Here is a 46,889-nt window from a genome sequence, read left to right as displayed (position 1 = left end):
CGCAGGCTCAAGCCACCGAATCCTGCAAAACCGAAACCTTGCGAGAGACCGAAATCCGTCGACTATCAGCCGCTTATGCGTTCTTCACAGTCAACCCAAGAACCTTGCCGCAAAATCGCCGCGGCAGAACGCATCCATCAAGGCATGACGGGCTCTAAATCGCCAGGACAAGGGCGAGCGAGGCGACGAGCAGCACGGCGAAGGTGACGTTGATGAGGCGGCTTGCCACCGGGTTTCGGAACCAACGCGTCAGCGCTGCGCCGGCGAACAACCAGCCGATGTCCAGCGTGCCGACGATGGCGATCAGCACCGCCATCTTCGCCGCCGCGTCCAGCACCACCGCCTCGCCGATGAGGACGAAGCCGGAGAAGAGCGCCGCCATCGCCGCATAGGCCTTCGGGTTGACCAGCGACAGGAAGATGCCGCCGGCGAAGGAGGGAGGGCGCCGCGTCGTATCGTGCTCGGCAAGCGCCGGCGCCGTGGCGATGCGCCAGGCGAGATAGAGAAAATAGGCGCCGGCCAGAAGGGTCATCGCCGGCGCCACACCCGGCAGCGCCAAGAGGAGGCCGACGACGCCGGCCGCGACGAGGCCCATGACGATGGTCGTGCCGATGAGGATGCCGCCGTAGAAGCGAAGGCCCTGGCGCGCGCCGAAGGCGGCGCCCGTCGCGGCGATGCTGAGCGTTGCCGGGCCCGGACTGCCGATAAGCGCGATGCCGGCCGCGATGAAGGAGATAAGCCCCTCCAAACCTCACCCTCCTCTCTCGCGCCCCCTCAAGGACCGAGCAAAGCGCAGCGGCCTTTCGGCGGCAAGCCCGGCGGGCCTTCAAAAAGGTGGGAAATGCCGTCGGCGGGTCGGCCCCGGCTGGGGGCGGAGCGGCGCCGGCGGGAGAGGATGGTGGGGCGCCTTACGGCTCCAGCTCGGCGTCCCAGTAGAGATAGTCCATCCAGCTTTCGTGCAGATAGTTCGGCGGGAAGCGCCGGCCGTTGCGGTGCAGATCGTAGGTCGTCGGCTCAAACGGCATGTGCCGCGGCCAGATCTTGATCTCTTCGCAGCTCTTGTTGCTCTTCTTCAGATTGCACGGCGCGCAGGCGGTGATGACGTTGGTCCAGGTCGTCTGCCCGCCCCGGGAGCGCGGCACCAGATGATCGAAGGTAAGATCCTCCGGCGAGCCGCAATAGGCGCATTCGAATCGGTCGCGAAGGAAGACGTTGAAACGGGTGAAGGCGGGGTTTCGCGAGGGCTTGATGTAGGTCTTCAAGGATACGACGGAGGGCAGCTTCATGGCGAAGCTCGGACTTCGTACCTGGAAGTCGTATTCTGAGACGATGTTCACCCGGTCCAGAAACACCGCCTTGATGGCGTCCTGCCAGGACCAGATCGACAGGGGATAGTAGCTGAGCGGCCGGTAATCGGCATTCAGAACGAGCGCCGGATGCGCGTTAGGCGAGACGTGTATCGTCATTGCGCGAAGCTTTGACCATCTGAATCGAGCGCCTCCCCCTCAAGGCGCCGCATACTATACGCTCCATGACAGGCTTGTGAAGCAGCCGGAAGATCGCATGTCGCAGCGCTTCTTCTTGGGCGCTCTTCGCCCGGCCAGCCTCACGCTTTCGGCAGGATCCGCTTGAGGAAGTGGCCGGCGATCTCCAGCCCGTCGGGGCCGATCCCGTGCCCGATGCCGCGGCTGATGTGCCATTCCACCGGGATCTGCGCCTGTGACAGGCCTTCCGCCGCCATGAACACGGCCTGGACGGGGATGAGCTCGTCCGCATCGCCATGGATGAGCAGCACCGGCGGCTTGTGCGCCGCCGGCGCCGCCACGGCGTTCTTGTCGGCCAGAAGGCCGGAGAAGCCGATAATGCCGGCAAGCCGCTTTTGCCGCAGCGGGCCGCAATGCAGCGCCATCATCGTGCCCTGCGAGAAGCCGACCAGCACCGTATGCGTCTCGTCGAGCCCGTGCCGCTGCATCTCCTGATCGAGGAAGCGGTCGAGCGAGGGCCGCGCCGCGGCCACGCCCCTGGCATAGACGTCGGCGTCGCGCTGCGTCAGATCGAACCATTGCCGCCCGCCCGGCGCGGCCGCGCATGGCTCCGGCGCATGCGGCGCGGCGAAGGCGGTGTCCGGCAGCGCCCGCCCCCATTCGCGGCCGATGGCGAGGAGGTCGTTACCGTCCGCCCCGAAGCCGTGCAGGAAGACGACGAGGCTCCGCGCCGTTCCTCCGGAAGCGGGCGGCAGGCGGGGTCCGTCGAGAAGGGTAATCGGCATTCAGGCAGCTCCGGTTGGTGTCGCATCGCGTATCGTCACGGCGTAATAGCGCCAGAACAGCCGCGCCGCGACACCCCGCCAGGGCGACCATGAAGCGGCGATGTCGCGCAGCTCCTTCTCGCCCGGCCGCGCCGGCATGGCGAAGGCGTGGCGCACGGCGTTCTGCAGGGCGATGTCGCCGGCCGGGAAGATATCGGCATGGCCGCAGCAGAAGAGGAGATAGACCTCCGCCGTCCACCGCCCGATGCCGTGCAGCGCCGTCATCGCCGCGATCGCCTCCTCCGCCGGCAGCTCGGTGAGCGCCTCGAAGCGAAAATCCGCCGCCGAGGCTTCGGCGAGCGCGCGCAGCGTGCGGATTTTCGGCCGCGACAGGCCGCAGGCGCGCAGCTCCTCCTCGCCGGCTGCGAGCACTGCCTGCGGCCCGATAGGGTCGAGCCGCTCGCCGAGACGCTGCCAGATCGTGTCGGCCGCCGCCTTGGAGAGCTGCTGGGCGACGACGATCTCCGCAAGCCCCTGATAGCCGCCGGCGCGCCGGCGCAGCGGCACCGTGCCGGCGCGCTCCATCACGGCGGCAAGCCGCGCATCCGCCTGGCGCAGATGGGCAAGGCCGCGCGCAATATCCTCCATGGCGTCGATGCGCGGGCTCACGAGCCTCTCGCCGGGTTCTTCATCACCAGGCAGGCGCCCCCCTTCTGGCGCAGGCGCGCGCAGATGGCGCCGGCCTCCTTGCGGCTCGGCGCCCCGAGCCGCACCGCGTAGATCGCCGCCCGCCCGCGCGCCGGACTGCGCGCGCGCACCACCATCGGCGCGTCCTCGCCGATGGCCGCGCCGTAGCGCGCCTTCAGCCGGGTGAAGGCGGAAAGCGCCGCCTGGCGCGAATGGCTTCCGGCCACCTGCGCGCCCCAGGGCTGCCATGCGCCGCTGTCGAGCGCGGCAAGGCGCAAGGAGGTGCGGCGCACCGGCAGCTTCTCGCAGGCTTCCAGGAAGGAGAGTTCTGCATCGAGCCTGAGGTCGCCGAGCTCCGCCCCCGCCTCGCGAAACGTCTCCGCCGGCTCGCCGGTGATGATGGCGACGAAGCCGCGCGTCTCCGCCGGCAGGCCGCTCGTGCCGGCCAGCCAGCGCCGCACCCGGTTCGGCCCGGCATTGTAGGCGGCCGCCGCCAGGCCCCAATTGCCGAAGGCGCTCCAGTGCTCCCTGAGATAGCTGGCCGAATGGTAGAGCGCCGAGGCGATGTCGAAGGGATCGGCGAGCCCCCTTTCGCGCGCCGTCGCCGGCATGAACTGGGCGATGCCCGCCGCCCCCTTGGGGCTGACGGCGTTGGCGTCGAAGCGGCTTTCCTGGAAGATGAGGCGGGCGAAGAAATCCGGGCTGAGGCCGAAGCGCCGCGCCTGCAGGGCGATGGCGCCGCATATAGCCGCCGGCTCGGCCTTCACCGGCTCCAGCTTCGGCGGCACCTTCGCGGGCGGGCCGATGCCGATGACGGCGCCCTCCTCGAAGGCGAGCGCCTGGCCGAAGCCCGGAAGCAGGAACGCCGCCACCAAGAAGGCCCTAGCTGAGCGCGATGCCGCTCCCGCCCTTTTTTGCCTGATAGGTCTCCGATAGCCGCGCATAAACCTTCGCCAGCGCCCCTTGCCGCTCCGCAAGCGCCCTGCGCTCCTCTTCTGGCGCCGCCGCGACGAGCTCTGAAAGCGCGCGCCCGCTCCAGAACGCGTTGTCGCGGCGATAGGCTCCGCCCTCAACGCCGAACACCTCGCGCAGAATGGCAAGATCGTGCGGAATGGAAAAGGCGTCGCGCGTATCCTCATAGGCGAAGAGATAGGTGAAATTGTCGAAGCCCGCCCAGGTGATCGCCGAAAGGCAGAGCGAGCAGGGCTCGTGCGTGGCCAGGAACAGGCACTCGCGCGCCGCCGGCCGAGCCGTCGCCGGGATGGCGAAAAAGGCGTTGAGCGCCGCCACCTCGCCGTGCAGGAGCGGGTTCTCGCGCTCCCGGTTGCTCGCGGCGACGACGAGCGAAAGATCGTCCTTCTTCAGGATGGCCGCGCCGAAGAGCTTGTTGCCGGCGACAACGCCCGCCTCCGTCAGCGGCACGATCTCCTCTTCGATGACGCTGAGATAGCGCGCCGCCACGCGGCCTGGCTCATGCGGCATCGTCTCGGCGCGCCGTCTCCCCGCCATAGCGCCTGGCGACGTATTCCTCCACCATCGCCGTGAAGTCGGCGGCAAGGTTCGGCCCGCGCAAAGTCGTCGCCTTCTCGCCGTCGATGAAGACCGGCGCCGCCGGCTGCTCGCCGGTGCCCGGCAGCGAGATGCCGATATCGGCGTGCTTGGATTCGCCCGGCCCGTTGACGATGCAGCCCATCACCGCCACCGACATTCGCTCCACGCCCGGATACGTCTCGCGCCAAGCCGGCATGCGCTCGGCGATATGGTTCTGGATGTCGCGCGCCAGCTCCTGGAACAGCGAGGAGGTGGTGCGCCCGCAGCCCGGACAGGCCGAGACGATGGGCAGGAACTGGCGAAAGCCCATGGTCTGCAAAAGCTCCTGGCAGGCCTTCACCTCCAGGGTGCGGTCGCCGCCGGGCTCCGGCGTCAGCGAATAGCGGATGGTGTCGCCGATGCCCTCCTGCAACAGGATGCCCATGGCGGCGGACGAGGCGATCAGCCCCTTGGAGCTCATACCGGCCTCCGTCAGGCCGAGATGCAGGGCATAGTCGCAGCGAGAGGCGAGCATCCGGTAGACGGCAATGAGCTGCTGCACGTCGGAGACCTTGGCCGACAGGATGATCTTTTCCTTCGCCAGGCCGAGCTCTTCCGCCCGCCCCGCCGACAGCAGCGCCGAGCGCACCATCGCCTCGCGCATCACCGCCGTCGCCGGCAGCGGCTTTTCCATCCTGCCGTTGTCGTCCATCAAGAGCGTCAGGAGCTCCTGGTCGAGCGAGCCCCAATTGACGCCGATCCTGACCGGCTTGTCGTAATGCAGCGCTTTGTCGATGATGGCGTCGAACTGGCTGACGCGCTTGTTGCGGAAGCCCACATTGCCGGGATTGATGCGGTATTTGGCGAGCGCCTCCGCGCAGGCCGGATGCTCCGCCAGGAGCTTGTGACCGATATAATGGAAGTCGCCGATGATCGGCACGTCGATGCCGGCGGCATGCAGCCTGTCGCGGATATGCGGCACGGCGGCGGCGGCCTCGTCGCGGTCGACGGTGACGCGCACCAATTCCGAGCCGGCGCGCGCCAGCGCGGCGACCTGCTTCACCGTCGCTTCCACGTCGGCGGTATCGGTATTGGTCATGGACTGGACCGCGATCGGCGCCTCGCCGCCGACGGTCACATCTCCGATCTTGACGGCGACGGAGCGCCGCCGCTGGGCGGGGCCCGCCTTGATGGCCAGATCGGCAAGGCTCGGACGATCCTGCATGCCAAGACAGGTGGCGAAGTCGCCGCCCGAAGTCAACGACCTTCCGTTCGCACGGCGCTGTGTCGCAACCCCTTCGGGGGGTTTGGATTGAGCCTCAGGCGGCGCGCTGCAGGGCCGAGACGATATCGTCGACGACCGAGGCGACCACGTCGCTGTCGTCGCCCTCGCCCATCACCCGGATCACCGGCTCCGTGCCGGAGGGGCGGATGACCAGCCGTCCGGTATTGCCGAGTTTGGTCTGCGCCTCGATGATGAGCTTCTGCACCGCCTCGCTGTCGAGCGGCTGATTGCCCTTGTAGCGCACGTTCTTCTTCACCTGCGGCACCGGCTCGAAGCGGTGGCAGACCTCGCTGACGGGCTTGCCCTCCTGGCACACCACGGCCAGCACCTGCAGGGCGGCGACGAGGCCGTCCCCGGTGGTAGAGAAGTCGGAGAGGATAATGTGGCCCGATTGCTCGCCACCGACATTGAAGCCGTGCTGGCGCATATATTCCGACACGTAGCGGTCGCCGACCGGCGTGCGCGCCAGCGACAGGCCGATGCCGGCGAGGAACCTTTCCAGGCCGAGATTGGACATGATGGTGGCGACGATGCCGTTGCCGGCCAGCCGCTGCTCCTGCTTCCAGAAGGAGGCGACCACCGCCATCAGCTGGTCGCCGTCGACCTCGTTGCCCTTGTCGTCGACGATGACGACACGGTCGGCGTCACCGTCCAGGGCGATGCCGACATCGGCACGCACCTCGTGCACCTTGCGCGCCAGCGCCTGCGGCGAGGTGGAGCCGACATCGCGGTTGATGTTGAAGCCGTCCGGATCGTCGCCGATGGCCACCACCTCCGCTCCCAGCTCCCAGAGCGCGGCCGGCGCGGCCTTGTAGGCGGCGCCGTTGGCGCAGTCCACCACAACCCGCAGCCCCTCGAAGGAGAGCTGGCGCGGCAGCGTGCGTTTGGCGAATTCGATATAGCGGTCGATCACCCCGTCGACGCGCTTGGCGCGGCCGAGCTCGCGCGGATTGGCGAGGCGGCGGGAAAGGTCGGAATCGATGAGCGACTCAATGGCGGTTTCCACCGCATCGGAGAGCTTGAAGCCGTCCGGCCCGAAAATCTTGATGCCGTTATCGGCGAAAGGATTGTGCGAGGCGGAAATCATCACCCCGTAATCGGCGCGCATGGAGCGCGTCAGCATGGCCACGGCCGGCGTCGGAATCGGGCCGAGAAGGAAGACGTCAACGCCCACGGAGGTGAAGCCCGCCACCAGCGCGTTCTCGATCATGTAGCCGGAAAGGCGCGTATCCTTGCCGATCACCACGCGCTGGCGATGGCCGTTGCGATAATGCAGGCCGATCGCTTGGCCAACCTTCATCGCCACTTCCGGCGTCATGGGATAGGTGTTCGCGGTTCCGCGAATGCCGTCCGTTCCGAAATAGTGTCGCATCTTGTCCTGCCCTACGGCTGGCCTTCCGGGGGCGCCTTGGCGCGCCTTGCCCTGGGCTCTTTTCTTGCCGCCGGCTGTGCTCCTTGTCATGAGCGCAGTGTGCCGAGCGATTCTCAAAGAAACATAAAGGCCCGGAGCGAACTCCGGGCCTCAAATTATGTATCGAAGTGTATCAGCGGCGCCATAGCATTTCGGCAACAATCCCCGATTGTCGCCCGGCGGCGCCGCGCCTTCCTCAGGTCGGCTGCGGCTCCAGCCCCGGTCCGCTGTCGCTGTCGGGGCGCTGGCGCGGGCCGGTGGAGGGCACGGCCGAACCCTTGGGCGGCGGCGTGTCGTCGCTCGGATCCTCACGCACCGGCCGCTTGCCGTTAAGCAGCGCCTTGATCTCGTCGCCCGAGAGCGTCTCGAACTCCAACAGACCCTGGGCCAGCGTCTCCAGCTGATCGTGATGCGTCGTCAGGATCTCGCGGGCCTTGTCGTAGCCCTCATCGACCAGGCGGCGCACCTCCGCGTCGATCTTCTGCGCCGTCTGCTCGGAGATGTTCTGCTGGCGCGCCACGGAATGGCCGAGGAAGACCTCTTCCTGGTTGTCGCCATAGGCGACGCGGCCGAGCTCGTCGGAGAAGCCCCAGCGGGTCACCATGGCGCGGGCGAGCTTGGTCGCCTGCTCGATGTCGGAGGCCGCGCCGGAGGTCACCCGGTCATGGCCGAAGACGATCTCCTCGGCGACGCGCCCGCCCATCATGATGGCCAGCCTTGAGGTCATCTGCTGATAGGTCATGGAGAGCTGGTCGCGTTCCGGCAGCTGCATGACCATGCCGAGCGCCCGTCCGCGCGGGATGATCGTCGCCTTATGCACCGGATCGGTGGAAGGCACGTTCAGCGCCACGATGGCATGGCCGCCCTCGTGATAGGCCGTCAGCCGCTTCTCGTCCTCCGTCATGACGAGGGTACGGCGCTCGGCGCCCATCATCACCTTGTCCTTGGCGTCCTCGAACTCCAGCATGGTGACGAGCCGCTTGCCGCGCCGGGCGGCGAGCAGCGCCGCCTCGTTGACCAGGTTCATCAGGTCGGCGCCGGAAAAGCCCGGCGTGCCGCGCGCCACGGTCTTCAAGTTGACGTCCGGCGCCAGCGGCACCTTGCGCGCATGCACTTTCAGGATCTTCTCGCGGCCCACCACGTCCGGGTTCGGCACCACCACCTGCCGGTCGAAGCGGCCGGGGCGCAGGAGCGCCGGATCGAGCACGTCCGGGCGGTTGGTGGCGGCGATCAGGATGATGCCCTCATTCGCCTCAAAGCCGTCCATCTCCACCAGGAGCTGGTTCAGCGTCTGCTCGCGCTCGTCGTTGCCGCCGCCCAGGCCGGCGCCGCGATGGCGGCCGACGGCGTCGATTTCGTCGATGAAGATGATGCAGGGCGAGTTCTTCTTCGCCTGCTCGAACATGTCGCGCACACGGCTGGCGCCCACGCCCACGAACATCTCCACGAAGTCGGAGCCGGAGATGGTGAAGAAGGGAACGCCCGCCTCGCCGGCGACGGCACGCGCGATCAGCGTCTTGCCGGTCCCCGGAGGCCCGACGAGCAGCACGCCGCGCGGAATGCGTCCGCCGAGGCGCTGGAATTTCTGCGGATCGCGCAGGAACTCCACGATCTCCTCAAGGTCTTCCTTGGCCTCGTCGACGCCGGCCACGTCCTCGAAGGTGACGCGCCCATGCGCCTCCGTCAGAAGCTTGGCCTTGGACTTGCCGAAGCCCATGGCGCGCCCGCCGGCTCCCTGCATCTGGCGCATGAAGAAGATCCATACGGCGATGAGCAGCAGCATCGGGAACCAGGAGATGAGCACGGAGAGGAAGGACATCTCGTTCTCATATGGCTCGGCGCGGATGGTCACGCCCTGGTCTTCCAGAAGACTGACGTATTCGGAGCCTGACGGAGCGTAAGTGACGAATCGCTTGCCGTCGCGATAGGCGCCCGCAATCTGCTGGCCGGAGATGGTGACGGATTTGACGTTGCCGTCCAACGTCTCGCTACGGAACTGCGAATAGGTGATTTCCTGCGTCGCACCCTCCCGAGACGGGCTCTGGAACAGGTTGAACAGAGCCACGAGCAAGAGGAGGATGACGATCCACAGCGCGAAATTGCGGAAATTCTGATTCATTCTGGTTTCCCCGATGGCGCTTTTGGGCGCCGGAACCCTACGGGCTTCCTTGCGACAATCTCCTAGATAGGTTGCAAGGTTGTTGATGTGAAGGCAAAGACGCCGCCGCGAGGCGATTCCGGCCTTCCTTCTACCGCTCTTTGCGCCGCGTTTGCACGTTTCACGCCTTCGCGAGCGCCGCGCGCCCCGCCGCGCCCGGCAGGCGGTTTTCCACCATCAGCCGGTCGTAGAGGCCGCCGAGATGCCGGTCTTTGAGGCGCGCGGCGATGATCGGCGTCGCCTCAAGATCGCTGCGGCAGCCTTGCGGGGCCTTCGCCGCCAGGCATGGCGGCACGGCGAGGCAGGTCTCGCCTGCAAACAGCGCCGGCAGGCTGCGCTCCGCCTCCCCGCCCCGCCCCGTAACCCCGAAGCCTGCCAGCCGCGTGCCGGACGCGGCGCGAGGATGCGGCGCGACGATATATCGCCCGTCGAAGATGATGGGCGCGCCGCTATCGGCGGCGAGCGGCGCCGGACCCTCGCGTCCCCATTCGCGCCACAGCGAAAGGCCCTCCGCGGCAAGGGAAATCTGCGCCCCGTGCAAGGTATGGCGCGCTGCGCCCTCGCCCGCCATTGCCGCGCCGAGTGCAGCGTCGAGGGCGGCGAGCTTGTCGCGCGTGGGAGCGGAAGTGGCACCGGCGGCCGCTATCACCAGGCGGCGCACCGCCGCCAGCCAGGCCTCCTCGCCAAGACGGTTGCGCCAGCCGCCTGGCCGCGGCAGATGGATCACCCCCGTCTCTGAAACCTCCGCCTCGGCAAGCGCGCCCTCGGCCTCCGCCTCGAACGCGGCGGCGATGGTCCTCTGGCGGTTGGCGAAATCGACAAGCCGCGCCGCGTCGATGCCGATTGCGGCGAGCGCCGGCATCGCCGCGCGGATGCGCGCCCGCTCGAAGGCCGGGTCGCGGTTGCTGGGATCCTCGACCTTCGGCAAGCCGAGTGCGGCGCAGGTCGTGGCGAGCTCCGCCCTGGCAACGCCGAGGAAGGGCCTGCCGATCTGCGGCCAGCCTTCACGGAGAAGAGACGGCTCGATGCCAGCGAGCGCCCGCGGCTCGGAGCTGCGCGCAAGGCGCATCAGCACCGTCTCGGCGACATCGTCGCGATGATGCGCCGTCAGGACGGCGCCGAGCCCGGCCTCTTTCGCCACCCCGATCGCCGCGGCGTATCGGGCGAGCCTTGCTGCAGCCTGCAGGCCGCTCCTGGGCCGCACCGCCGCCGGCCAGCGCCGCACATGATGCTTGAGGCCGAGCTCTCCGCAGGCACGCGCTACCGCCGCGGCCTCCGCGCCGCTTTCTTCTCGCAGCCCGTGGTCGAAGGTGAAGGCTTCCGGCTTGCGCCCACCGCGTTTTGCCGCCAGCCGTGCCGAAAGGCCGAGAAGAGCCATGGAATCGGGCCCGCCTGAGACGGCGATGAGCGCGCCCTTGGCCAGCCAGACAGCCAGCAGGGCCTCTGCTTGCCGCTCGTCGAGCGCCGCCTCAGCAGCCGGCGCGCTGGGCTTCGCTGGCGACACGGTTGGCGAGCGCACCGGAGGCGTCGGGATATTTGCGCGTCACCTCCTCGAAGGTGGCGCAGGCCGCGTCCTTCTCACCGAGCGCGGCCAGCGACATGCCGAGCTTCATCAGCGCGTCCGGCGCTTTGCGGCTGTCGGGCGCCGTCTTGTAGAGTTCCAGGAAGGTATTGGCTGCGGCCCGATGCTTTTCTTGCTGCAACAGGCTCTCGCCGAGCCAGAAGCGGGCGTCGTTCGCCTGCGCCTCGTTCGGGAAACGTTCAAGCCAAGCGGAAAAGCTGCGCTCCGCATCGGCGTAGTCGCCGGTCAGGATATAGCCATAGGCGAAATCGTAATCCTGCCGGGGATCGCCGGAAAGCGAGGCGAGCGCAGCACCGCTCTGGGCCGACCCGTCCATGGACGCGGCGCGCTCGCCCGCATCCATACCGCCGCCAACGGGCGCGGTGCTGCCGGTGGGGGGCTGACCTGCGCTGACGGAACCGCCCATCGCACCGCTTTCTGAAAGGCCGGGCGCCTGCATGGTCGGCGCACCGTTAAAGCCGCCGCCACTGCCTCCGCCGGCGAGTTCCGACAGATCGATCGGCGCGCCCGCATCGAAGCCAGGTCCGGCGCTCGCCGGATCGCCCGCCCCGTCCGGAGCGATGCGCGGATCGTCCGGCGCGATACTGAAAGTGCCGAGATCCTGCGGCGGTGCCCCGGCCATAGCGCTGGAATTGTCGCCCGGCGCGGCCATGTCGCCGCTGCCGAGCTGGCCCGGCATGCCGAAGCCCTGATCCATCGGCTGGCCGCCCGAATCATCCGGCGGGCCGGCGATACCGGCCTGCTGGCGCGTCTGGCGCAGCTCGTATTGCAATCGTTCAACTTCGCCGGTCAGCTCGCGCACGCGCTGCTCCAGCTGCTGGATATAGAGCCGCATCTGCCCAATCTCTTGCGAGCTTTGGGCGCTGGCGGCACCCGGCGCCAGGAGAAGGGCGACCACAACGAGAAGAAAACGTCCGCTCATGGCATCGTCGCTAGCATGATCTGAGGATGGCGCACCACCTCCAGATCAATCGGGCTAAACTTCGACGAAGCTCTGGCAGCAACAAGAAAAGGCGGCCGGGGCCGCCTTTTGCGTTCTGTGTTGCGCCCCGGCGACGGTTATGCGCCGGCGCCGCTCACCACGGTGACGGCGCGCCGGTTCTGGTTCCAGCAGGAGGGATCATCACAGACCGCCACCGGCCTTTCCTTGCCGTAGGAGATGGTCCGCATGCGCGAGGGATTGACGCCGCGCGAAGCGAGATAATCGCGCGTCGCCGCCGCGCGCCGGGCGCCGAGGGCGAGGTTGTATTCGCGCGTGCCGCGCTCGTCGGCATGGCCTTCGACGGTGACCTGGTAGCTCGGATACTGACCGAGCCAGGCCGCCTGGCGGTCGAGCGTGGCGCGCGCCTCCGGCGTCAGCGAAGAGGAATCGACGGTGAAGAAGACGCGGTCGCCGACATTCACCTGAAAGTCTTGCGGGCTGCCGGGCGTCGCCGCCCCGGCGCTGGCGAGATCGACCGCCTTTTGCTGATTGGCGCAGCCGGCCGCTGTGAGAACCACCGCCATGCCGAGCGCGGTAAGGAGAACGCGAAAGTTCAGGCGAGAGGTCATCGCCGCTAGCTCCTGAAATGAGGCTGTCCGGGGTCAATACCCGGTTAGGGTTACGAATGGGTCAAGAGGGATGGTTAACCCGTTGTGAATTGCTGAGGGTCCGGCGAGACCGGCGCCCCGTTGCCTGCGGCGAGCGATGCGAGCCGAATGCGGCGGAAGCTTGGCGACCCACGCCCGGCTCCCTGCGCTTCTTTTGCCGCGTTGCAGCCGCGCCACCCATGCCGCCCGGGCCTACCGCGATCAGCGATCGCCCGTCAGTCGAGCGGCGGGCTCCAGGCCGGATCGGAAGCGAAGTTCGGCGTAGGCACGCGCTGCTCGTTATAGCCGGTGATATCGACCGAGTAGAGCTGCGGTCCGCCGCTTCCCGGCTGATCGCGAAAGAACATCAGCACCCTTCCGTTGGGCGCCCAGGTGGGGCCCTCGTTGTGGAAGCCCTCCGTGATGATGCGTTCGGCGGAACCGTCCGGCGCCATCACGCCGATGGCGAAGCGCCCGCCACCTTGCTTGGTGAAGGCAATGGCATCGCCCCGCGGCGACCAGACCGGGGTGGCATAGCGGCCCTCGCCGAAGGAGATGCGCTGCGCCTGCCCACCCTCCGCGCTCATCACGTAAAGTTGCTGACTGCCGCCGCGGTCGGATTCAAACACGATGCGCCGCCCGTCCGGCGAAAAGGAGGGCGCCGTGTCGATGGAGGGCGAATCGGTAAGCCGCGTCATCTGCCGAGTCCTGAGGTCGAGCAGATAGATGTTGGAATTGCCCCCTTGCGCGAGCGACATCACCACCTTCTGCCCGTCCGGCGAGAAGCGCGGCGAGAAGGTCATATTGGAGAAATTGCCGATCTTCTCGCGCTGGCCGTTCTCCGTGTTGAGGAGATAAACCTGCCATTGATCGCCCGACAGCGCCGCATAGGTGATTTCCTGGCGCGAGGGCGAGAAGCGCGGCGTCAGCACCAGGTCCTGGCCGCTGGTGAGGTAGCGCACATTCGCCCCGTCCTGATCCATCAGCGCCAGGCGCTTGACGCGTGCATCCTTCGGCCCGCTCTCGTCGACGAAGACGATGCGGGTGTCGAAATAACCCTTCTCGCCGGTCAGCCGCTCATAGATGGCGTCGGCGATGATATGCGCCACGCGCCGCCAATTGTCCGCGCTCGCCACGAATTGCTGGCCGGTCAGCTGCTGGCCGGCGAAGATGTCCCACAGACGGAACTCCGCCTGGACGCGCCCGTCCGGCGTTGGCGCCACGCGCCCGGAAACCAGTGCCTGGGCGTTGAGAGGCCGCCAATTGGCGAAGTTCGGCGTCACGTTCGGCGGGATCACCGGCTCGATGAAGGCCGCTGGGTCGACCGGCGCGAACAGGCCGGAGCGCCTCAGATCGGCGGTGATGACGTCGGAGATGTTTTTCGACAGCTCCTCCACCTGGCCGCTCGCGCCGACGAAGGGCGGGATGGCGATCGGCATCGGCTGGATGGTGCCGCGGGTAATGTCAACGCGCAGCTGCGCCGTCGCACTGCTGGCGAACGCCACCAGCGACAACGCCAGCACGGCCAGGAGCGGCAAGGCCGGGCCTTTCAGGTGACGGGCAAAGGACATAAGCAGAATAGCTCCGTGAAATTCCGGTCGTGTGGACCTAGCCGCCGAGCATCTCGCTCGGATCGAAGGTGAACTCGATCTCCCGCCATAGGCTGTATTTTTCCGGCGGAAGCATGTCATAGGGCGCACATAGCTGCACGGCCCGGATGGCACTCTCCGCCGCAATGGTGGAAAGCGGGTCGAAGCCGAGCCCGACCGGCGAGGGCGGGGCGGCGAGACGGCCATCCGGCTCCAGGCGGATGGCGATGGTGACGCGCAGATTGCCCGCCTGCCGCACGCCGATAGGCGGATTCCAGCACTGATAGAGCCGTGCCTTCAAGGCCTCGATCTCGCTCTGTGTCATCGCCGCGTCCGTGCTGCCCTCGCGCGCCCCGAAGGTCTGCGGCTCCGGCTCGGGATTGGGGTCTCCGCCGCCGCGCGGCTCCTGCTTGTTGAGCAGCGCGGCGATGTCGTCGGGGCTGAAATCGCGCTCTTGCTCCTGGCTCTGAGCCACCGTGCGCCGCGGCTCGGCCGGCGCCTCCGCCGGCTTCGGCGGGCGCACATCCTTGGGCGGCGTCGGCCGGCTCTTCGGCAGCGCGGCCAGTGCCGGCGCCTCCGGGGTCGCGGCCGCTTCCGGTGCTTTTTCCGGCTGCGGTTCCGGCTCGGGCGCCGGTTCCGGCTCCGGTTCGGGCCTCAGCGCGGCGACCTCCTCCTCGCGCTGCGGCTCCTGCGCCGGCTTGGGCGCCGGTGCGGGGGCCGGCTCCTGCGCCGCCTCCACCGGCTTTTCGGCCGGTTCTTCGGCGGGCTTCGGCTCTGGCACTTCGGCGAGCGTTTGGGGCTTGGGCTGCGGCGTCTCATCCGGCTGCGGCTCGGCCTGCTTGGAGCCGGCACGCAGATCCGTCACCTCGTCGATCGGCACCAGATCGACCGGCAGCGCCTCGATATCGTCGACCGTGAAGGGCTTGGCGTCCGGAAACGCGAAGAAGCCGAGCGAGACGAGCGCCAGGTGGCCGATGAGGGAGACGCTGAGACCGACACGCATCGCTACCCGTTGGTCTCTTCCAGCGTGACCAGGCCGATGCGCCGATATCCGGCGGCGTTGAGCCGGCCCATCACGCGCATGATGGTGCCGTAGTCGGCCATGCGGTCGCCGCGCACATAGATGCGCTCGTTGAGCCCGTTCTGGGCGATGGCCTGAAGCGTCGTCACCAATTGCTCCGGCGTCACCTCCGCCTCCTGCAGGAAGATCTTGCCGTCGGCGGCGACGGAGACGGTGATCGGCTCGGTGTCGGCGTTGAGAGCCTTCGCCTGCGTCTCCGGCAGATCGATGGGCACGCCCACCGTCAACAGCGGCGCCGCCACCATGAAGATGATGAGCAGCACCAGCATCACGTCGACGAAGGGCGTGACGTTGATCTCCGCCATCGGCGCGTGCCGGCGGCGGATACGGTGCCGGCCGCCGCCGCGCGTCGGCGCGATCATGCCGCCCGCCATCAGGCGCCCCTCCGCTCGTCGATCTGGCGCGACAGGATCGCCGCGAACTCGTCGGCAAAGCCCTCCATGCGGGTGGAAAGGCGCGACACCTGGCTGGCGAACTTGTTGTAGAACATCACTGCCGGGATGGCGGCCAGCAGTCCGAAGGCCGTCGCCAGGAGCGCCTCGGCGATACCGGGCGCGACGACGGCGAGATTGGTGTTCTTGGATGCGGCGATCGCCTGGAAGGAGTTCATGATCCCCCAGACCGTGCCGAAGAGGCCGATGAAGGGCGCCGCCGAACCGACCGTCGCCAGCACCAGGAGCCGGCGCTCCAGCCGATCGACCTCGCGCGCCAGAGTGACATCCATCACCCGGTCGATGCGCTGGGCAAGGCCGGCGAGCGACTTGCCCCCACTCTCATAGGTGCGCTTCCATTCCTTCATCGCCGCCACGAAGAGGGCAGCCATGCCGTGCGCCTCGCGCTGGGAGACCTGGGCGTAGAGGTTCTCCAGCGAGGCGCCCGACCAGAAGGTCTCCTCGAAGCGGTCGAGCTGTCGTTTCAGCCGCGCATAGAGCAGCCATTTGTCGACGATGATCGCCCAGCACCAGATCGACGCGCCGATCAGGCCGAGCATCACCAGCTTCACGACGATATGCGCCTGCCAAAATAGCGAGAGCAAAGAAAAGCTTCCCGCCGGAGCGGCGAGCGCTGTCTGGGCAACTTGATCCATGGAATGAGATCGCTCTTGTTCGATCTCGGCGGCTCTTGACCGCCGAATGTGACCAAAGCGCGACTTCCCGGCCTTGCGAACCGAAGAACGCGCCGCACTGAATGAGAGAGCAACAGGGTTAACGAAGCGTTACCAGGAGGAAACGGTAAGTCGTTGCCAAAAAAGCTTCACAAAGCTGCGGAACCTGATGACTCCAATGGCGTTGTAACTGCGAACTCGCGCCAGCATGAGCAGCGCCCCGAATGAGGATGTCATGTACGCTTTTCACCCCGGCCCGGATGATGGCAACTGGACGGATTTCCTGGTGGCTGGCGGCTTGGCGGCCGGCCTGTTTCTCATCGTTGTCGCCGCCTTCGCCGTCTGATCTCAGCTCGACACCTGCGAGAAGGCGCAGCTGACGGCAGGCGGCAGGCGCCGCGGCCGTCCGGCTGCATCGATCAGCGCAACCTCCACCCGTGCCACCGTGAGCCGTTCCGCCTCCCGCCAGATTTCCTGCGCCAGAACGAGGCGCGCCCCGCCCGTCTTCTCGCTACGCGTTACAATCCGCAACACGTCGTCGATATGCGCCGGCCTGTCGAAGGCGATCTCCATACGCCGCACGGTGAAGGCGAGGCCTTCCTGCGCCAATTCGCGATGATGAATGCCGAGCAGCCTCAAGTAGTCCGAGCGGCCCCTCTCCAGGAAATGCAGGTAGCGTGCGTGGTAGACGAGGCCGGAGAAATCGGTGTCCTCGAAATAGATGCGCTGGAAGAGGACGTGCCCGCCATCTTCGAGCCTTCCCGACAGCCCGTCCGGTGCCTCAGGCATCGTCGCCTCCGGCGAAGAGCCCCATCTGCGCCGCCTTGTCGGGCGGGGGCGCGGCAAGGCCGAGATGGGTAAAAGCCTTCGGCGCCAACAGCCGCCCGCGCGGGGTGCGCTGCACGAAGCCCTTCTGGATGAGGAAGGGCTCCACGATATCCTCAATGGCATCGCGCGGCTCCGAGAGCGCCGCCGAAATGGTCTCGATGCCGACCGGCCCGCCGCCGAAATTCTCCGCGATCATGGCAAGATAGCGCCGGTCGAGGGCGTCGAGCCCGGCCACGTCCACCTCCAGCGCCAGAAGCGCCTTGTCGGCGAGCGCGCTTTCGATGCGGCTCGCCCCGTCGACGGCGGCGAAGTCGCGCACGCGCCGCAGCAGCCTGCCGGCCACCCGCGGCGTGCCGCGCGCCCGCCGGGCGATCTCCACCGCCCCGTCGTCGGAGACCGGCACGCCGAGAATGCGCGCCCCACGCCGCACGATCCGCTCCAGCTCCGCATCGGAGTAAAAGTCGAGCCGCACCGGAATGCCGAACCGGTCGCGCAGCGGCGTCGTCAAGAGTCCGAGCCGCGTCGTTGCCCCGACGAGGGTGAAGGGGGCAAGGTCGATCCTGACGGAGCGCGCCGCCGGACCCTCGCCGATGATGAGGTCGAGCTGGAAATCCTCCATCGCCGGATAGAGGATTTCCTCCACCGCCGGGCTCAGCCGGTGGATCTCGTCGATGAACAGGACATCGCGCTCCTCCAGATTGGTGAGCAACGCGGCAAGATCGCCCGCCTTGGCAATCACCGGCCCGGAGGTGGCGCGGAAATTGACGCCGAGCTCGCGCGCCACGATCTGCGCCAGCGTCGTCTTGCCGAGGCCCGGCGGACCGACGAAGAGGACGTGGTCGAGCGCCTCCCCGCGCGCCTTCGCCGCCTCGATGAAGACCTTCAGGTTCGCCCGCGCCTTCTCCTGGCCGACGAAATCGGCGAGCCTTTCGGGCCGGAAGGAGGCATCCTCCTCGTCCTCCCGCTTGATGTCGCCCGATATCAGGCGCTCCGCGCTCACTGCGACAGCTCCTTCAGTCCCAGCCGGATCAGCTTCGCCGTCTCGGCCCCCTCGCCCGCCTCGCGCATCGCCTTGGCGACGGCGGCGGAGGCCTGCATCTGCGCATAGCCGAGATTGACGAGCGCCGAAACCGCATCGGCCGCCGGCTGCGGCGCCGCCTTCTCGCCGAGCTCCGCCTGCAGGCGGGCAACGGCCGGATCGCCGCCGAGGTCGCCGGAAAGCACAGGCGCCTTGTCCTTCAATTCGGCGCAGACGCGCCCGGCGAGCTTAGGCCCGACGCCGGGTGCCCGGGCGATCATCGCCTTGTCCTGCAGGGCGATGGCGGAAGCGAGCTCGGCCGGCTTCAAGACGCCGAGAATGCCCAGCGCCATGCGCGTGCCCACCCCCTGCACGGAGTTCAGCAGCCGGAACCATTCGCGCTCAAGGTCGGAAGCGAAGCCGAAGAGGCGAATCTGATCCTCGCGCACATAGGTCTCGATGGCGACCGTCGCCGCCTCGCCGGGCGCCGGCAGCGCTTGCAGCGTCTGGGTGGAGCAATGCACGACATAGCCGACGCCGTTGCAATCGACGATCACCCAATCGGGCCCATAGGAATCGATGAGGCCCTTCAGCTTGCCGATCATGCTCGCGCCCCGCTCACGGATCGGTATCCGGTGAGACAATCCTCAGAAGAGGGAAATACCGCCGATAGCGGGCCGGATCACGTGTCAGGAGGACATATCCACCGAGATCGGCATGCGCTCCGATATAGAAGTCGGGCAGCGGCGACCGCCTCGTCCCGCCAGCTTGACGATAGCTCAAGAAAGCGTGCCCAGCGGCAAACGCTGCGTCCCAGGGCAGCGCCTCGCGCCGAAAGATCGCCGGGCTGAGTGCACGATCCACGAGCCGCTGACTGGCATAGCCGCACGAAACCTCCGCATAGACGATCGGATTGATCAGCAATTGGCCCCGCCGCCGACCCTCGCGAAGCTGCCTCTGCGACCAGAAAGCCCAATCGTGATCTTCATGCAGGACGTCGATGAGAACATTCGCGTCGACCAGCGTATCGGTCATTCGCCGCGCAAGAGCTCCATGAAGGCGTCCGTGCTCATGCCGAGCCGCAGCGTGCCACGAACCCGTTCCAGATAAGCGTCGAACTCCGGATCGTCTCCCTTCGCCGCCGCCACCGACGCAGCTCGGCGCAGGACAATCTCCTCCCCGCGCTCGCTGACCTCGAACCTCGTCCCGACAGCCATACCACGACGATCCCGGATTGCCTTCGGGATGGTGACCTGCCCCTTTGCAGTGAGCGTCGTAGCACTTTTTCGCATTCTTACCTCTTCTGGTAAGAATAGAACATTACACAAACAAAAACAAGATTGCAGAGCTACCCGATAACGCTTCTGAAGCTCTCAGGTATCGCCGCGGCCGCGACCTGCGCACTGCCGCGGTGATGGGCGTGGCAGACGGCGATGGCGAGCGCGTCGGCGGCGTCGTCGCTGTCGAAGCGCGCCCGCGGCATGAGCACGGAGACCATGGCGCGGATCTGCTTTTTGTCGGCATGGCCCGCCCCGACGACGGATTTCTTCACCATGTTGGGCGCGTATTCGGCGACCATGAGTCCCGCCTGTGCCGGCACGAGCAGCGCGATGCCGCGCGCCTGGCCGAGCTTGAGCGTCGCAGACGCGTCGCGGTTCACGAAGGTCGCCTCCACCGCGGCCTCCCCCGGCAGGTGGCGGGCGACCACCTCGCTCAGGCCCTCATGGAGCTCCGCCAGCCTTTCCGCCAGGGACAGGCTCTCGCTGGAGCGCACCGTGCCGGAGGCGACGAAGACGAGGCGCGGGCCCTCGCTCTCCACCACCCCCCAGCCGGTGCGGCGGAGGCCCGGATCGATGCCGATGATGCGAATCGCCTGGCGCATGCCGGAAACATACCGGAAACAAGGTGCCGGCAGGCGCCTAATCTTCTCTCACCGGCACCGTGTAATTGAGCGGCAGCCGGCCGCCGTCGACATAGACGGTCTGGCCGGTCATGTAGCTGGCGTCGTCGGAGGCGAGGAAGGCGGCGACGCCGGCGATTTCGGAGGGCTGGCCGATCCGCCCGAGTGGCGTGCGCGACAGGATGCGCTTTCTCGCCGCCTCGTCGTTGGCGACCGCCGCCAGGATGTCGGTCATGATGGATCCCGGCCCGATGCCGTTGACGCGGATGCCGTGCGGGGCCAGCGACAGTGCCATCACCTTGGTCAATTGGTTCATGCCGCCCTTGGAGACCGAATAGGGCACCTGGTTGGCGATGGCGAAGACGGCGTTGACCGAGCTCATATTGATGATGACGCCGGGCGCGCCGCCATTATCGATCTGCTTGACCATGCGCCGCGCCACCGCCTGGGCGACGAGAAAGGCGCCCTTCAGGTTGACGCACAGGACGCGCTCGAAATCCTCTTCCGAAATCTCCAGAAAGTCGCCGGCATGCACGACGCCGGCGTTGTTGACGAGGATGTCGATATCGCCGAAGGCGTCGACCGCCGAGGCAAGCAGATTGCGCACGGCGAGCTTCTCGCCGACATCGCAATGGATAAAGCGCACCGGCCCCAGATCGCCGAGCCGCTCGGCCGCGTCGCTGCCGGCATCGTCGTCGATATCGGCGATGACCACCCTTGCCCCGTCGGAGACGAAGCGCTCGGCGATGGCCAGCCCAATTCCGCGCGCCCCGCCGGTAACGATGGCGACCTTGTTTTCCAGTGACATGATCGAAGCCTCCCCGGCGGACACTGCCGCCGCCCGATGGCGCCGGTCAATCCCTGCCGGACGCCATCAACCGATATCGCGCGCGCTGGCTACCGATCGTGGCGGCGCGCCTGCGAAGAGGGCAATCCGGGCGCGCTTCCTCACCTCTAGCCATTGTCGATAAAGCCGGGATAGAGCGCCATGCCGCCATCGGCGAACAGCGAATGGCCGTGGACGTAATCGGCTGCGTCGGAGACGAGCCAGGCGATGACGCGGGCAATGTCCTCGGGCTCGCCGATGCGGCCGTAGGGGATGAGCGAGCGAATCTCTTCCGCCCCCTCTTCGCGCTCCTCTTCGTTGATGGCGGTGGCGATCGCCCCTGGCGCGACAGAGTTCACCCGGATTTTCCGCCGGCCCACCTCCTGCGCCAGCGAGCGCATCAACAGCGACACGCCGCCCTTGGAGGCGGCGTAATTCGCCCGCCCCGCCCAGGGGATGCGCTCGTGGACGGAGGAGTTGAAGACGATCTTGCCGAGCGCCCGGCTGAGTTCGGGCCGCATTCCCTTCTCTTCGAAGCGCCGCACCGCCTCCCGCGCCACCAGGAAGGCGCCGGTGAGGTTGATGTCGATGACCTTCTGCCAGTCGGCGAGCTCCATGTCGGTGAAGGCCCTGTCGATCTGGATGCCGGCATTGGAGACGACGATATCGACTTCGCCGAGCTCGCCCTCGCACAGATCGAAAAGCCTCCTCACATCGTCTTCGCGCGAGACGTCGCCCCTGGCGACGATGCCGCGCCGTCCGGCAGCCTGGATTGCCGCCAGCGTCGCCTTGGCGCCTTCTTCGTCGGAATGGTAGTTGACCAGAACGTCCGCCCCGGCCTCCGCGAGCGCCTGCGCCGTCGCCGCGCCGATGCCCGAGCTTGCGCCCGTCACCAGCGCGATCTGCCCGTCGAGGGAAATGGCTTCTGTCATACTCATGCCGGCGCAACGTTACGCGGCGAAGCGGGTTCCCTCATCCCCGTCGAGCGCCCGCTCCAGCCAATGCGCGGCCGAGATCAACGACAGATGCGTCAGCGCCTGCGGGAAATTGCCGAGATGCGCGCCGGAGGGGCTGAGTTCCTCCGCATAGAGCCCGACCGTATTGGCGTAGGAGAGCAGCTTCTCAAATAGGAGCCGCGCCCGCGGCACATCGCCGGTGCGCGCCAGCGCCTCCACATACCAGAAGGCGCAGGTGGTGAAGGCGCCCTCGCGGCCAGATAGCCCGTCGACATCCTCCGCTCCCTCCGCCTCGTCGTCGTAGCGCAGCACCAGGCAATCCTTGACGAGGCGCTGCTCCACCGCGCGCATCGTGCGCAGCCACAAGCGGTCGCGCGGATTGATGAAGCGCATCAGCGGCATCAGGAGCACCGAGGCGTCCACCGTCTGGGAGCCCTTGTACTGCACGAAGGCGCCGATCTCCTCGTCCCAGAAATCCTCCATGATGGAGGCGTGAATCTCGTCGCGCGTTTGCCGCCACTCCTCCACCGGGCCGGGCAGGGAATGCTTGTGGGTCATGCGCACCGCCCGGTCGAAGGCGACCCAGCACATCAGCCGCGAGGATAGGAACTCCCGCCGCGGTCCGCGCACCTCCCAGATGCCCTCATCCGGCTGGCCCCAGTTCCTCTGCAGCCATTCCAGCATCACGGTGAGCCGTCGCCAGACCTTCTTGGAAGGTTGTCCGAGCGACTTGGCGGCGACATAGATCGTGTCCATCAGCTCGCCGTAGATATCGAGCTGGAGCTGCGAATAGGCGGCGTTGCCGATGCGCACCGGGCGTGAATTCTCCCAGCCCGAAAGATGTGTGAGCTCCACCTCCGGCAGATGCGCGCGCCCGTCCATGGCGTACATGATCTGCATCTCGCAGCCGCCGCATTCCTCCGCCCGGTCGAGCAGGAAGGTGGTGAAGGCATGCGCCTCCTCGAAGCAATCGAGCCTTGAAAAGGCGTAGATGGAAAAGGCGGCGTCGCGCACCCAGCAATAGCGGTAGTCCCAGTTGCGGCTATGGCCGACCACTTCCGGCAGGCCGAAAGTCGCCGCCGCTGCAATGGAGCCGTATTGGCGCGAGGAGAGAAGCTTCAAAACCAGGCTGGAGCGCACCACGATCTCGCGCCAGCGCGTCGGATAGCGGCCCTTGGCCACCCAATCGTGCCAGAAATCCACCGTCGCCTTGAAGCTGGCGCTGACATATTCATGGCCGACCTTTGGCACTTCCTTGCGGCCGGGACACAGCACCACGAAGGCGTGCTCGCCTTCCTTCAGTCGGAAATCGGCATGCGCCCTTCCCTCGCCGACCTCAAGCGGCGTCTCGGCATAGAGGTAGAGGCTGCGCTCGCCGTCGCTGAAGACAACGCCGCCTTCGATCGGCTCGGCCGCGGGCACGTTGCGCGCGTAGTCGAAGCGCGGCTCGCAGATGAGGCAGAAATCGATGTCGCCCTGGATCGCCTTGGCCCGGCGAATGATGCGTCCGGAGCCGTCCAGCGGCATGAAGTCGGAGACCTCCGCGACGCTGGAATCGCCCTGAAAGCGGGTGATGAGGACGTTGGTGTCCGGCAGGTAGAGCTGGCGCGAGCGCAGATGCCCGTCCGTTACCGAAAGGCGGAAGCGCCCGCCCTTCTCCCGGTCCAGGAGCTCGGCGAAAACCGTCGGCGAATCGAAGTTGGGGTAGCAGAAGAAGTCGATCGTGCCGTCCAGCGCCACCAGCGCGGCCGTCTGCATGTCGCCGATGACGGCGTGGTCTTCGATGGGTGTGGAGCTTGGCTTGTTCATGACGGCGGGACCGGATGCCATAGCCTAGGCCAGTCCCGCCGCGGGTAAAGAGCGGGCATCGACAAAACCCGCCCCCATGCGTCGTCTCAGCGCGCCTGCGCGGCGCGCATCTGGTCGACGTGATCCACGACCGCCTGGATTTCGTCGAGGATCGCCGGGTCATCGATCGTCGCCGGCATCTTGTACTCCTCGTGGTCGACGATGTGGCGCATGGTGGCGCGCAAGATCTTGCCCGAACGCGTCTTCGGCAGCCGCGCCACGACATGCACCGTCTTGAAGGCGGCCACCGGGCCGATCTCCTCGCGCACCTTGGCGATGCATTCGGCCTGGATCTCCGCCGGGTCGCGGTCCTTGCCGGCCTTCAGGACGACGAAGCCCATCGGCATCTGGCCCTTCAGGTTGTCGTGCGCGCCGATGACGGCGCATTCGGCAACGTCCGGATGGCCGGCCAGCACCTCCTCCATCGCTCCGGTCGACAGGCGATGGCCGGCGACGTTGATGATGTCGTCGGTGCGCGCCATGACGTAGACGTAACCCTCCTCGTCCAGCATGCCGGCATCGGCCGTCTTGTAGTAGCCGGGGAACTCGGCGAGATAGGCTTCCTTGAAGCGCTCGTCGGCGTTCCACAGGGTCGGCAGGCAGGCCGGCGGCAGCGGCAGCTTGACAACGATGTTGCCGAGCTTATTGGCCGGCACTTCGTGGCCGGCATCGTCGAGGATGCGCAGATCGTAGCCCGGCATCGCCACGGTCGGCGAGCCGTATTTCACCGGCAGAACCCCGAGCCCGACCGGATTGGCGGCGATCGCCCAAGCCGTCTCCGTCTGCCACCAATGGTCGATCACCGGCACGCCGAGCTTGTCCTCCGCCCAATGGATGGTGTCCGGGTCGGCGCGCTCGCCGGCCAGGAACAGCGTGCGGAAATGCGACATGTCGTACTTGCCGACGTAGGTGCCCTCCGGATCCTCCTTCTTGATGGCGCGGAAGGCGGTCGGGGCGGTGAACAGAGCCGCGACGCGGTGCTCCTCGATGACCCGCCAGAACACCCCGGCATCGGGCGTGCCGACCGGCTTGCCCTCAAAAAGGACCGTCGTGCAGCCATGCAGGAGCGGCGCGTAGACGATATAGGAATGGCCGACCACCCAGCCGACGTCCGAGGCGGCCCAGAAGACCTCGCCCGGATCGATGTCGTAGATGGCCTTCATCGACCATTTCAGCGCCACCATGTGCCCGCCATTGTCGCGCACCACGCCCTTCGGCCGCCCGGTCGTGCCGGAGGTGTAGAGGATATAGAGCGGGTCGGTCGCCTCCACCGGCTCCGGCGGCACCTCCGTGCCGAGGCTCTTCTCCTCCTCCACCAGGCTGGCATAGTCGAAGTCGCGCCCCTCGCTCAGTTCGCACGGCCCCTGCTCGCGCTGCAGGACGAGGCAGAAGTCGGGCTGCGCCTCGGCCTGCTTCAGGGCGGCGTCGAGCAGCGGCTTGTAGGCGACGATGCGCCCCGGCTCGATGCCGCAGGAGGCGGATATGATCGCCTTGGGCGTGCAATCGTTGATACGGGTGGCGAGCTCGTTGGCGGCGAAGCCGCCGAAGACCACCGAATGGATGGCACCGAGCCGGGCGCAGGCGAGCATGGCGAAGACGGCTTCCGGCACCATCGGCATATAGAGGATCACCCGGTCGCCCTTGCCGATGCCCTTCTTCTTCAGCACCGCGGCGAGGGCCTGCACCTCCCCCAGAAGCTCCTGATAGGAGATGGTGCGCTTGGCGCCGGTGATGGGGCTGTCGTAGATGATCGCGGCCTGGCCGGGGCGCCCGCGCTCCACATGCCGATCGACGCAATTGGCGCAGGTGTTGGTCCTACCCCCGGCGAACCAACGCCCGTAGATGCCGGCCTCGCCGTCCAAGATCTTGGCTGGCGGCTTGACCCAGTCGATCTCCTCCGCGGCCTTGGCCCAGAAACCCTCCGGGTCTCTCTGCCAGGATTGATAGACCTCGTGGTAGCGGCTCGTCATCGCTTATTCCTCCCGCCGCCCTCCTAGCTCGCCGCGCGCCCGCCGACAATTGGCCAAGGGTCGATAACCGGCCGCAGAAGTTGTGCGCCCAATCGGCGCAGTCGCGGATTGTCTGCGCCTGTCGGCGTCGGCGCTAGCGCACGACGAAAACGGAAACCTCGCTGTGCGAGGCGAGATAGCCGGCGTTGGAGGCGAAGACGTGGGTCGCGAAGCCCGGCACATGCGAGGCCATGATGACCAGATCGGCACCGGTCTCGTGCACTTGCTCTTCCAGCACCGCGTCGAGGTCGCGCGCCGGATCGTGGCTCGTCACCGCCTTGGCGGTGAAGCTGCCGCCCAATTTCCCGCTCTGCTCGGCGGCATAGGCCTCCAGCTTCTCCGCATATTCGGCCGGATTGTGGGCGACCGAGCTCGGCGCCGCCGCGGAGACGCCAACGAGGATCACCTTGGCGCCGTAATGCTTGGAAAGATCGCCGGCGAGCTGCATCGCCTTGTCCAGCTTGTCCTTATGGCCAAGGTCCGTCGGCACCATGATCGTCTTGAACATCCGCTCCTCCCTCTGTCAGCTCCCGGTTGGCGGCTGCCCCATCACCTTGTGCGAACCCTTGCCGTGTCAACCGAAAACCGGCGCGTCGACCACCGGGTTTCGTTTGCCGGCCGGCGCGCCGCCTCCTATATCTGCCATTCGCGCGGCTGCCCGGTTCGACAGGAGTCATATCCCCGGGGCCTTATCGATCTCGAAGGGAGCTGTCCCTGGCCTTGCCCGTGGGCTTGGCCAAAACGGCGCCCACCTACTGTGTAGGTTTCCCGGGATCGAGCACTCCACCGGCTGCGGTGGCTGCGCATCCGATTGCTGACCCCCGCGCAAGACTGCTTTCTTTCATGGATGTCACCGCCACCAAAGCCGAGATCAGAAATGCGGTCTTGGCGCGCCGCGCCGCGCTCGGCCCGGCGCAGCGGGCGGAGCGCTCGCAGGCGGCGTTGCAGCATCTGCAAGCGCTGCTGGTTCCCGGCGAGACCGTCTCGCTCTTCTGGCCGATCCGCGACGAGATCGACCCGCGCGGCCTCTTTCCCGCCATCGTGGCGCGCGGCGGCCGCCTTGCCCTGCCGGCGATCCTGGACCGGCGCCTCGTCTTCCGCGCCTTCACCGACGAAGAGGCGCTGGAGGCCGGCACTTTCGGCACCCACCATCCCGGCGCCCTCTGCCCCGAATTGACGCCCGACTTCATCGTCGCCCCGCTCGCCGCCTTCGATCGTCGGGGCGGCCGCCTGGGCTATGGGCGCGGCTATTACGATACGGTGATCGACCGCCTCAGACAGAGCGGCCATGCGCCCCGTCTTGCCGGGCTCGCCTTTGCCTGTCAGGAAGTCGATACTGTGCCGATGGAAGCGCACGATATCCGCCTGCCCCTCATCGTCACCGAGGACGGGCTGATGAGAACCGACAGCGGGAAGGCGGCGGATTGAGACTTCTGTTTTTGGGAGATGTGGTTGGCCGTTCCGGCCGCAAGGTGGTGAAGCATCGTCTGCCGGAGCTGGTTTCGCGCTGGCGGCTCGACTTCGTCGTCATCAACGGCGAGAACGCCGCCGGCGGCTTCGGCATCACCGAACCGATTTGCCAGGAGCTCCTGGATGCCGGCGCCGATTGTGTGACCAGCGGTAACCATGTCTTCGACCAGAAGGAGGCGCTGGTCTTCGCCGCCCGCCAGGAGCGCTTCCTGCGCCCGCTCAACTATCCGCCGCAGACGCCGGGCCGCGGCGCCAACATCTTCACCGCCCGCAACGGCGCCCGCGTCCTTGTCGTCAATCTCATGGGCCAGCTCTTCATGCCCGCGCTCGACGATCCCGTCGCCGCCGTAGTGCGCGAGATCGAGGCGATGCCGCTGGGGCGCGAATGCGACGCCATCGTCGTCGACTTCCACGCCGAGGCGACCAGCGAAAAACAGGTGATGGGCGCCTTCCTCGACGGCAAGGCGAGCCTCGTCGTCGGCACCCATACCCATGTGCCGACGGCCGATCATCGCATCCAGCCAGGCGGCACGGCCTATATGAGCGATGTCGGCATGTGCGGCGATTACGATTCCATCATCGGCATGCAGAAGGACGAGCCGCTCCACCGCGCCATGACCAAGATCGCCTCCGGAAGGCTCGGTCCGGCCATGGGCGAGGCGACGCTGTCGGGCATCGCCGTGGAGCTGGACGATACCACCGGCCTTGCCACAAAAGTCTCCGCGCTGCGTCTCGGCCCACATCTGGAAGAGGCCGTGCCGACCTTCTGGGACGAGGATCGCTAGGCTGAGACAGGTCTAAAGGTTCCAAGCCAGAAGCCATGAGACGAAAGGAGCTGCCATGGTCGCCCTTCCCCTGCACGGGCGCTGCTTCTGCGGCGCCGTCGCCTTTGAGGCCCTCAGCGAGCCACTGCAGGTCTCCTGGTGCCATTGCAAGGATTGCCGCCGCCAGACCGGCGCCCCGGCCGTGGTATGGGCCGGCTTTCCCGCCGATCTGGTGCGCTGGCGGGGCGAGCCCAAGCGCCGCCAATCCTCGCCCGGCATCATCCGCTCCTTCTGCGCCGAATGCGGCACGCCGATCGCTTATGTCGATGCGCGGCTTCCCGGCGAGACCTACATCCATACCGGGCTCTTCGAGGAGGCCGACCGGCTCATCCCCGACCGCCACGCCTATGTGACCTCCAAGCTCTTCTGGCTGCATCTCGACGACAGCTTGGCGAAGTACGAGGACGACACCCGCCACCGCGCGCCGTGAACGCCTGCCCTTCCGGCGCGGCGCCGGGCGCTCGCCGGCTGTATCGAGCGCGCTCGGCTTCGCCCTAGCCCGGCGCCGGCAGCGCGTGCACATGCACGTCCCGCCCCGAATGCCGCCTGAGGATCTTTGCGGCACGCTCCTCGTGCGCCTCGTCGCGCGTGTGCACCCAAAGGAGCAGCCCGCCATGGTCGAGTTGCTCCTGCAGATGATCGGCATGGTGCTCCTCGATCCAATTGGCGAGGACGGCGCCGATGAGCCCGCCGGCCCCTCCGGCAAGCGCCGCCCAGGCGATCGCCAGCGCCAGCGTTCCGCCGGATGCAACCACTGCGCCCGCGGCCACGCCCGCCCCGACATACATTAGCCCGCCCATCAGCCCGCCTTCGGCCTCGCCGAGCGATTCCGTCGACACATAGCAGCAGCGCGGCACAATAGGATCGTCCTTTAGTTCGGCCACCTTCTGGTATTTGTGGCCCAGCTTGTCGTCGACGCTCTTCTCGCTGGCGAGCAGGCTGAGCTCGGCCCGGTCGAAGCCGGAGGTCAAAAGCTCGTCGATCGCCGCCTGCAGATCCTGCGGGCTGTCGAAGACCGCGACGGCCTCGCGGATGAGGCGTGTGTTCGACATCTCTTGCATCGGCCTTCCTCCTCTTCGCCGGCGTCGCTGACGGCCTCACGCTTCGCGCCGCTCTTCGCTCTCGCCGGCGCCAGGCACAGGCAGCCCGATGCCGACGATGCCGACAATGCGGCGCCAAGGCCCACCGCCCCTGTCCCATTCTGACACAGCCGAGGATGCGCCTTGCATCTTATGCAGCATTCGCTTCTGCCGCGCGAACCGCGTCGCTCCGACGTTCGGGCGGCTAGCCGCCGGCTTTCGGCTCGTCCTTGACGCCCTGCCTCGCTGCGGCCGCGCTCTTTTGCGTCGGCGCATCCCGGCGCTTCTCGCGCACCTTATCGATGAAGGAGCCGGCGATGATGCCCGACGGCAGCGCCACCGTGCCGAGCCCAATGACGGCGATGAAGCCGGCCGCGATCCGTCCGAAGATCGTCACCGGATAGACATCGCCATAGCCGACTGTCGTCAGCGTGACGACGCTCCACCACATGGCGCGGGTGATGGAGCCGAAGCCGTCCGGCTGCGCCTCGCGCTCCGCGAGATAGAGAAGGAGGGAGGCGAAATACCACAGCATCGTGGCAATCGTCAGCGCCACGAGCAGCTCCTGCGCGCAGGCCCTTAGCGCATCGACCACCAGCCGGAAGGCCGGGAAGTAGCGTGCGATTTTGAGAACCCGGAAGATACGCAGGGAGCGCAGCCAGCCCGGCGCGGGCACGCCGAGGAGCACGAAGGCAAGCTCCGGCGCGAAGGCGAGGAAGTCGACCGTCAGGATGAACCAGTTGTTTCTGGCATAGGCGCGCACGCCGCCCTTGCCGCGGTAATGCGGATCGACGCCGGCCGTCGCAAGCCGCAGCACGAATTCCAGCGCGAAGACGACAAGGATGACGATATTGAGCACCCAGACGCCGCTGCTGCGCACGAATTCGATCTCGCGCTCCGTTTCGGCGGTGAAGAGGACGAGGCTGACGAGAATGAGCACGAGGATCACCCAGTTCGTGAGCGACAGCCCGACCTTCTCCTGACCGCGCGTCTCCAGCTGGCTGTGAATCGCGCGCCGCGCTTCGGCAAGCATCCCGGACGTTGCCATCGGCCCTGTCCTCCTCTGCAAGCGGGCCAAGAATAGCATCCTCTCGCAGCGCCAGGCCCCGGCCGGGGCCAGCTTTCCACCGCGCATTTGCGCGCGGGTCGCAGCGTGACCTGCTGCCCTGGACGGCCATCGCCGCTGCCATTATATGCTGCCCGCCCCAAAACAATCGTCCAAGACCCAGGAAAACCGCGATGGCGGGCCATTCACAGTTCAAGAACATCATGCATCGCAAGGGCCGGCAGGACGCTGCCCGCTCCAAGTTGTTCTCCAAGCTCTCCAAGGAAATCACCGTCGCCGCCAAGGTCGGCGATCCCGATCCTAACGCCAATCCGCGCCTGCGCCTGGCCATCCAGAACGCCAAGGCGCAGTCCATGCCCAAGGACAATATCGAGCGCGCCATCCAGAAGGCGGTCGGTGGCGACAGCGAGGCCTATGAGGAGATCCGCTACGAGGGCTACGGCCCGGGCGGTGTCGCCTTCATCGTCGAGGCGATGACCGACAACCGCAACCGCACCGCCGGCGCCGTGCGCTCCTACTTCGCCAAGAACGGCGGCTCGCTCGGCGAGACCGGCTCCGTCGCCTTCATGTTCGAGCGCGTCGGTGAGATCGTCTATCCCGCCGCCGTCGGAGATGCGGAAAAGGTGCTTGAGGCGGCGATCGAGGCGGGCGCGGAGGATGTGGAGAGCGCCGCCGACGCCCACACGATCACCACCGCCTTTGAGGATCTCGGCGATGTCTCGAGCGCGCTGGAGGAAAGCCTCGGCGAGCCGGAATCGGTTCGCGCGGTGTGGAAGCCGCAGACCCTGACGCCGGTCGACGAGGAGAAGGCCGGGACGCTGATGAAACTCATCGCCACGCTTGAGGACGACGACGACGTGCAGAACGTCTACGCCAATTTCGACCTCGACGAGGAGGTCATGGAGCGCCTCTCCGCCGCTTGAGTCGCGCTCGTCCCTCTCAGCGCAGCGCCCCGTCGAAAACCGGCAGCGCCAGGATCGCCGCCGCCACGATGATGGTGATCGCCACCGCCCGGAACAGGCGCTCCGGCGCCAGCGTGAACAGCCGCTGGCCGAGAAGAATGCCGGCGAGATAAATCGGCGCGGCCAGCGCGGCGCGCATCAGCGCCTCGGCGGTGAAAAGGTCGTTGGCGAAATAGGCCAGTCCCGACACCACCGTGCTGAAGGCGAAGAAGACGATGAGATTGGCGCGCACCTGCGCCGCCGTCTCCGTTCCGCTCATCCAGTAGAGCACCAGGGGCGGCCCGGAGAGCTGCGTCGCCCCGCCGAGGAAGCCGCTGACAAGGCCGACGCCGAAGGCCGAGCCAGGCCGCCGCGGCCCGGTGAAGCGCAGGCCGGAGAAGAGGAGCAGAGCCAGCGCCAGAACGAGGGTCGAGACCCCCCAGCGAAACAGGGTCGGATCTAGGCTGGTCAGTACATGCGCCCCGAGCGGCACCGCGATCGCCGCCGCCGCGGCCGCCGGCAACACCGAACGGTAATCGGCGTGGCGCAGCGCCGGCAGGAGGATCGGCAGGGTCGGCAAGGTGTCGATCGTCCACATGACGATGACGGCAGCGCGCGGCCCGATCAGCGCTCCCCCGAAAGGTAGAAACACCAATCCGGCGCCGAAGCCGGTGAAGCCGCGTACCGTCGCGGCCACGAGCACCACGGCGAAGAGCCAGAGGCTCGCCGGCTCCATGGCAAGCGCCCAGAGCCTGTCCATCTGCCTGCCCCCCGGAAATATCGGCTGCTGCGGCCGGCCCGGCGCGCCCCTCACCCCGCCCGGGGCAGCCGTCTCAGGTCACGTCGCTCGATTTCAGGTTCTTCAGCTTGGCGAAAACCGAATCGGGATCGATATCCGGCTCGCGCTGGCCCTCTTCCTCGCGTGGCTGGAAGCGGGTCGTCTCCTCCGCCGAGAGCAGGCGCGCACCCTCTTCCTCGACCGGCGCCGGGGCGGATTTGGCCGCCTTCTTCACCTCCATGTCGAGCTCAAGCTGCGTGCACAGGCCGAGCGTCACCGGGTCGGTCGGCGTCAGGTTCGGCGAGTTCCAATGCGTGCGCTCGCGGATCGCCTGGATGGTCGGCTTGGTGGTGCCCACCAGGCGGATAATCTGCGCGTCCTTCAGCTCCGGATGGTTGCGCACCAGCCAGAGGATGGCGTTCGGCCGGTCCTGCCGCTTGGAGACGGGCGTATAGCGCGGCCCGCGCCGCTTGGTCTCCGGTACCCGCACCTTCGGCATCTGCATCTTCATGTGGTAGCTCGGCGTCTTCTCCGCCTTCTCGATCTCCCCCCGGCTGAGCTGGCCGGAAAGCACCGGGTCGACGCCCTTGATGCCCTGGGCGGCGTCGCCGTCGGCGATCGCCTTCACCTCCAGCGGGTGAAGGCGGCAGAAGGCGGCGATTTGCTCGAAAGTGAGCGCGGTGTTGTCGACCAGCCAAACGGCGGTCGCTTTCGGCATCAGCGGTGTGGACGCCATGGCATGATCCTCCTGTGTTCTCTCCCGGCTTGTGGCGCCGGAGGAGCGGTATTTCGCGTCGATGGACGGGAAGTTGCGCGACATATACGGCCTGCCGCGGGGGCGCGCAATGCGTCCACGGGCTAATCCTCCTCCCCGATGTTGAGGACGATCTTGCCGATATGCTCGCCCTCGATCGCCGCATGCGCCTTGGCCGGCTCGTCGAAAGGCACGATGGCATGGATGACCGGCGTCACCCAGCCGGCGGCAATCAGCGGCCAGACCGTCTCCTCCAGGTTGCGGGCAAGCTCCGCCTTCGCCTCCGTCGGCATCGGCCGCAGGAGCGAGCCGGTATGGATGAGGCTCTTGCGCATCATCGTGGCCAGGTCGATCTCCGGCCTCGCCCCCTTCAGGAAGGCGATCTGCACGATCCGCCCCTCCGGCGCGGCCGCCTCGTAATTGCGCTTGGTATAGTCGCCGCCCACCATGTCGAGGATGACGTCGGCGCCGCGCCCGCCGGTGAAGTCGCTGACCGCGGCGACGAAATCCTCCGAGCTGTAGTTCACCGCCCGATCCGCGCCGATCTGCCGCGCCGCCTCGCAGCGCGCATCGGAGCCGGCGGTGACGATGACCTGCGCCTTGAAGGCCTTGCCGAGCTGGATCGCCATCGTGCCGATGCCGCTGGTCCCGCCATGCACCAGCAGCGTCTCGCCGGGGCGCAGCGAGCCGCACTCAAAAACGTTGTGCCAGACAGTGAAGGCGGCCTCCGGCAGGCCCGCCCCTTGCGCGAAAGAGAGCGGTGAAGGCAGGGGCAACGCGATCGTCTCCGCCACGGCGACATATTCCCCGTAGCCGCCGCCGGAGATGAGAGCGACCACCTTGTCCCCCTCCCGGTAGCGTGTCGCGCCGCTGCCCGTCGCCGCCACCGTGCCGGAGACCTCCAGGCCCGGTATGTCGGGCGCGCCCTTCGGCACCGGATATTTGCCCATACGCTGCAAGACGTCGGCCCGGTTGATGCCCGCCGCCACCACCTTGATCAGGATCTCGCCCTCGCCGGGCTCCGGCACCGGCCGCTCGGCGATCTGAAGTACTTCCGGTCCGCCATGCTCGGTGATGATCGCCGCGCGCATCGTTGCTGGGATTTGCGCCATGTCGCCTCCTTTGGGGCCGCAGAGCCTAGCGCCTTTCACCGCGGCGTTGAACCGCGCACGAACGCCTTCCCCAGAACCCGCGTGCCGCCAGGCCGCCACTGACAGGCGCGGCGCCTGCCGCTATGCTCGTCCGCGAAAGAGGCCGACCATGTTTAACGATGAAGACCGGCCGGCGAAGAAGCCGGCGCATGCCGTGGGCGAGGATCTCTCGCTCCTGTCCGAACACGAACTGGCCGAGCGCATTGAGCTCTGCGACGCGGAGATTGCCCGCCTCAAGGCCGAGCTGGAACGCAAGAGGGGCGGCCGCGCCGCCGCCGACGCCTTCTTCAAGCGCTGACATCGCGGAAAGGTTGCGATGGCGCTGCCGGCTTAACCGCAGGTTAACCTTTATAAGCTCTAATCGGCCTGTCCAGCGATCTGGACTGAGAGTGGTTCCTGTCCACTCTGTTTGACGCCTCCCTGTAAACGACTTGAGCCGCCTTGCGCGGCTCATTTTTTGCCTGCCCGGCGGCCGCGTGTCACCGTCGCGCGGGGGCGCTTGGGGCACGCCGGGACGATCCCGGCCCGGCCACGATCTTTACTAATTGATTACAAATCGATTGAATTGCCCCCTTCATCGGCTGAAATGGTCGGCGACGTCGAAGCCGGTGGACAAGCCGGACATCGGGCTTGCCCGAGGGCCTTCCTCGGCCTTCAATGGCGAGAAGGGGATTGTGTCATGCGTCGAACCGACAGCCAAGCTGAGCCGCTTTCCTTCGGACGCGCCTACGCGCATTCGGAGACTTTTTCGGAGCTCTTCCAGGCCGGCATGTGCCTGGTGGAAGAGACTGCGGCCTATCTCGATGGCGAAGGCCGTCGCTCGGCGGGCGAACTGGACCGTCCCGCCTCCATCGTCTACGCGACCGAATCCATGCGCCTGACGACGCGGCTGATGCAGCTCGCCTCCTGGCTTCTGTTGCATCGCGCTGTCAATGAAGGCGAGATGAGCCTCGATCAGGCGGCGGAGGAAAAGCGCAAGATCCGCATCGACGCGGCCAGCGCCAATATGCACGGTCCCGGCTGGGAGGAGTTGCCGGAGGCGTTCAAGGAGCTGGTGCGCCGCTCCGTCGCCCTGCAAAAGCGCGTGCAGATGATCGACACCGCGCTGTTTGAGGACGGCACCGAGCCGGCCGAGCAGGCGAGCCCAGTCGCCAGGCAACTCGCAGCCCTCTCCGACGCCTTCGAGAAGAAGGCAGGCTGAAGCCCATCCGGCCACGTCTTCGGGCCTTGCCTTATCTGGACAATCCTCCGGCGCGGATGGGTCGGGCCATGGCGGCGAGGCACCCGACCTCGATGGCGCAATCAGGTCCGAGCGCTCGTGCGAGCCGCTCCATTGGCGCTCCCAAACCGTCCGGCAGCCTGCAAAAGCCTTTCACGGCATGAGAGACGATACCGAATTCCAGCGCTGGCACTACTGGGCGGAAGGCGAGGAACGTCATCTGATCCTTCCCGACGGTTGCCGAGATGTTCTGATCGTTCGCAGGAAAGGCGCGCCCGATCGCATTGTCCTGACGGACTTCGACATCCGTCCGCGGCGCGTCACGCTTGCTCCCGGCACGGAGATAACCGGCTATCGTCTGCGCCCCGGCTCCGCCGTCGGCCGCCGCGTTCTTGCCGCCATCGCGGAAAACAGCGTCGAAGTGGAGGATATCCTTGGCAATGCGCTGGACGGTTCGCATGCTGTCGATAGCGCGATCCTGGCGCTGAGCCTTCCAGGTTCGACCGTGCCATCCGTTGCCAGGGACCATGGCGTCACCGTTCGCACGATGCAGCGGCGCTTTCGGGACCTGCACCTGCCGCCCCCCGAATATTGGCGGCTTCTGGGGCGGGCGCGCTGTGCGGCCGGCATGCTTGCCTCGCATCTTCCGCTGGCCGAGATCGCCTGCCTTTGCTCTTACAGCGATCAGTCCCATATGACGCGAGAATGCGTGCGCTGGTTCGGCAAGACCCCGACGCGGCTGCGCCGCGATGCCAGCCTTCTTAGTCTTCTGCGTCAGCCCGCGCTCGGCAACTGGACCGGTGAACAGATCTCGATGAGATAGCCGTTGGGGTCCCTGACATAGGCTGTCGTCTGCCCCCAGGGTTCTTCGCGCACATCCTGCACCGGTGCGGCACCGGCCTCAACGGCGCGGGCCAGCGCCGCACGGACATCCTGTGTCTCGAACGCCAACTCAAAGACCGGTGCCTCAGGGTTCGGTCTGCCCGGAGCCTTTCCGAGCTGCTGCATCAGGGCGATGGAGGAGAAGGCAAGCTTGGTCTCGCCGGTGGAAAGCTCTCCGTAGTCGCCGCTTTCGTGCAAAAACCGCCGTTGAAGCGCAAAGGAGCGTTCGTAGAAATCGAGCGTGGCGGCAACATCCTCCACATAGAGGATCGCGTATCTGAAAATCACCTTGGTCTCCCCGCATCTGGGTTGCAGGGATCGCCTAGCGCGAGCTTCCGCCCGACGTCTTGAAGCATCGCGACACCGGGGTCGACACCGTCCGGCGGGTCCTTGCTCCCGCGTCTTTACGAATTCGGCAACGTTGCCGCCCCGTCCGGCTTCCGGCGCAAACGCGAAAGGCCGGCACTCGGCCGGCCTTCTGGCGTTCGGTTCACGGCCCCTATGAGCCGGGCCCTTCCGAGCCAAGCCCTTACGAGCCGAGGAAACCCGAATACTTGCTCTTGAAGCGCGACAGGCGGCCGCCGCGGTCGATGAGGTGCTGGCCGCCGCCGGTCCAGGCCGGATGCGTGGTCGGGTCGATATCGAGATGCAACTCGCCGCCCTCCGAGCCATAGGTGGAGCGGGTCCAGTATTCGCTACCGTCCGTCATCACGATCTTGACCGGATGATAATCCGGATGGATGTCCTTTTTCATGTCTCGTCTCGTCGGTTAAGGGCGGTCGCTGTGCCGTCTCTAAGGCGCCAGCGGCCGTCGCCGGCGCGCTGGCGGGCGCGCATGTGGTGCTCGCCGGCGATATACAGACAAGGGCCTGCGCCATCAAGTCCGCAACGAAGGCTTGAACCGTTCGGCGCTTCGTGCTCCCTGAGGCCGAGATGAGTGAGACAGTCGACAAGAAGCCGGCTCGCGCCGGGCGAGCCTCTTTGCGTCCGTTGAAGGCGCTTGTTCCCTATTTCGCCAGATATCGCGGGCGCGTGGCCGCGACGCTCGTGGCGCTTATCGTCGCCACCCTGGCGACGCTCGCCATTCCTATGGCGGTGCGGCGGGTGATCGATTTCGGCTTTTCGGCCGAAAATGCCGGTCTGGTCGACAAGTACTTCACCATGCTCATCGTCGTCGTCGGCGTTCTCGCCGCGGCGAGCGCGGTGCGCTTTTACCTCGTCACCACGCTTGGCGAGCGTATCGTCGCCGATCTGCGCGAGGCGCTCTTCACCCATATGATGCGCCTGTCGGCGGCTTTTTACGACACCGCGCGCTCCGGCGAGATCCTTTCGCGCCTCACCGCCGATACCACGCAGATCCGCGCCGCCGTCTCCTTCAGCGCCACCGTGGCGCTGCGCAACATGATGATGTTCATCGGCTCCGTCATCATGATGGTGGTGACGAGCCCGAGCCTTTCCGCCCTCGTCCTGGCGGCCATTCCCTTCATCATCGTGCCGATCCTCTGGTACGGAAGGCGCGTGCGTCAGCGCTCGCGTTACGCCCAGGACCGGCTTGCCGAAGCCTCCGCCTATGCCTCCGAGGCGATCAGCGGCGTCAGGACCGTGCAGGCCTTCAACCAGGAAGAACCGGCGAGGCGCTTCTTCGGCGCCCGTGTTGAGGAGGCCTTCGGTGCCGCCCGCGCCGCCACCGCCGCCCGCGCCGGGCTGACGGCCTTCGCCATCTTCCTGGTCTTCGCCAGCGTCATCGTCGTTCTATGGTGGGGCGCCCAGGCGGTGATCGTCGGCGACATGACGGCCGGCCGTCTCAGCCAGTTCGTACTCTATTCGGTCTTCGCCGCCGCCGGTCTCGGCGAGATCGGCCAGGTCTGGGGCGAAATTAGTCAGGCCGCCGGCGCCACGGAACGCATCGTGGAGCTGTTGAAGACCAAGCCCGCCATCGAAAAGCCGGCAAACCCCGTCGCTCTGCCCAAACCGCCGCGCGGCGAGGTGCGCTTTGAGCGCGTCTCCTTCGCTTATCCGCAGGCCGATGTCGCCGTCTTGAGCGAGGTCGATCTCGCCGTCTCGCCCGGCGAGCGCATCGCCATCGTCGGCCCGTCGGGCGCCGGCAAGTCGACGGTCTTCGCCCTTCTCATGCGCTTCTACGATCCGCAGACGGGCCGCGTGGAAATAGACGGCGTCGATATCTCAAAGGCCGATCCGGACGAGGTCCGCCGGCTGATCGCCCTGGTGCCGCAGGACGTCGCCATCTTCGCCGCCTCCGCCTACGATAATATCCTTTTCGGCAACGAGGCAGCCGGCCGCGCCGAGGTGGAGGCGGCCGCCCGCGCCGCCCATGCCGATGAGTTCATCCGCGCTTTGCCTCAGGGCTACGACACGGTGCTCGGCGAACGCGGCATCACCCTTTCCGGCGGCCAGAAGCAGCGCATCGCCATTGCCCGCGCGCTGTTGAAGGACGCGCCGATTCTTCTCCTCGACGAGGCGACGAGCTCACTCGACGCCGAAAGCGAGGTCGTCGTGCAGGAGGCGCTGGAGACGCTGATGAAGGGCCGCACCAGCCTCGTCATCGCCCATCGCCTGGCCACGGTGCGCAACGCCGACCGTATCCTCGTCATGGAGGAGGGTCGCGTCGTGGAGGAAGGCACGCATGAGAGCCTGACGGCAAAAAGCGGCCTTTACGCCCGCCTCGCCGAGCTGCAGTTCCACAACGGCCGCGCCGCCGCCGCGGCGGAGTAGAAGCCGCTGCCTCGCGGCCTGCGGCCCGAGGCATTGCGGCAAATCGGAGAGCTGCAGGAACAGCTCCGCGCGCTTTCGCTCGCTCCGGCAGGGGTGCTACCCCGCGCCGGGGTGCCTTAAGCCGAACCAAGCGGAGGTCCCGCCATGACGGAAAGGAACGACGACCCGCCCGCCATCGACCCGGAACGCCTTGGCGGCATCCTCGCTTTCGTCCAGGCCGCCGAGAGGCTGAAGGACACGCTGCGCAGCGGCGTCACTGCCGAGGGCCGCCGCGAGAGCGTCGCCGAGCATAGCTGGCGGCTGTGCCTTTTCGTGACGCTCTTCTCCCGCGAGCTTGCCGGTATCGATGAGCTGCGGCTCGTAAAGCTCTGCCTCGTCCACGATCTCGGCGAGGCGATCGCCGGCGACGTGCCGGCGCCGCTTCAGCACGCCGGGCCGGAAAGGGCCGAGAGCGAGCGCGCTGCCCTTGCCGAGCTCTGCGCCCCGCTGCCTGCGGATCTGCGCGAGGAAATCCTCGCCCTTGCGGCCGAATACGCCGCCGGCGCGACGCCGGAGGCGGTCCTCGCCAAAGGCTTCGACAAGCTTGAGACCATCCTGCAGCACGCACTCGGAAAGAACCCGCCGGATTTCGACTATGCCTTCAACCTCGCCTATGGCGCCGAGGCTACGGCGCGTCACCCGCTCCTGAGGGAACTCCGGGTCTTCGCGGATGCCGCCACACGAGGGCAGATGGCCGGCCAGGCCGGGCCGGCAGATAAGGGCGGGCGGCCCGAGACCTGACGGCAGCGCCGGCCTTCATCCCATGGCAAAGCGCGCTGTTGAGCGTCATTCGCGCTTGCGGAAACTGGTTTTCGTCGGACGAAGGCTTCAATCGAGAAAAGAACGGCTCTAAGCTTGCGGCAAAACGACGCCGCCACCACAAAGACAAGGCGGCCATTGCCCAGGGAGGGCCGCCGTGACGCTATCGCACCAGCCGCGCGCCGAGGAGGCGCGCCTTTATCACGACACCGTCGAGGAGGAAGCGGCTGCGCCGCCGCGCCTGCCAGAGGTTCGGCGCCTCGCCTTCGCCGATATCGGCGCCGCGCTGAAGGCAGGCGGGCGCGATTTCCTCGCCTGCCCCGCCTTCGGGCTTTTCTTCGCCTCCGTCTATGTCGCCGGCGGCCTTCTCATCCTCGCCTTCGTCCTGGCGCTCGACATGCCGTGGATGATCCTCATCCTCGGCGTCGGCTTTCCGCTTTTAGGCCCCTTCGTGGCGGCGGGGCTCTACGAGGTGAGCCGCCTGCGCTCCCTTGGCGAAAAGCCTCGCTGGCGCGAGGTCCTGACCGTCGTCGTCAGCCAGCGCCACCGGCAGCTCGGCTGGATGGCCTTCGTCATCCTCTTCGTCTTCTGGGTGTGGATCTATCAGGTACGGCTTCTTCTAGCCCTCTTCCTCGGCTTCAAGAGCTTTTCCAGCCTCGGCGATTTCCTCATGGTCGTCACCACCACGCCGGAAGGTCTCGGCTTCCTCCTCGTCGGCACGGCGGTGGGCGCCTTCCTGTCGCTGGTCCTCTTCTCAGCCACCGTCATCGCCATGCCGCTGCTTCTCGACCGCGATCTCGATTTCGTCTCCGCGATGATCGTCAGCTTCAAGACGGTGAAGGAGAACCCGGGCCCGATGCTCGCCTGGGGCGTTCTCGTCGCCGCCCTCACCATCGCGGCGATGCTGCCGGCCTTCCTGGGGCTTCTCATCGTCCTGCCGGTGCTGGGGCATGCGACATGGCACCTTTACACGCGCGCCGTCGTACCAGCCGGCGACAACGCGATGGCTGCAAGCGAAACGCCATAACCCGCTGAAGGAAACCTTCCTCGCTCCAGGTCGTGAGGTCTATTGCTGCGTCAGCTTCAGCTCAATGCGCCGGTTGCGCGCAAAGGCCTCTTCCGTCTCCGCCTCGTCGAGCGGTCGGAATTCGCCGAAGCCGGCGGCGACGAGATGCTCCGGCGCCACGCCCTCATCGATGAGATAGCGCACCACGGCGATGGCGCGCGCCGCCGAGAGCTCCCAGTTGGAGGAAAAGCGTCCACCGGTGATCGGGCGTTTGTCGGTATGCCCGTCGACGCGGATGACCCAGTTGATCTCTTCCGGGATCTCCGCCTCCAGCTGCTTGATGGCGTCGGCAAGGCCGTTGAGCTCGGCGGCGAAGGAGGCGCTGATCTCGTCCGTCCCGGTCGGAAAGAGCACGGAGGCCGGCAGGACGAAGCGGTCGCCGACGATCTCGATATCGGAGCGGCCGGCCAGAATCTCCCTGAGGCGCCCGAAGAAGTCGGAGCGATAGCGCGACAGCTCCTGCACGCGTTGAGCGAGCGCCACGTTGAGCCGCCTGCCGAGATCGGCGATCTTCGTCTGGCTCTGCCGGTCGCGCTCCTCGGAGGCCTCCAGCGCCTCCTCCAGCGCCGCGATCTGCCGGCGCAGGGCCGAAAGCTGCTGGTTGAGAAGCTCCACCTGGGCAAGCGCGCGCTGGCTCACCTGCTTTTCCGATTCAAGGTCGCCCTGAAGGTCGGCGATACGCTCCTCGGCCTGCCCGGCCGCCCCGGAGGAGGAGGATAACAGCCCCTCCAGCCGGTCGCGCTCGGAGGCGGCGCTCTCAAGGCTTGCCCGCAGCGAGGCGACCGTCTCGGCAAGGTCGCGGCTGTTGGTGCGCTCCAGCGCCAGAAGCTCCGTCAGTTCGGCGATCTGGGCGTTGAGGCGGTTCAAGACCTCGTCCCGGCCGGAGATTTCCTGGTTGAGGAAGAACTGGGCGATGAAGAAGACGGTCAGAAGGAAGACGAAGACCAGAAGCAGGGTCGCCATGGCGTCGACGAAGCCCGGCCAGTAATCGGCCCTTTGCAGGCGCCGTGCGCGCGCCAGCGGCATGGCTCTAACGCTCCTGCGTCTCGGTCACGCCCGGCATGCGCCGCCGAAAGCGGCCTTCCTCCTCGCCGAAGAGCCGGCCCTGCGGGTCGGGGCCGCGGCCGAGCTTGTCGGAGATGGCGTTCAGCGTCCTTTGCAGATGCTCGCGCTGCTCCGCCTGCCCCTCCATCCAGTCGCGCACCATCTGCTGCTCGTTGCGCATATGCTGGACGAGGCCCTGGATACCCTCGGCGAGATTGGCCATCGCCGCGATGGAGGGTCGCCCGCCGCCTTCAAGGTTGCGCGACAGCCGCTCCACGGCAACGCGGATCTCCTGCACCGTATTGCCGGTCTCCGCGTCCTCAAGATCGAACTCCTCAAGGTCCGTCATGGTGGAGAGCCAGTCCTCCAGCTCGGTGTAGAAGCGGTTCTGCGCCTGGCCGGCCTGCAAGTCGAGAAAGCCGAGCACCAGCGAGGAGGCAAGGCCGAAGAGCGAGGAGGAAAACGCAATCGCCATGCCCGAGAGCGGCGCTTCCAGTCCGGCCTTCAGCTCCTCGAAGATGACGCCGGCCTCGCCGGAGCCCACGCGCAGCGACTGGATGGTCTCCGATACCGAGCCGACGGTTCGAAGCAGCCCCCAGAAGGTGCCGAGCAGCCCGAGGAACACCAGAAGCCCGGTGAGATAGCGCAGAATCTCGCGGTTCTCGTCGAGGCGCGTGGCGATGGAATCGAGGATGGAGCGCCAGGTCTGCGTCGACAGCATGGCCTCGCGCCGGTCGCGCAGGAGCGTGGCCATCGGCGCCAGCATTCTCGGCGTCGGCTCGGAGAATTCGGATTCGCGCCGGCGGAAGGAATTGACCCAGCGCACCTCCGGCATCAGCACGATGACGCTGCGAAAGGCGAGCGCCACGCCAATGACGAGCACGCCGACGATGAGCCCGTTAAGGCCCGGATTGGACATGAAGCCGACGGCGATCTGGCGATAGAGGATAAGCGGCACGAAGGCGGCGATCACCAGAAAGATCACCATCCGCACCAGGAAGACCTGAGGCGAGGAGAGCTTATAGGGATCGAAATCTTTCGCCATGGCGTCCAGGGAATCGCCGCTTTGACGCTAATCTAGCGTGATTTGCCGCAAGGGCGAAACCGTCTCGCCGATGACCCGCCGCCGCGCCGCCTCGCAACCTAGCGCCCGGCCTCGTTGAGAAGCTTCAAGAGCCTGCGGTGCACCGCCTCGTTGCCGGCCACGATGGTGCCGCGCCCCAGCATCTGGTCGCGGCCGGAAAGGTCGCTGACGAAGCCCCCTGCCTCGGTGATGAGAAGGATGCCGGCGGCCATGTCCCAGGGCGACAGCGCCTCCTCCCAGAAGCCGTCGAAGCGCCCGGAGGCGACCCAGGCGAGGTCGAGCGCGGCCGCCCCGCAGCGGCGGATGCCGGCGGTCTCGCCCATCACCTTGGCCAGCTGCTTCAGGAAAACGCCGTGGTCGCCGCGGCCGAAATGCGGAATGCCGGTGGCGATCACCGCCTCGTAGAGCTCGCGCCGCTGCGCCACTCTGAGGCGCCGGTCGTTGAAGAAGGCCCCGGCGCCGCGCTCGGCGGTGTAGAGCTCGTCGGTGACGGGATTGTAGACGACGCCGGCCATGAGCTTTCCCTGCCGCTCCAGGGCGATGGAGACGGCAAAGAGCGGAATGCCGTGCAGGAAATTGGTGGTGCCGTCGAGCGGGTCGACGATCCACAGGTGTTGCGGGTCGCTGCCGCGCGTCTCGCCGGTCTCCTCCATCAGAAAGGAATAGCCGGGCCGCGCCCGCTCCAGCTCGTCGCGAATGATTTCCTCGGCGCGCCGATCGGCGGCGGAGACGAAATCGGCCGGTCCCTTGCGCGAGACCTGCAGCTGCTCCACCTCGCCGAAGTCGCGGGCCAGCACGCGCCCCGCCTTCATGGCGGCGCGCACCATTACGTTGATGAGGGCCGAACCGGCCATGTCTTTGCTCTCGGCCCTAGTCGGCGCGCTTGACGTAGGTGATCTCGCTGGTGTCGACGACGATCCGCTCGCCCGTGGTGATAAAGGGCGGCACCATGACGCGCACGCCGTTTTCCAGCACAGCCGGCTTGTAGGAGGAGGCGGCGGTCTGACCCTTGATGGTCGGCTCCGTCTCGGTGATCGCCAGCACCACCTGGTCGGGCAGGGAGATGCCGATCGGCTTTTCCTCGTGCATTTCCAGCGTCACCGTCATGCCGTCCTGCAGGAAGGCGGCGCGCTCGCCGACGAAATCCTCGGCGAGGTTGATCTGCTCGTAGGTATCGGCGTCCATGAAGACCAGCATATCGCCGTCCTTATAGAGGAACTGGAAGTCCTTGGTCTCAATGCGCGCCCGCTCCACGCGTTCGTCGGAACCGAAGCGGTTGTTGAGCTTACGCCCGTCGATGAGGTTCTTCAGCTCCACCTGGTTGTAGGCTGGCCCCTTGCCCGGCTTCACCTTGTTGGCCTTCACCGCCACCCAGAGCGAGCCGTCATATTCGATGACGTTGCCGGGGCGGATGTCGTTACCGCTGATCTTCATGGGATACCTTGTGGGAAAGATTGGCGGCCTTCCACCACACTTTCCACCCCTTCGCAAGGCGCTCGGCCTTCGCCGCGACGCACAAGCGCGCAAGGCCCTCCGACATCCGCCTCAAAGGCAAGGCCCGGGCTAGCGCGCCGGCCGAAGCGGCGAAAGCCGGGTCACATGCCCCATCTTACGCCCCGGGCGCATCTCGCGCTTGCCGTAAAGGTGCAGGCACGCGCCGGCCTCGCCCGCCAGCTGCGCCCATTGTCCCGTCTCCTCGCCGATGAGATTGGTCATCACGGCGTCCGAGTGGCGCTCCGTGGTGCCGAGCGGCCAGCCGGCGACGGCGCGGATATGGTTCTGGAACTGCGAGCAGGTGCATCCGTCCTGCGTCCAATGGCCGGAATTGTGCACCCGCGGCGCGATCTCGTTGACGAGCAACCGCTCCCCCGCCCCCTCGCCGAGAACGAAGAATTCCACGCCGATGACGCCGACATAATCGAGCGCGTCCATGACGCTCACCGCGATCTGCCGCGCCGCCTCGGCGGTCTGGGGGGCGATGGCGGCCGGCGCGCTGGAGGTATGGAGGATGTGGTGGCGGTGGACGTTCTCCGTCACGTCGTAGACTGCGCTCGCCCCGGCAAGCCCGCGCACGCCGATGACGGAGACCTCGCGCGCGAACGGCACCAGCACTTCCAGGATCGCCGGCGCGCCGCCGATGGCCGCGAAGGCCTCGCCCGCCTCCTCCGGTGCCTCGATCCGCGCCTGTCCCTTGCCGTCATAGCCGAAGCGGCGCGTCTTCAGGATCGCCGGCGCGCCGATCTCCTTCAGCGCGGCGGCAAGCTCCGCCTCGCTGGCGACCGGCCGATAGGCGCCGACCGGCACGCCGATTTGGCTCAGGAAATCCTTCTCCGTCAGCCGGTCCTGCGCTACCGCCAGCGCCCGCGGACCCGGCCGCACCTTGCCATGCGCGGCAAGGAGCTCGGCCGCCGCAACGTCGATATTCTCAAACTCGTAGGTGACGACATCGACCGCCTCGGCGAAGGCCTTCAGCGCCGCCTCGTCGTCATAATCGGCAATGGTGGCATGGGCGGCGACGTCGAAGGCGGGGCTGTCGGGATCGGGGCAGAAGATATGCGTTCTGAAGCCGAGCTCGGCGGCGGCATTGGCCAGCATGCGTCCGAGCTGGCCGCCGCCCAGGATGCCGATCGTGGCCCCGGGCTTAAGCGCCTCTTCCCCGGCCGTCTCAGCCATCGTCGTCGGGACGTTCAGCAACGCTCTCGCTCTGCCTCTGCCGCCACTCTTTGAGCCGCGCTGCAATCTCTTCGTCCGAAAGCGCCAGGATGGCGGCGGCGAAAAGCCCCGCATTGGCTGCCCCCGCCTCACCGATGGCGAAGGTGGCGACCGGCACGCCCGCCGGCATCTGCACGATGGAGTAGAGCGAATCCTGCCCCGACAGCGCCTTCGACTTGACCGGCACGCCGAGCACCGGCAGGCGCGTCAGCGAGGCCACCATGCCCGGCAGATGCGCCGCCCCACCGGCGCCGGCGATGATCACCTTGAAGCCCGCCGCCTCCGCCCCTCTGGCGAAGTCGTAGAGCCGTTCCGGCGTCCTGTGCGCGGAGACCACCCGCGCCTCGTAGGGCACGGCGAGCTCTTGGAGCTTTTCGGCCGCCTTCTGCATGGTGCTCCAATCGGAGCGCGAGCCCATGACGATGGCGACGGGAACGGTGCTGGTGGAAGGCAAGGCGGCTCGTCGGGATAGCTTGCTGAAGCCGGCGGCTTAGCGAAAGCCGCCGCCGCCCGCAAGCCGCAGGAGAACGCCTGCGCGCCTTTGCGTTCAGGCGATGATATCGGGCAGGAGCTTGTCCTCCAGCGCCCGAATGCGGTCTTTCAGCGCCAGCTTCTTGCGCTTCAGTCTTTGCAGCTGCAGGTAGTCCGGCTGCGGGCTCGCCGTGTGCAAGGCCTCGACCGACTGATCGAGGTCGCGATGCTCCTGGCGCAGAAGAGCGAGCTCGGCCCGGATCTCCTTTTGCGTCAGCTCAACGACGTTACCGCCTTCGTCCATCCTCACCTCCCGAAGCCGGCAATCTAGCACGGCGAGGACCCTGGCGCAGCACGGCCGCGCCGGCGCGCCACGTCGCTCTCGCTAGCCTATCTGCGCCCGGCGGCAAAGGCGCCTTCGCGCCACCGCAAGGCGTGCCCGATGCGGCGATTTTGTGCGCCCTTGTGGATGCCTTGGGGCGTCACCATCATTAGACAGTTACGCCCTGCTGTGGCACAGTTTGATGTCTTATTGGAATGGAGACGCGAATGTCGCTTGAAGCGCATCTTGCAGAGCTGGAGCGGCGCCACGAGGCGCTGGAAAAGGAGCTTGAACAAGCTCTTGCCCATCCAGGATCCGATGATCTTGAGATCAACGAGCTCAAGCGGCGCAAGCTGCATATCAAGGACGAGATGACGCGCCTGCAGGCAAACCAGCAGGCCGCAGTTTAAGGCTTCGCCCGGCGTCGCCTCGGCGTCGGGTGGCCTCACGCCGAGCCTTCTCCGGTCAGGTCGGCCGCATATTCTTAAGGCAGCGCCGATCGCCATCGGCTGCCACACATGCAGTTCTTTTGTTGACTGTGAAGAACGCATAAGCGGCTGATAGTCGACGGATTTCGGTCTCTCGCAAGGTTTCGGTTTTGCAGGATTCGGTGGCTTGAGCCTGCGGAACCTTGCGATTTCGCATGCGGTTTGGGGATTCCCGGCGGCGCCTTTCCGTGATTCGATTGAGAGGATCACGAGAGGTGACGATGCGACCGAGAGCGCCCAATCGCGAGCTCACCGATGACCTGTTCCGCGCCCGGCTCGACCAGATCATCAACATGCGACACGAGCTCGTCCGGCTGGGCGAGCGGATCGACTGGGCGTGGCTCGATGCGGAGATCGCGCCCTGCTTCGCCAGGGAG

The 46,889-nt window shown here is 66.9% G+C and carries 52 protein-coding genes, 1 other RNA gene and 1 pseudogene; 13 read left to right on the top strand and 41 right to left on the bottom strand.

Annotated features, from left to right (window positions below; translation table 11 throughout):
• Positions 1–154: 154 nt before the first annotated feature.
• The 27 genes from Q331_RS0116385 to Q331_RS0116250 form a co-directional block, all read right to left on the bottom strand.
• Entirely contained in the window at positions 155–748 is a 594-nt protein-coding gene (locus tag Q331_RS0116385; RefSeq protein WP_026381566.1) for a LysE family translocator, read from the bottom strand.
• A gap of 160 nt (positions 749–908) precedes the next feature.
• Positions 909–1,466, bottom strand: a complete 558-nt coding sequence (locus Q331_RS0116380; protein WP_026381565.1) for an HNH endonuclease — start codon at positions 1,464–1,466, stop codon at positions 909–911.
• Between the two features lie 140 nt (positions 1,467–1,606).
• A complete protein-coding gene (locus tag Q331_RS0116375) occupies positions 1,607–2,269 on the bottom strand; it encodes an alpha/beta hydrolase (RefSeq protein WP_210164979.1) in 663 nt (220 codons plus the stop codon).
• Positions 2,270–2,896: a DNA-3-methyladenine glycosylase family protein gene (locus Q331_RS0116370; RefSeq protein WP_034492747.1), complete on the bottom strand. Its 627-nt coding sequence runs from the start codon at positions 2,894–2,896 to the stop codon at positions 2,270–2,272.
• Between the two features lie 17 nt (positions 2,897–2,913).
• A complete protein-coding gene (locus Q331_RS0116365) occupies positions 2,914–3,807 on the bottom strand; it encodes a lytic transglycosylase domain-containing protein (protein WP_245615706.1) in 894 nt (297 codons plus the stop codon).
• Between the two features lie 10 nt (positions 3,808–3,817).
• On the bottom strand, positions 3,818–4,417 hold the full coding sequence (locus tag Q331_RS0116360; RefSeq protein ID WP_026381561.1) for a tRNA-specific adenosine deaminase: 600 nt from the start codon (positions 4,415–4,417) through the stop codon (positions 3,818–3,820).
• Complete coding sequence (gene ispG, locus Q331_RS0116355; RefSeq protein ID WP_026381560.1) at positions 4,407–5,690, bottom strand: flavodoxin-dependent (E)-4-hydroxy-3-methylbut-2-enyl-diphosphate synthase; 1,284 nt, start codon at positions 5,688–5,690, stop codon at positions 4,407–4,409. The genes Q331_RS0116360 and ispG overlap by 11 nt, the downstream gene beginning before the upstream one ends.
• Positions 5,691–5,784: 94 nt before the next feature.
• Entirely contained in the window at positions 5,785–7,122 is a 1,338-nt protein-coding gene (gene glmM, locus Q331_RS0116350; protein WP_026381559.1) for a phosphoglucosamine mutase, read from the bottom strand.
• 235 nt (positions 7,123–7,357) lie between these two features.
• Positions 7,358–9,280: an ATP-dependent zinc metalloprotease FtsH gene (gene ftsH, locus Q331_RS0116345; RefSeq protein ID WP_026381558.1), complete on the bottom strand. Its 1,923-nt coding sequence runs from the start codon at positions 9,278–9,280 to the stop codon at positions 7,358–7,360.
• Positions 9,281–9,440: 160 nt separating this feature from the next.
• Entirely contained in the window at positions 9,441–10,823 is a 1,383-nt protein-coding gene (gene tilS / locus Q331_RS23225; RefSeq protein WP_156953387.1) for a tRNA lysidine(34) synthetase TilS, read from the bottom strand.
• Complete coding sequence (ybgF, locus tag Q331_RS23220; protein ID WP_051631272.1) at positions 10,789–11,823, bottom strand: tol-pal system protein YbgF; 1,035 nt, start codon at positions 11,821–11,823, stop codon at positions 10,789–10,791. Before ybgF ends, tilS begins: the two co-directional genes overlap by 35 nt.
• Positions 11,824–11,960: 137 nt before the next feature.
• Positions 11,961–12,452, bottom strand: a complete 492-nt coding sequence (gene pal / locus Q331_RS0116330) for a peptidoglycan-associated lipoprotein Pal (protein WP_084175110.1) — start codon at positions 12,450–12,452, stop codon at positions 11,961–11,963.
• Positions 12,453–12,706: 254 nt separating this feature from the next.
• The gene (gene tolB / locus Q331_RS0116325; protein WP_034492731.1) at positions 12,707–14,041 is read right to left on the bottom strand and encodes a Tol-Pal system beta propeller repeat protein TolB; all 1,335 of its coding nucleotides are present in this window, start codon (positions 14,039–14,041) and stop codon (positions 12,707–12,709) included.
• A gap of 37 nt (positions 14,042–14,078) precedes the next feature.
• On the bottom strand, positions 14,079–15,062 hold the full coding sequence (locus tag Q331_RS0116320; protein WP_026381555.1) for an energy transducer TonB: 984 nt from the start codon (positions 15,060–15,062) through the stop codon (positions 14,079–14,081).
• A gap of 2 nt (positions 15,063–15,064) precedes the next feature.
• Entirely contained in the window at positions 15,065–15,514 is a 450-nt protein-coding gene (gene tolR / locus Q331_RS0116315; protein WP_051631271.1) for a protein TolR, read from the bottom strand.
• A complete protein-coding gene (tolQ, locus tag Q331_RS0116310; RefSeq protein WP_026381553.1) occupies positions 15,514–16,227 on the bottom strand; it encodes a protein TolQ in 714 nt (237 codons plus the stop codon). Before tolQ ends, tolR begins: the two co-directional genes overlap by 1 nt.
• Positions 16,228–16,593: 366 nt before the next feature.
• The gene (gene ybgC, locus Q331_RS0116300) at positions 16,594–17,034 is read right to left on the bottom strand and encodes a tol-pal system-associated acyl-CoA thioesterase (protein WP_026381552.1); all 441 of its coding nucleotides are present in this window, start codon (positions 17,032–17,034) and stop codon (positions 16,594–16,596) included.
• A complete protein-coding gene (gene ruvB / locus Q331_RS0116295) occupies positions 17,027–18,073 on the bottom strand; it encodes a Holliday junction branch migration DNA helicase RuvB (protein ID WP_026381551.1) in 1,047 nt (348 codons plus the stop codon). The genes ybgC and ruvB overlap by 8 nt, the downstream gene beginning before the upstream one ends.
• Positions 18,070–18,696, bottom strand: coding sequence for a Holliday junction branch migration protein RuvA (gene ruvA, locus Q331_RS0116290; protein ID WP_026381550.1), 627 nt, complete (start codon positions 18,694–18,696; stop codon positions 18,070–18,072). The genes ruvB and ruvA overlap by 4 nt, the downstream gene beginning before the upstream one ends.
• Positions 18,697–18,709: 13 nt before the next feature.
• The gene (locus tag Q331_RS0116285; protein WP_026381549.1) at positions 18,710–19,126 is read right to left on the bottom strand and encodes a type II toxin-antitoxin system VapC family toxin; all 417 of its coding nucleotides are present in this window, start codon (positions 19,124–19,126) and stop codon (positions 18,710–18,712) included.
• Complete coding sequence (locus Q331_RS0116280) at positions 19,123–19,383, bottom strand: AbrB/MazE/SpoVT family DNA-binding domain-containing protein (protein ID WP_026381548.1); 261 nt, start codon at positions 19,381–19,383, stop codon at positions 19,123–19,125. Before Q331_RS0116280 ends, Q331_RS0116285 begins: the two co-directional genes overlap by 4 nt.
• 56 nt (positions 19,384–19,439) lie before the next feature.
• Complete coding sequence (gene ruvC, locus Q331_RS0116275) at positions 19,440–19,973, bottom strand: crossover junction endodeoxyribonuclease RuvC (protein WP_026381547.1); 534 nt, start codon at positions 19,971–19,973, stop codon at positions 19,440–19,442.
• Between the two features lie 37 nt (positions 19,974–20,010).
• Complete coding sequence (locus Q331_RS0116270; protein ID WP_026381546.1) at positions 20,011–20,799, bottom strand: SDR family NAD(P)-dependent oxidoreductase; 789 nt, start codon at positions 20,797–20,799, stop codon at positions 20,011–20,013.
• A 146-nt stretch (positions 20,800–20,945) separates the two neighbouring features.
• Positions 20,946–21,755, bottom strand: a complete 810-nt coding sequence (locus tag Q331_RS0116265) for a glucose 1-dehydrogenase (RefSeq protein WP_026381545.1) — start codon at positions 21,753–21,755, stop codon at positions 20,946–20,948.
• Between the two features lie 12 nt (positions 21,756–21,767).
• A complete protein-coding gene (locus Q331_RS0116260; protein WP_026381544.1) occupies positions 21,768–23,582 on the bottom strand; it encodes a glycoside hydrolase family 15 protein in 1,815 nt (604 codons plus the stop codon).
• Positions 23,583–23,668: 86 nt separating this feature from the next.
• The gene (locus tag Q331_RS0116255; protein WP_026381543.1) at positions 23,669–25,591 is read right to left on the bottom strand and encodes a propionyl-CoA synthetase; all 1,923 of its coding nucleotides are present in this window, start codon (positions 25,589–25,591) and stop codon (positions 23,669–23,671) included.
• A gap of 133 nt (positions 25,592–25,724) precedes the next feature.
• On the bottom strand, positions 25,725–26,138 hold the full coding sequence (locus Q331_RS0116250; RefSeq protein ID WP_026381542.1) for a universal stress protein: 414 nt from the start codon (positions 26,136–26,138) through the stop codon (positions 25,725–25,727).
• Between the two features lie 140 nt (positions 26,139–26,278).
• On the opposite strand from Q331_RS0116250, the gene ssrS reads away from it, so the two are divergent.
• From ssrS to Q331_RS0116235, 4 genes are all read left to right on the top strand, one after another.
• Positions 26,279–26,436: non-coding RNA, 6S RNA (gene ssrS, locus Q331_RS23540), on the top strand.
• 37 nt (positions 26,437–26,473) lie between these two features.
• Complete coding sequence (locus Q331_RS0116245; RefSeq protein WP_026381541.1) at positions 26,474–27,058, top strand: 5-formyltetrahydrofolate cyclo-ligase; 585 nt, start codon at positions 26,474–26,476, stop codon at positions 27,056–27,058.
• Positions 27,055–27,885, top strand: a complete 831-nt coding sequence (locus Q331_RS0116240; RefSeq protein ID WP_026381540.1) for a TIGR00282 family metallophosphoesterase — start codon at positions 27,055–27,057, stop codon at positions 27,883–27,885. Before Q331_RS0116245 ends, Q331_RS0116240 begins: the two co-directional genes overlap by 4 nt.
• A gap of 55 nt (positions 27,886–27,940) precedes the next feature.
• Positions 27,941–28,354 (top strand): GFA family protein, encoded by a 414-nt coding sequence (locus Q331_RS0116235; protein ID WP_026381539.1) that lies wholly within the window; start codon positions 27,941–27,943, stop codon positions 28,352–28,354.
• A 64-nt stretch (positions 28,355–28,418) separates the two neighbouring features.
• On the opposite strand, the gene Q331_RS0116230 is transcribed toward Q331_RS0116235, so the two are convergent.
• Positions 28,419–28,985 (bottom strand): hypothetical protein, encoded by a 567-nt coding sequence (locus tag Q331_RS0116230; protein WP_026381538.1) that lies wholly within the window; start codon positions 28,983–28,985, stop codon positions 28,419–28,421.
• Between the two features lie 223 nt (positions 28,986–29,208).
• Positions 29,209–30,051 (bottom strand): ion transporter, encoded by an 843-nt coding sequence (locus Q331_RS22165; protein WP_169738530.1) that lies wholly within the window; start codon positions 30,049–30,051, stop codon positions 29,209–29,211.
• A 191-nt stretch (positions 30,052–30,242) separates the two neighbouring features.
• On the opposite strand from Q331_RS22165, the gene Q331_RS0116215 reads away from it, so the two are divergent.
• Positions 30,243–30,992 (top strand): YebC/PmpR family DNA-binding transcriptional regulator, encoded by a 750-nt coding sequence (locus Q331_RS0116215; protein WP_026381537.1) that lies wholly within the window; start codon positions 30,243–30,245, stop codon positions 30,990–30,992.
• Positions 30,993–31,008: 16 nt separating this feature from the next.
• Here the strand turns inward: Q331_RS0116215 and Q331_RS0116210 are convergent, their stop codons facing one another.
• From Q331_RS0116210 to Q331_RS0116200, 3 genes are all read right to left on the bottom strand, one after another.
• Complete coding sequence (locus Q331_RS0116210; RefSeq protein WP_026381536.1) at positions 31,009–31,770, bottom strand: sulfite exporter TauE/SafE family protein; 762 nt, start codon at positions 31,768–31,770, stop codon at positions 31,009–31,011.
• Positions 31,771–31,843: 73 nt separating this feature from the next.
• Positions 31,844–32,524 (bottom strand): DUF1013 domain-containing protein, encoded by a 681-nt coding sequence (locus Q331_RS0116205; RefSeq protein ID WP_026381535.1) that lies wholly within the window; start codon positions 32,522–32,524, stop codon positions 31,844–31,846.
• Between the two features lie 122 nt (positions 32,525–32,646).
• The gene (locus Q331_RS0116200; RefSeq protein WP_034492726.1) at positions 32,647–33,654 is read right to left on the bottom strand and encodes an NAD(P)H-quinone oxidoreductase; all 1,008 of its coding nucleotides are present in this window, start codon (positions 33,652–33,654) and stop codon (positions 32,647–32,649) included.
• A gap of 148 nt (positions 33,655–33,802) precedes the next feature.
• Between Q331_RS0116200 and Q331_RS0116195 the strand changes: the two genes are divergently transcribed.
• The 3 genes from Q331_RS0116195 to Q331_RS0116185 all read left to right on the top strand — a co-directional run bounded on the left by Q331_RS0116195 (position 33,803) and on the right by Q331_RS0116185 (position 35,735).
• Positions 33,803–33,991, top strand: coding sequence for a DUF1192 domain-containing protein (locus Q331_RS0116195; protein ID WP_026381533.1), 189 nt, complete (start codon positions 33,803–33,805; stop codon positions 33,989–33,991).
• Positions 33,992–34,372: 381 nt separating this feature from the next.
• The gene (gene rcdA, locus Q331_RS0116190) at positions 34,373–34,894 is read left to right on the top strand and encodes a protease adaptor protein RcdA (protein WP_026381532.1); all 522 of its coding nucleotides are present in this window, start codon (positions 34,373–34,375) and stop codon (positions 34,892–34,894) included.
• 178 nt (positions 34,895–35,072) lie between these two features.
• Entirely contained in the window at positions 35,073–35,735 is a 663-nt protein-coding gene (locus Q331_RS0116185) for a helix-turn-helix transcriptional regulator (protein WP_026381531.1), read from the top strand.
• Here Q331_RS0116185 and Q331_RS0116180 read toward each other — a convergent pair.
• Together Q331_RS0116180 and rpmE are read right to left on the bottom strand one after the other, a co-directional pair.
• Positions 35,687–36,082, bottom strand: coding sequence for a VOC family protein (locus Q331_RS0116180; protein ID WP_026381530.1), 396 nt, complete (start codon positions 36,080–36,082; stop codon positions 35,687–35,689). The genes Q331_RS0116185 and Q331_RS0116180 overlap by 49 nt on opposite strands.
• 241 nt (positions 36,083–36,323) lie before the next feature.
• The gene (gene rpmE / locus Q331_RS0116175; RefSeq protein WP_026381529.1) at positions 36,324–36,548 is read right to left on the bottom strand and encodes a 50S ribosomal protein L31; all 225 of its coding nucleotides are present in this window, start codon (positions 36,546–36,548) and stop codon (positions 36,324–36,326) included.
• Positions 36,549–36,727: 179 nt separating this feature from the next.
• Here rpmE and Q331_RS0116170 point away from each other — a divergent pair, with 179 nt between their 5' ends.
• The 3 genes from Q331_RS0116170 to Q331_RS22160 all read left to right on the top strand — a co-directional run bounded on the left by Q331_RS0116170 (position 36,728) and on the right by Q331_RS22160 (position 40,352).
• Entirely contained in the window at positions 36,728–38,527 is a 1,800-nt protein-coding gene (locus Q331_RS0116170; protein WP_026381528.1) for an ABC transporter transmembrane domain-containing protein, read from the top strand.
• 144 nt (positions 38,528–38,671) lie between these two features.
• A complete protein-coding gene (locus Q331_RS0116165; RefSeq protein WP_051631268.1) occupies positions 38,672–39,307 on the top strand; it encodes an HD domain-containing protein in 636 nt (211 codons plus the stop codon).
• Between the two features lie 175 nt (positions 39,308–39,482).
• A complete protein-coding gene (locus Q331_RS22160; RefSeq protein WP_084175108.1) occupies positions 39,483–40,352 on the top strand; it encodes a DUF2189 domain-containing protein in 870 nt (289 codons plus the stop codon).
• 39 nt (positions 40,353–40,391) lie between these two features.
• On the opposite strand, the gene Q331_RS0116155 is transcribed toward Q331_RS22160, so the two are convergent.
• The 7 genes from Q331_RS0116155 to Q331_RS0116125 all read right to left on the bottom strand — a co-directional run bounded on the left by Q331_RS0116155 (position 40,392) and on the right by Q331_RS0116125 (position 46,006).
• Positions 40,392–41,417, bottom strand: a complete 1,026-nt coding sequence (locus Q331_RS0116155) for a peptidoglycan -binding protein (protein ID WP_026381526.1) — start codon at positions 41,415–41,417, stop codon at positions 40,392–40,394.
• A 4-nt stretch (positions 41,418–41,421) separates the two neighbouring features.
• Positions 41,422–42,480, bottom strand: a complete 1,059-nt coding sequence (locus Q331_RS22155) for a MotA/TolQ/ExbB proton channel family protein (RefSeq protein WP_169738529.1) — start codon at positions 42,478–42,480, stop codon at positions 41,422–41,424.
• Between the two features lie 98 nt (positions 42,481–42,578).
• Positions 42,579–43,373, bottom strand: coding sequence for an inositol monophosphatase family protein (locus Q331_RS0116145; protein ID WP_026381525.1), 795 nt, complete (start codon positions 43,371–43,373; stop codon positions 42,579–42,581).
• Positions 43,374–43,389: 16 nt separating this feature from the next.
• Entirely contained in the window at positions 43,390–43,953 is a 564-nt protein-coding gene (gene efp, locus Q331_RS0116140) for an elongation factor P (protein ID WP_026381524.1), read from the bottom strand.
• A gap of 129 nt (positions 43,954–44,082) precedes the next feature.
• The gene (locus Q331_RS0116135; protein ID WP_026381523.1) at positions 44,083–45,192 is read right to left on the bottom strand and encodes a 5-(carboxyamino)imidazole ribonucleotide synthase; all 1,110 of its coding nucleotides are present in this window, start codon (positions 45,190–45,192) and stop codon (positions 44,083–44,085) included.
• Positions 45,185–45,649, bottom strand: coding sequence for a 5-(carboxyamino)imidazole ribonucleotide mutase (gene purE, locus Q331_RS0116130; protein WP_026381522.1), 465 nt, complete (start codon positions 45,647–45,649; stop codon positions 45,185–45,187). The genes Q331_RS0116135 and purE overlap by 8 nt, the downstream gene beginning before the upstream one ends.
• Positions 45,650–45,778: 129 nt before the next feature.
• Positions 45,779–46,006, bottom strand: a complete 228-nt coding sequence (locus Q331_RS0116125) for a YdcH family protein (RefSeq protein ID WP_034492722.1) — start codon at positions 46,004–46,006, stop codon at positions 45,779–45,781.
• Between the two features lie 245 nt (positions 46,007–46,251).
• Between Q331_RS0116125 and Q331_RS0116120 the strand changes: the two genes are divergently transcribed.
• Together Q331_RS0116120 and Q331_RS23795 are read left to right on the top strand one after the other, a co-directional pair.
• Positions 46,252–46,434, top strand: a complete 183-nt coding sequence (locus Q331_RS0116120; RefSeq protein WP_026381520.1) for a YdcH family protein — start codon at positions 46,252–46,254, stop codon at positions 46,432–46,434.
• Between the two features lie 299 nt (positions 46,435–46,733).
• Positions 46,734–46,889, top strand: a pseudogene (locus Q331_RS23795) (IS5/IS1182 family transposase); the annotation flags it as partial.

This window comes from Afifella pfennigii DSM 17143, assembly GCF_000688515.1.
GTDB classification, from domain to species: Bacteria; Pseudomonadota; Alphaproteobacteria; order Rhizobiales; family Afifellaceae; genus Afifella; species Afifella pfennigii.
Note: the sequence above shows the minus strand (reverse complement) of the source record. Positions and strands in the feature narration are given on the sequence as shown.

Bases quoted from the DNA above. Each gene is read 5' to 3' on its own strand.
- Q331_RS0116380 (WP_026381565.1), bottom strand. From the start codon at position 1,466: ATGACGATACACGTCTCGCCTAACGCGCATCCGGCGCTCGTTCTGAAT.
- Q331_RS0116375 (WP_210164979.1), bottom strand. From the start codon at position 2,269: ATGCCGATTACCCTTCTCGACGGACCCCGCCTGCCGCCCGCTTCCGGA.
- Q331_RS0116370 (WP_034492747.1), bottom strand. From the start codon at position 2,896: ATGGAGGATATTGCGCGCGGCCTTGCCCATCTGCGCCAGGCGGATGCG.
- Q331_RS0116360 (WP_026381561.1), bottom strand. From the start codon at position 4,417: ATGCCGCATGAGCCAGGCCGCGTGGCGGCGCGCTATCTCAGCGTCATC.
- ispG (WP_026381560.1), bottom strand. From the start codon at position 5,690: ATGCAGGATCGTCCGAGCCTTGCCGATCTGGCCATCAAGGCGGGCCCC.
- glmM (WP_026381559.1), bottom strand. From the start codon at position 7,122: ATGCGACACTATTTCGGAACGGACGGCATTCGCGGAACCGCGAACACC.
- ftsH (WP_026381558.1), bottom strand. From the start codon at position 9,280: ATGAATCAGAATTTCCGCAATTTCGCGCTGTGGATCGTCATCCTCCTC.
- ybgF (WP_051631272.1), bottom strand. From the start codon at position 11,823: ATGAGCGGACGTTTTCTTCTCGTTGTGGTCGCCCTTCTCCTGGCGCCG.
- pal (WP_084175110.1), bottom strand. From the start codon at position 12,452: ATGACCTCTCGCCTGAACTTTCGCGTTCTCCTTACCGCGCTCGGCATG.
- tolB (WP_034492731.1), bottom strand. From the start codon at position 14,041: ATGTCCTTTGCCCGTCACCTGAAAGGCCCGGCCTTGCCGCTCCTGGCC.
- Q331_RS0116320 (WP_026381555.1), bottom strand. From the start codon at position 15,062: ATGCGTGTCGGTCTCAGCGTCTCCCTCATCGGCCACCTGGCGCTCGTC.
- tolR (WP_051631271.1), bottom strand. From the start codon at position 15,514: ATGGCGGGCGGCATGATCGCGCCGACGCGCGGCGGCGGCCGGCACCGT.
- tolQ (WP_026381553.1), bottom strand. From the start codon at position 16,227: ATGGATCAAGTTGCCCAGACAGCGCTCGCCGCTCCGGCGGGAAGCTTT.
- ybgC (WP_026381552.1), bottom strand. From the start codon at position 17,034: ATGCCTGAGGCACCGGACGGGCTGTCGGGAAGGCTCGAAGATGGCGGG.
- ruvA (WP_026381550.1), bottom strand. From the start codon at position 18,696: ATGATCGGCAAGCTGAAGGGCCTCATCGATTCCTATGGGCCCGATTGG.
- Q331_RS0116285 (WP_026381549.1), bottom strand. From the start codon at position 19,126: ATGACCGATACGCTGGTCGACGCGAATGTTCTCATCGACGTCCTGCAT.
- Q331_RS0116280 (WP_026381548.1), bottom strand. From the start codon at position 19,383: ATGCGAAAAAGTGCTACGACGCTCACTGCAAAGGGGCAGGTCACCATC.
- ruvC (WP_026381547.1), bottom strand. From the start codon at position 19,973: ATGCGCCAGGCGATTCGCATCATCGGCATCGATCCGGGCCTCCGCCGC.
- Q331_RS0116270 (WP_026381546.1), bottom strand. From the start codon at position 20,799: ATGTCACTGGAAAACAAGGTCGCCATCGTTACCGGCGGGGCGCGCGGA.
- Q331_RS0116265 (WP_026381545.1), bottom strand. From the start codon at position 21,755: ATGAGTATGACAGAAGCCATTTCCCTCGACGGGCAGATCGCGCTGGTG.
- Q331_RS0116260 (WP_026381544.1), bottom strand. From the start codon at position 23,582: ATGAACAAGCCAAGCTCCACACCCATCGAAGACCACGCCGTCATCGGC.
- Q331_RS0116255 (WP_026381543.1), bottom strand. From the start codon at position 25,591: ATGACGAGCCGCTACCACGAGGTCTATCAATCCTGGCAGAGAGACCCG.
- Q331_RS0116250 (WP_026381542.1), bottom strand. From the start codon at position 26,138: ATGTTCAAGACGATCATGGTGCCGACGGACCTTGGCCATAAGGACAAG.
- Q331_RS0116245 (WP_026381541.1), top strand. From the start codon at position 26,474: ATGGATGTCACCGCCACCAAAGCCGAGATCAGAAATGCGGTCTTGGCG.
- Q331_RS0116235 (WP_026381539.1), top strand. From the start codon at position 27,941: ATGGTCGCCCTTCCCCTGCACGGGCGCTGCTTCTGCGGCGCCGTCGCC.
- Q331_RS0116230 (WP_026381538.1), bottom strand. From the start codon at position 28,985: ATGCAAGAGATGTCGAACACACGCCTCATCCGCGAGGCCGTCGCGGTC.
- Q331_RS22165 (WP_169738530.1), bottom strand. From the start codon at position 30,051: ATGGCAACGTCCGGGATGCTTGCCGAAGCGCGGCGCGCGATTCACAGC.
- Q331_RS0116215 (WP_026381537.1), top strand. From the start codon at position 30,243: ATGGCGGGCCATTCACAGTTCAAGAACATCATGCATCGCAAGGGCCGG.
- Q331_RS0116210 (WP_026381536.1), bottom strand. From the start codon at position 31,770: ATGGACAGGCTCTGGGCGCTTGCCATGGAGCCGGCGAGCCTCTGGCTC.
- Q331_RS0116205 (WP_026381535.1), bottom strand. From the start codon at position 32,524: ATGGCGTCCACACCGCTGATGCCGAAAGCGACCGCCGTTTGGCTGGTC.
- Q331_RS0116200 (WP_034492726.1), bottom strand. From the start codon at position 33,654: ATGGCGCAAATCCCAGCAACGATGCGCGCGGCGATCATCACCGAGCAT.
- Q331_RS0116195 (WP_026381533.1), top strand. From the start codon at position 33,803: ATGTTTAACGATGAAGACCGGCCGGCGAAGAAGCCGGCGCATGCCGTG.
- rcdA (WP_026381532.1), top strand. From the start codon at position 34,373: ATGCGTCGAACCGACAGCCAAGCTGAGCCGCTTTCCTTCGGACGCGCC.
- Q331_RS0116185 (WP_026381531.1), top strand. From the start codon at position 35,073: ATGAGAGACGATACCGAATTCCAGCGCTGGCACTACTGGGCGGAAGGC.
- rpmE (WP_026381529.1), bottom strand. From the start codon at position 36,548: ATGAAAAAGGACATCCATCCGGATTATCATCCGGTCAAGATCGTGATG.
- Q331_RS0116170 (WP_026381528.1), top strand. From the start codon at position 36,728: ATGAGTGAGACAGTCGACAAGAAGCCGGCTCGCGCCGGGCGAGCCTCT.
- Q331_RS0116165 (WP_051631268.1), top strand. From the start codon at position 38,672: ATGACGGAAAGGAACGACGACCCGCCCGCCATCGACCCGGAACGCCTT.
- Q331_RS0116155 (WP_026381526.1), bottom strand. From the start codon at position 41,417: ATGCCGCTGGCGCGCGCACGGCGCCTGCAAAGGGCCGATTACTGGCCG.
- Q331_RS22155 (WP_169738529.1), bottom strand. From the start codon at position 42,480: ATGGCGAAAGATTTCGATCCCTATAAGCTCTCCTCGCCTCAGGTCTTC.
- Q331_RS0116145 (WP_026381525.1), bottom strand. From the start codon at position 43,373: ATGGCCGGTTCGGCCCTCATCAACGTAATGGTGCGCGCCGCCATGAAG.
- efp (WP_026381524.1), bottom strand. From the start codon at position 43,953: ATGAAGATCAGCGGTAACGACATCCGCCCCGGCAACGTCATCGAATAT.
- Q331_RS0116135 (WP_026381523.1), bottom strand. From the start codon at position 45,192: ATGGCTGAGACGGCCGGGGAAGAGGCGCTTAAGCCCGGGGCCACGATC.
- purE (WP_026381522.1), bottom strand. From the start codon at position 45,649: ATGGGCTCGCGCTCCGATTGGAGCACCATGCAGAAGGCGGCCGAAAAG.
- Q331_RS0116125 (WP_034492722.1), bottom strand. From the start codon at position 46,006: ATGGACGAAGGCGGTAACGTCGTTGAGCTGACGCAAAAGGAGATCCGG.
- Q331_RS0116120 (WP_026381520.1), top strand. From the start codon at position 46,252: ATGTCGCTTGAAGCGCATCTTGCAGAGCTGGAGCGGCGCCACGAGGCG.